Origin of the sequence: Streptomyces sp. NPDC053513, from assembly GCF_044544765.1 — a bacterium.
GTDB lineage: Bacteria > Actinomycetota > Actinomycetes > Streptomycetales > Streptomycetaceae > Streptomyces > Streptomyces litmocidini.
On the sequence record NZ_JBITXP010000011.1, the window covers coordinates 56,722 to 114,152 of the forward strand.

The window sequence follows — 57,431 nt, forward strand, 5'->3', positions numbered from 1 at the left end:
GAGCATCTTCCCGAGGTTCGCGCCCTTCAGCATCCCCAGGAACGCGTCCACGATGTGCTCGAAGCCCTCCACGACCGTCACGTCCAGCGGCAGCGCCCCGCTCCGCAGGTGCGGCACGGCGAGGTCGTGGAGCTCCTCCTGGGCGTCCATGTGGTTGCGGACCAGGAAGCCTTCGAGCCGGGCGCTCTTCTCGACCAGGTCGAAGAGGTTACGCGGGGCCGGCGGGGGAGCGGAGAGCGAGTGGTACTGGCCGACGGCCCCCACCCAGGCGATCCGGCCGTGGTCGCGCAGCGCGTCGATCACGGCCTCCAGGTGCTCGCCGCCCACCCCCTCCAGGGCCACGTCGACACCGTCCGGCGCCGCCTTCGCGAGCAGCTCCGTCACCGGCCCCTCGTGGTAGTCGAAGGCCGCGTCGAAGCCCACTTCTTCCGTCAGGTACGCCACCTTTCCCGGCGAGCCCGCGCTGCCGACCAGCCGGCCCGCGCCGAGGAGGCGGGCGAGCCGCCCCGCCGCCGTGCCGACCCCGCCCGCCGCCGCCGACACGAAGAGGTCCTCGCCCTCCTGGAGCCGTGCGATCCGGGTCAGGCCCACATAGGCCGACAGGCCCGTGCCGCCGAGCAGGCTCAGGTGCGCCGCGAGCGGGACGCCGGGGCCGAAGTCCGGCACTTGGCGCACCTCGCCCGGCGCGACCAGTGCGTGGGTGCGCCAGCCCTTGCGGTGGAGGACGAGGTCGCCCGGGCGCAGGGACGGGTCGCGGGAGTCGAGGACCCGGCCGAGGGTGCGGCCCTCCATGGGGGAGTTCAGGGTCCACAGCACGTCGCCGTCCATCGCCTCGCGGTGGTACGGGTCGACGGACCACTGGAGGTTCTCGACGAGGGCGGTGCCCGGCTCGGGAGAGGGCACCGGGGACTCGACGAAGGAGAAGAGGTCGGGGGTGGGGAAGCCGGTGGGGCGGGCGGTCTGCTGGACGGTGATCATGGTGTCGTTCGTCATGCCGGAGACCGTAGGAAGGAATCCGGCGGCCGGGCAGGGGGTTGCCCTCATGCAACCGAACGATCCATGAATCTCGCTCATACCCCGAGGTGGGAGCCCCGCATGACCGATCCCGCGACCACCGATCCCGCGGCCACCGATCCCGCGGACACCGATCCCGCGAAGAGCGATCTCGCGCCCCGCGAACTCCGCGTCCTCGTCGCCGTCGGGGCCGAGGGCGGCTTCTCGGCGGCCGCCGTCACGCTCGGCATGACCCAGTCCGCCGTCTCCCACTCCGTGCGCACGACCGAACGCAAGCTCGGGGCCGTCCTCTTCGACCGGGGCCGGAACGGCGCGACCCCGACGGCGGCGGGGGAGCGGGCCCTGGCCCACGCCCGGCGGGTGCTGCGGCTCCTGGAGGTGATGGGCGCGGAGGTGCGGGCCGCCGCGCGCGGTGACGGGGGCGGGACCGTCGCCGGACCGCTCCGGATCGCCGTCTTCCGCAGTGCGGCGCTGCACCTGCTGCCGCGGGCCCTGGAGCGGTTGACGGCCCGTCACCCGGAGATCGTGCCCGAGGTGCGGATCGTGCGGGAGGTGGGACCGGGCACCGCGGGGGAGGTCCTCGGAGGGCGGGCCGACATCGGCATCGCGACCATCGGGACCACCTCGCCGGTGCCGCCCGGACTGGTCGGGGGCGTCCTCCTGGAGGAGGGGTACGCGCTCGTCCACCCGGCAGGGCATCCGGCGCCGCGCACGCTGCCGCTGGTCGACTGGGCGGAGAACTGCACCTTGTACACCCGGGAGTGGTGGGCCGCCCAGGAGTGGCTGCCGGCGGCGACGGTGGAGGCGGAGGACGACGGAGCGGTGCTCTCGATGGTGAGCAGTGGTTTCGGCATGGCCGTGATGCCGGAACTGTCACTGGTCGGAGCGCCGCCCTCGGTGGAGATCACCGATCTCGGAGCGGGGCGCCCGACCCGGTCCGTCGGCTATGTCACCACCCCTGAGCTGGCGAGATCCCTCGCCGTGCGGTCGCTGATCCGCGAGCTGCGCGGCACGGAGGGTCGGCCGCCGTCTCAGATAGTAGGAAGTCCGAGTAATTGTGGAGACAGATGAGGGGGCCTGCCCTAGCTTTGTAGAAGCCGAACGTCTCGCTTCATCAAGCGAATGGCGGTCGAGAGCGCGACGCCCCGTGCAGGCAACCCCTGCGGCGGCGCTCCCCGCCCCTTCCGGCGCCTTCGATCACAAGCTGATCTCCGCACGTCCGGATCACCAATGATCTCAAGGAGTCGATCCCTCATGGCCGCTCAGACCGCCCGCCGCGTCCGCCACTCCGCCAACCGCCCCAGCGACGAGGCCCGCCAGAACGCCGCCGCCGCCCTCCAGCGCGCCCTCGACCGCCGTGACAACGGCGGCTCCACCGGTCACTGATCCCGCCCGGGATCTCGCCGATCCCGCCCCGGATCCCGTTCCCGCGACATGGCACTTCGTCCACATGGCGGACGGAACGTGTCAGACGATGGGACGAAGAGTAGGGTGCCGACATGTCTCACAGCATCAATCTCGCAGTCATTCCCGGCGACGGCATCGGCCAGGAGGTCGTGGCCCAGGGCCTCAAGATCCTCGCGGCCGTCCTTCCCCAGGACGTGAAGCTGGAGACCGAGGAGTACGACTTCGGCGCCAAGCGCTACCACGCCACCGGTGAGACCCTCACCGACGCCGATCTCGCCTCCCTCAAGAAGCACGACGCCATCCTGCTCGGTGCCATCGGCGACCCGTCGGTGCCGTCCGGCGTCCTGGAGCGCGGCTTCCTGCTGAAGCTCCGCTTCGCCTTCGACCACCACGTGAACCTGCGTCCCTCGAAGCTGCTCCCCGGCGTGGCCACCCCGCTCGCCGGGCAGCCCGAGATCGACTTCGTCGTGGTCCGCGAGGGCACCGAGGGGCCGTACACGGGCAACGGCGGCACCATCCGCAAGGGCACCCCGCACGAGGTCGCCACCGAGGTCTCGGTCAACACCGCCTTCGGTGTCGAGCGCGTGGTCCGGGACGCCTTCGCCCGCGCCCAGGCCCGCCCGCGCAAGAAGCTGACGCTGGTCCACAAGAACAACGTGCTGACCTTCGCCGGCCACCTCTGGACGGACACCTTCAACAAGGTGGCCCGGGAGTACCCCGAGGTCACCACCGACTACCTGCACGTCGACGCCGCGACGATCTTCCTCGTCACCGACCCGGCCCGCTTCGACGTGATCGTCACCGACAACCTCTTCGGCGACATCATCACCGACCTCGCCGCTGCCGTCTCCGGCGGCATCGGCGTCGCCGCCTCGGGCAACATCAACCCGAGCGGCGAGTTCCCGTCCATGTTCGAGCCGGTCCACGGCTCCGCGCCGGACATCGCGGGCCAGGGCAAGGCCGACCCCACGGCCACCGTCCTCTCCGTCGCCCTCCTGCTCCGCCACCTCGGCTACGAGGCCGAGGCCGCCCGGGTCGAGGAGGCCGTCGCGGCCGACCTCACCGAGCGCGGCGACTCCGTCCGCACGACGGACGAGATCGGCGACGCGCTCGCCGCGCGAGTAGCGAGCTGACCCGCGCCGACTGACACCACACAGCAGCCGCCGGGTCGCACCAGCGCCCGGCGGCTGCCCCATGCGCGGCCGCGGGCGCTCCCCCCGAACCCCGGACCGCGCGCACCCGTTTTCCGCACCGGTCCCCGCGAGCGATAATCGAACGTGGGGCCGCGGCATACGGGCATGCCCGGACGCCGACTCGTCAGGGACGACAGTCCCCGACGGCGCCGTGCGCGCGGTCCTCCCCATCACAACCGGTGAAGGACACGCACTCATGACGACGCCCACGATCGAGCTCAAGCCCTCCTCCAGCCCGCTGTCCGACGCGGAGCGCGAGGCGATCCTGGCCAACCCGGGATTCGGCCGCCACTTCACCGACCACATGGTCACCATCCGGTGGACCGAGGGCCGCGGCTGGCACGACGGTCAGCTCGTGCCGTACGGCCCGCTCTCCCTGGACCCGGCCACGAACGTCCTGCACTACGCGCAGGAGATCTTCGAGGGCCTGAAGGCCTACCGCCGCCCCGACGGCTCGGTCGCCACCTTCCGTCCCGACGCCAACGCGCGCCGCTTCCAGGCCTCCGCCCACCGGCTCGGCATGCCCGAGCTGCCGGTCGAGACCTTCGTCGAGGCGTGCGACGCGCTCGTCCGGCAGGACGAGGCCTGGGTTCCGGCGCACGGCGGCGAGGACTCGCTCTACCTGCGTCCGTTCATGATCGCCACCGAGGTCGGCCTCGGCGTCCGCCCGGCCAACGAGTACCTGTTCGTCGTCATCGCCTCGCCGGCCGGCCCGTACTTCGCGGGCGGCGTGAAGCCCGTCTCCATCTGGGCCTCGGAGGACCGCGTCCGCGCCGTCCCCGGCGGCGTCGGCGACGCCAAGACCGGCGGCAACTACGCGGCCTCCCTGCTCGCGCAGGCCGAGGCGGCCGCCAAGGGCTGCGACCAGGTCTGCTACCTCGACGCGGTCGAGCACAAGTGGGTCGAGGAGCTCGGCGGCATGAACCTGTACTTCGTGTACGGCGACAAGATCGTCACCCCCACCCTCACCGGTTCCCTGCTCGCGGGCATCACCCGCGACTCGCTCCTCCAGGTCGCCCGGGACCTCGGCTACGAGTCCGAGGAGGCCCGCGTCTCCATCGACCAGTGGCAGGCCGACACCGAGAACGGCACCCTCACCGAGGTCTTCGCCTGCGGCACCGCCGCCGTCATCACCCCGGTCGGCCTGGTCAAGTCCGCCCGGGGCGAGTGGCAGCAGTCGGGCGGCGAGCCCGGCGAGGTCACGATGAAGCTGCGCGAGGCGCTGCTCGCCATCCAGACCGGCAAGGCCGAGGACACGCACGGCTGGATGCACGAGCTCGGCAAGTAAGCCGACGGGGTAGTCGCTACTCCGTCGCCGCCAGGGCTTCCGGGGCCGTCGTCACGGTCTCGGGAGCCCTGTTCGGCGTCAGTACGGCGTACAGCGCGCCGCCCACGATCCCCGAGAAGACGAAGCTGCAGTCGATCCCGCCCGTCAGGGCGAGCAGCGGCCCCTCGTAGAGCGGCGTCGACACCGCGGCCAGGCCGACCGCCGCGCCGACCGCCCAGGAGAAGGTGGCGCGCGGGTGCCAGCCCGCCGAGAACCAGTAGATCCCGCCGCGCGAGCGCTGGTTGAAGACCTGGAGCGCCTCCGGGTCGTACGTCCCGCCGCAGCGCGCGTGCCCGATCAGGGTGATCACCGCCCACGGGGTCCCGATCGCGGTGAGCAGCAGTACGAACGAGGTCATCGCCGTCTGGGCGTCCGAGGCGAAGTGGCCGACGAAGACGAAGGCCGTCGCCACCGCCGCGACGACGAGGGTGGCACGCGCGCGCGTGGCCTTCGGCAGGATCGCGTCGAGGTCGAGGCCCATCGAGTACAGCATCAGCCCGGCGTTGCCGACGGAGCCGGCGGTGGCGGCGACGAGCAGCGGTACGAGGTACCAGACGGGCGAGGAGTCGACGAGCGGGCCCGCGTAGTCCAGGCCGCCGCGCGCCGCCAGGGCGGTGAAGGTGCCGAAGAGCTGCGGGACGAGCAGGCCGACGGTCAGGCCCAGGCAGGTGGCCCGCCACACGGTCTTCGCGCTGTACCGCTCGGGGGAGACGTACCGGGTGTAGTCGCCGAGCAGGGTGATGAAGGCGACCGGTCCGCTGAGTCCGGCCGCGACGGCCGAGAGCAGCCAGGTCGGCCAGAAGGAGCCGAGCAGGTAGGGGGTGTCCGGGACGGCGGCCGTGGTGAAGTCCCCGGCGTAGGCGGCGATGCCGACGGCGAGGAGCACCGTCATGCCGATCGCGAGTGCCTTGCTCAGCCGGAGCAGCAGCCGGTAGCCGTACACGGCGCCGACCACCGTGCAGGCGGCGAGGAACGCGTAGACGAGGGCGTGGACGGCGCCGCCGGTCGGCAGGCCGACGAGGCGGGAGAGCGTGCCCACCATCACGTCGCCGCCGATCCAGAGGGTCAGCGCGGTGTAGCCCAGCGAGAGCAGCAGCCCGACCACGGAGCCGACGAGCCGGCCGCGGACGCCGAAGAAGGCGCCGGAGGAGGTGGAGAGGTTGGTCGCGGTGCGGAGGGACACGAGGGCGAGGGGGGCGGTGACCGTGACGCCGACGAGGGTGCCGGTGACGACGGAGGTCACCGAGGCCCAGAAGCCGAGTCCGAAGGAGACCGGCAGCCAGCCGAAGACGATCACCCCCAGACAGAGGTTGGAGCCGAGGAGGATCGAGACGAGGTCGCGGGGGCCGCTGGTGCGTTCCGCTTCGGGGATGGTGTCGACTCCGCGCTGTTCTATCGGCATGAGGACTCCCTGCGGGGGGACGGGGACGGTTTTAGAGCGGCGCTCAATGTGACCTACGCCTGTCGGTGACGTCAATGCTTGGAAGCTCGCTTCTCAACATTTAGAGTGTCGCTCAAACGTGTCGCAATTGCAGGAGGTGTTTGGGGCGTGAGACTGACCCCCACGGAACGCGACCGGCTGCTTCTCTTCGGTGCCGCCGAGCTCGCCCGAGCCCGCCGGGCCCGGGGCCTGCGGCTCAACGTGCCCGAGGCGACCGCGCTCATCGCGGACACCGTCTGCGAGGCGGCCCGCGACGGCAGGCGACTCGCCGAGGCGATCGAGGCGGCCCGCTCCGTCCTCGGCCCCGACGACGTCCTGCCCGGCGTCGCCGACGTGGTCACCGAGGTCCACGTCGAGGCCGTCTTCGACGACGGCTCCCGGCTCGCGGTCGTCTCCGACCCGATCGGCGGGGGAGCCCTGGGAGCCGAGGCCCCGGGCGCACTGCTGCCCGGCCCCGGGTACGAGGAGGCCGAGCCGGCGCTCACCCTCCTCGTCCGCAACACGGCGACGGTCCCCGTGAGCGTCACCTCCCACTTCCACTTCTTCGAGGTCAACCCGCGCCTCGACTTCGACCGGGCCGCCGCCTACGGCATGCGCCTCGCCATCCCGGCCGGAGCCTCCTTCCGCTTCGACCCGGGCGGCGAGGCCGAGGTCGGGCTCGTCCCGATCGGCGGCGCCCGCGTCGCCATCGGCTTCGCGGGCCTGGTCGACGGACCCCTGGACGCGCCCGGCGCGCGCGAAGAGGCCCTGCGCAGGGCGCGGGCCTGCGGCTACCTGGGCGTTCGGCCCGACGAGGAGAACGACTGATGGACCCGTACGAGTACGCATCCGTGCACGGCCCGCGCACCGGCGACCGCGTCGTCCTGGGCGACTCCGGGCTCGTCGTCCGCGTCGAGTCCGACTCCCAGAAGCCCGGGGACGAGTTCCTCGCCGGCTTCGGCAAGACCGCCCGCGACGGACTCCACCTGAAGGCCGCGGCCGTCCGCGAGACCTGCGACGTGGTCATCAGCAACGTCCTGGTCATCGACGCCGTGCAGGGCATCCGCAAGGTGTCGATCGGCATCCGTGAGGGCCGGATCCACGCCATCGGGCGGGCCGGCAACCCCGACACCCTCGACGGGGTCGACGTCGTCGTCGGCACCGGCACCTCGATCGTCTCCGGCGAGGGCCTCATCGCCACCGCCGGAGCCGTCGACACCCACGTCCACCTGCTCTCCCCCCGGATCATGGAGGCCTCGCTCGCCAGCGGAGTCACCACGATCATCGGCCAGGAGTTCGGCCCCGTCTGGGGCGTCGGCGTCAACTCGCCGTGGGCGCTCAAGCACGCCTTCAACGCCTTCGACGCCTGGCCGGTCAACATCGGCTTCCTCGCCCGCGGCTCCTCCTCCGACACGGCGCCGCTGGTGGAGGCGCTCGCCGAGGGCGGGGCGTCGGGCTTCAAGGTCCACGAGGACATGGGCGCCCACACCCGCGCCCTGGACACCGCGCTGCGGGTGGCCGAGGAGCACGACGTCCAGGTCGCGCTGCACTCCGACGGCCTGAACGAGTGCCTCTCGGTCGAGGACACCCTGAAGGTCCTGGAGGGGCGTACGATCCACGCCTTCCACATCGAGGGCTGTGGCGGCGGGCACGTGCCCAACGTCCTGAAGATGGCGGGCGTGCCGAACGTCATCGGCTCCTCCACCAACCCCACGCTCCCCTTCGGCCGCGACGCGGTCGCCGAGCACTACGGGATGATCGTCTCCGTCCACGACCTGAAGACCGACCTGCCCGGCGACGCCGCGATGGCGCGCGACCGGATCAGGGCCGGGACGATGGGCGCGGAGGACGTCCTGCACGACCTCGGCGCGATCGGGATCACCTCCTCCGACGCGCAGGGGATGGGAAGGGCCGGCGAGACCGTACGCCGGACCTTCGCCATGGCCGGGAAGATGAAGGCCGAGCTCGGGCCCATGGAGGGCGACGGCGCGCACGACGACAACGCGCGCGTGCTGCGCTACATGGCCAAGCTCACCATCAACCCGGCGATCGCCCACGGCCTCGCCCACGAGATCGGCTCGATCGAGGTCGGGAAGATGGCCGACATCGTGCTGTGGCGGCCGGAGTTCTTCGGCGCCAAGCCGCAGATGGTCATCAAGAACGGCTTCCCCGCGTGGGGGGTCGTGGGCGATCCGAACGCCGCCACCGACACCTGTCAGCCGCTGGTCCTCGGACCGCTGTTCGGCGCGCACGGCGCCACGCCCGCCGACATCTCCGTCGCGTTCGTCGCCCAGGCCGCCGTCGACCTCGGCTCCGACGCGATGCCCACCCGCCGCCGCCGGGTCGCCGTGCGCGGCACCCGCGGCATCGGCCCCGCCGACCTGCGGTTCAACTCCCGCGTCGGCGACGTGCAGGTCGACGACCGGACCGGCCTCGTCTCGCTCGACGGCTCCCCGATCCGCTCCGAGGCGGCCGAGTCCGTCTCCCTCAACCGCCTCTACTTCCTCTAGGACCGCCTCATGACCTCGTACCGCATGCCCGCCGAGTGGACCCCCCACGAGCGCACCTGGATGGCCTGGCCCAGCCCCAACCCCACCTTCACCAACGAGGAGGAGCTCGCCGAGGCCCGCGCCGCCTGGGCGTCGGTGGCCCGCGCCGTCCGCCGCTTCGAGCCCGTGACGGTGGTCGTCGCGCCCGGCGACGCGGAGTCGGCCGCGGCGCTCCTCGGCCCGGACGTCGAGCTCGTCGAGCGCGAGCTCGACGACGCCTGGATGCGGGACATCGGCCCGACCTTCGTCACCAACGGAACCGAACTCGCCGCCGTGGACTGGGTGTTCAACGGCTGGGGCGCCCAGGACTGGGCCCGCTGGGAGCACGACTCCAAGATCGCCCGCCATGTCGCGGACGTGGCGGGAGTGCCTGTCCTCTCGTCCCCCCTCGTCAACGAGGGCGGCGCGATCCACGTCGACGGCGAGGGCACCGTCCTCCTCACCGACACCGTGCAGCTCGGCTCCGGCCGCAACCCCGAGTGGACGCGCGAGCAGGTCGAGCAGGAGATCCACGCCAAGCTCGGCACCACGAAGGCGATCTGGCTGCCCCACGGCCTCGCCGGCGACTACGGCCTGTACGGCACCCAGGGCCACGTCGACATCGTCGCCGCCTTCGCCCGCCCCGGCACGGTCCTCGTCCACAGCCAGCAGGACCCGGCCCACCCGGACTACGTGCGCTCGAAGATGTACGTGGAGATCCTGCGCGGCCAGACCGACGCGAAGGGCCGCCCGCTGGAGGTCATCGAGGTCCCGGCGCCCACCGTCCTGAAGGACGAGGAGGGCGACTGGGTCGACTACTCGTACATCAACCACTACCTGTGCAACGGCGGCGTCGTCCTCTGCGCCTTCGACGACCCGCACGACGAGGTCGCGGCCGAGATCTTCCGCCGCCTCTTCCCGGAGCGCGAGGTCGTCCTGGTCGACGCCCGGACGATCTTCGCGGGCGGCGGCGGCATCCACTGCATCACGCAGCAGCAGCCGGCGGTGTAGGGAAACCGGCTCGCCGTGGCCGCACGCCCTGTGACAGCGTGCGGCCATGACCACCCATGCCTCCGGCCGGTACGCCCTCACCTTCCTGTACTCCGTCCCCGACGACGCCTGGTACGTGGAGCTGGACGAGGTGTCCGGCCGGCGGCAGCTCGTGGTGGGGGTCGTGCCGGACGAGGATCCGGCGCGCGAGCCGACGGTCCGGTTCGACCCGCGCGGCGAGCGGGAGATCCCGTACGACGTCATGCGGTGGTTCATGGACGCCATGGCCGAGGAGATCCGTACCTCCCGTGCCTGGATGGCGCTCCGTCCCGATCTGGTCGAGGTGGTCCACGGGCTCCGGCAGGAGCACATGGGCGTCATCGCCGACGAGGACCTGCCGCCCGTCCTCGCCGAGCTGCGCGCCACCGTGCCCGGGGCCGACCTCGCCGACGTCATGCTGCACGCCTTCGGGCGCGGGCCCGACGGCCGCATCCTGTAGAACGTACGAGTGAGTCAGAGCAGCAACCCCGGTCCCACCCCCTCCCACCCCCGCCGCCGCAACCAGGCCGCCCCGCCCCGGGAGGACGTGCTCGCCGCGGCCATGGACACCATCGCCGAGCGGGGGCTCGACGGGCTCACCATGGCCGGGCTCGGGCGGCAGGTGGGGATGAGCAGCGGGCACCTCCTCTACTACTTCCGCACCAAGGACGAACTGCTGCTGCAGACCCTGGAGTGGAGCGAGGGGCGGCTCGGGGCCGAGCGCAGCGCGCTGCTGTCCCGGCCGGGGACGGCGCGCGACCGGCTCGACGGCTACGTCGACGTGTACGTGCCCGACGGGCCCCGCGACCCCCACTGGACCCTCTGGCTGGAGGTCTGGAACCGGTCGCAGAACGCCGACGCCGACGCCCGCGCCCGGCAGGCCGCCATCGAGGGGGCCTGGCACCGGGACCTGGTCGCGATCCTCGCCGAGGGCGTCTCGCGGGAGGAGTTCCGCGCGGTCGACCCGGACCGCTTCGCCACCCGGATGCGGGCCCTGCTCGACGGCTTCAGCGTGCACGTCGCCGTCGGCATCCCGGGCACGGGGCGGGAGCAAGTCCTCGCGCACGTAAGGGAGTTCATCGAGCAGGACCTGCTCGCGCGACCGCAACGCACGTAAGTACACCCGATCGTTGCGCGCCACGGCCTTGTTGACCCGGCGCGATCTCCGGCACGGTTCCTGCCCATGGGACGAGAGCACTGGAAGAAGATCTGGGTCGGTTCCGCCGGCAACATGGTCGAGTGGTTCGACTGGTTCGTGTACGCGAGCTTCGCCACCTACTTCGCGGGAGCCTTCTTCCCCGAGGGCGACGACACCGCCAAGCTCATGAACACCGCCGGCATCTTCGCCGTCGGCTTCTTCATGCGCCCCGTCGGCGGCTGGCTCCTCGGCCGGGTCGGCGACCGCAAGGGCCGCAAGGCGGCGCTCACCCTCACCGTGACGCTGATGTCCGCCTCCGCCGTACTGATCGCGATCGCGCCGACGTACTCCGTCGCCGGATACGGCGGCGCCGCCGTCCTCCTCGTCGCCCGCCTCCTCCAGGGCCTCTCCGTCGGCGGCGAGTACGCGGCCAGCGCCACCTACCTCACCGAGGCCTCCGCACCCCGGCACCGCGGCTTCGCCTCCAGCTTCCAGTACGTGTCGATGACCGCCGGCCAGATCCTCGGCCTCGGCCTGCTGCTGATCCTCCAGCACACCCTGTCCGCCGACGCCCTGCACGCCTGGGGCTGGCGCATCCCGTTCGTCGTCGGCGCCCTCGGCGCGGCCGTCGTCTTCTGGCTGCGGCGCACCATGCTGGAGACGGAGGTGTACGAGGAGAGCGCCGACTCCGGCGTCGCCCGGGGCCAGCAGGGCACCCTCAAGGCCCTGTGGGCGCACAAGCGCGAGGCCTTCCTCGTCGTCGCGCTCACCATGGGCGGGACCGTGGCCTACTACACGTACACCACGTACCTCACCAAGTACCTGTCCAACTCCGCCGGACTGCCCAAGCAGACCGCCACCCTGGTCTCCTTCTGCGCCCTCGTCGTCTTCGCCTGCCTGCAGCCGCTCGCCGGCCGGCTCTCCGACCGGATCGGACGGCGTCCGCTGCTCATCACCTTCGCGCTCGGCTCCACCCTCCTCACCGTCCCGATCCTGACGATGCTCAAGCACGCCGGCTCCTTCTGGCCCGCCCTCGGCCTCTCCCTCCTCGCGCTCCTCGTCGTCACCGGCTACACCTCCATCAACGCCTGCGTGAAGGCCGAGCTCTTCCCGACCGGCATCCGCGCCCTCGGCGTCGCCCTGCCGTACGCCGTCGCCAACGCCCTCTTCGGCGGCACCGCCGAGTACGTGGCGCTCTGGTTCAAGGACGCCGGCGTCGAGTCGGGCTTCTCCTGGTACGTCGCCGGCTGCGCGGCCGTCTCCCTGGTCGTCTACCTCACGATGCGGGAGACCCGGGACATCGACCTGGGCCGGGTGGGCGCCGCCCGCGCCGAGCGGACGCGAGATCAACTGCCCGTATCGTGAGACCGCCGTCCGGCCGGTCCCGGACCTGTGTCAGACTTCCGGCGTGCTTGCTACCACGATGATTATCGGCAGCAGCGCGCCGGTCCGCAGTGGCCACTGAATCGCGGAACGACCCCCGCGGCAGTGGACACCGTGCCCCAGACCCGCGCGCAGACCTCTCGCACCCGCGAGGGGTTTTTTCGTTTTCCGGCCCCACCCACGCCGGAAACGGACGACGCGTGAGAATGGGGGCAAGTGGATCCATACCTTCCGGAGCCACATCCGACAGGAGCCAACACAGCCATGACCACGGAGAACGCCGAGGGATCGCGCCTCGACGACAGTTTCCATGTCTTCGACACGACCCTGCGCGACGGAGCGCAGCGTGAGGGCATCAACCTCACCGTCGCGGACAAGCTGACCATCGCCCGGCACCTCGACGAGTTCGGCGTGGGTTTCATCGAGGGCGGCTGGCCCGGCGCCAACCCGCGCGACACGGAGTTCTTCGCCCGCGCCCGGCAGGAGATCGCGTTCAAGAACGCGCAGCTCGTCGCCTTCGGCGCCACCCGCAGGGCCGGCGGCAGCGCCGCCGAGGACCCGCAGGTCAAGGCGCTCCTCGACTCCGGCGCCCCGGTGATCACCCTGGTCGCCAAGTCGCACGACCGGCACGTCGAGCTCGCCCTGCGCACCACCCTCGACGAGAACCTGGAGATGGTCCGCGACACCGTCTCCCACCTGACCGCCCAGGGCCGCCGGGTCTTCGTCGACTGCGAGCACTTCTTCGACGGCTACAAGGCGAACCCGGACTACGCCAAGGCCGTCGTCCGCGCCGCCCACGAGGCCGGCGCCGACGTCGTCGTCCTCTGCGACACCAACGGCGGCATGCTCCCCGCCCAGATCCAGGCCGTCGTCGCCACCGTCCTCGCCGACACCGGCGCCCGCCTCGGCATCCACGCCCAGGACGACACCGGCTGCGCCGTCGCCAACACCCTCGCCGCCGTCGACGCGGGCGCCACCCACGTCCAGTGCACCGCCAACGGCTACGGCGAGCGGGTCGGCAACGCCAACCTCTTCCCCGTCGTCGCGGCCCTGGAGCTCAAGTACGGCAAGAAGGTCCTCCCCGAGGGCGCCCTCGCCGAGATGACCCGGATCTCGCACGCCATCGCCGAGGTCGTCAACCTCACCCCCTCCACCCACCAGCCGTACGTCGGCGTCTCCGCCTTCGCCCACAAGGCCGGACTGCACGCCTCCGCGATCAAGGTGGACCCCGACCTCTACCAGCACATCGACCCCGAGCTGGTCGGCAACACCATGCGGATGCTCGTCTCCGACATGGCCGGCCGCGCCTCCATCGAGCTCAAGGGCAAGGAGCTCGGCGTCGACCTGGGCGGCGACCGCGACCTCGTCGCCCGCGTCGTCGAGCGCGTCAAGGAGCGCGAGCTCAAGGGCTACACGTACGAGGCCGCCGACGCCTCCTTCGAGCTGCTGCTCCGCGAGGAGGCCGAGGGCCGGGCCCGCCGCTACTTCCGCACGGAGTCCTGGCGCGCGATCGTCGAGGACCGCCCCGACGGCACCCACGCCAACGAGGCGACCGTGAAGCTCTGGGCCAAGGGCGAGCGGATCGTCGCCACCGCCGAGGGCAACGGCCCGGTCAACGCCCTCGACCGGGCGATGCGGGTGGCCCTGGACCGGATCTACCCGCCGCTCGCCAAGTTCGAGCTGGTCGACTACAAGGTCCGCATCCTGGAGGGCCGCCACGGCACCGAGTCCACGACCAGGGTCCTCGTCACCACCAGCGACGGCAACGGCGAGTGGTCCACGGTCGGCGTCGGCGAGAACGTCATCGCCGCCTCCTGGCAGGCCCTGGAGGACGCCTTCACGTACGGCCTGCTGCGCGCGGGGATCGACCCCGCCGAATAGTCCTGCATGTTCGCTTTGGTCCGGTTCGGGTAGCGTCGAACCATGAGGACCAGGGCGATGTCCACGGGGTCGGCCCTCGGCGGGCTGATCGTGCTCCTGCTGCTGGCCCTGGCGCCCTTCGCGGGCGCCAGGGCCACGGGCGTGTCCGACGCGGCCGCCGCCCTGAAACAGGGCCCGGTCTACGTCGACCCGGGCGCCGCCGGCCAGCTCTCCACGGCCGACGCGAAGGCCCTCGCGCAGAAGATCAAGGACGCGGACAAACCGCTCTTCGTGGCGGTCCTGCCCGCGAACGCGCAGTTCCCGCCCAAGGGCCTCATCGACAACCTGCACGCCCAGACCGGCATCGCGGGCCTGTACGCCGTGCGCCTCGGCGACCGCTTCGACGCGGGCGTCGACCGCTCCGTGATGTCCCCGGCCGCCGTGGACAACCTCGTCGCCTCCGTACGGCAGCCCGGCGTCGACGCCGCCACCGAGCTGAACGACTTCGTCGACCAGGCCCTGCCCGCGATGCGCGGCTCCGCCCCGGCCTCCTGGGGCGCCGTCGGCGCGGACAGCGGGGTCCCCGTCGCCGGGCTCGTCATCCTCGGCGGTGTCGTCGTCGCGGGCGGCGCGGGCGCCTACGCCGTCGTCCGGCAGAAGAGGCGCCGCAAGGAGGCCGAGGAGCGCGCCGCCCTCGACCGGCTCCGGGTCGTCGTCGACGAGGACATCACCGCCTTCGGCGAGGAACTCGAACGCCTCGACTTCCACCCCGCCGAGCGCGGCGCCGACGACGCCATGCGCGGCGACTACGAGCGCGCCCTCGACTCGTACGACAGGGCCAAGTCCCTCATGGCCTCGGCCGCCCGCCCGCACGACGTCCGCGGCGTCACCCAGGCCCTGGAGGAGGGCCGCTTCTCCCTCGCCGTCCTGGCCGCCCGGCGCGAGTCCCGCCCGCTCCCCGAGCGCCGGCCCCCGTGCTTCTTCGACCCCCGCCACGGTCCCGCCGCCGAGGACCGGACCTGGACCCCGCCCGGCGGCTCCCCCCGTCAGGTCCCGGTCTGCGCCGCCGACGCGGCCCGCCTCGACGACGGCCTCGACCCCGTGGCCCGCACCGTCGACACCGACGCCGGCCGCCGCCCCTACTGGGAGGCGGGCCCCGCCTACGGTCCCTGGGCCGGCGGCTACTTCGGCGGCGGCATGCTCCCCGGCCTCCTCGTGGGCACCATGCTCGGCTCCGTGCTCGCCACCCCCGCCTACGCCTCCGAGTACGGCGGCGGCGACTTCGGCCCGGGCGACTTCGGCGGCGGCGACTTCAGCGCCGGGGACTTCGGCTCGGGCGACTTCGGCGGCGGTGACTTCGGGGGCGGCGGCGACTTCGGCGGAGGCGGCGGGTTCGACGGGGGCGGCGGCTTCTAGCGACCCCTCCGGGCGGCTCGGGCCGGCGGTTTCCGGTGAGGACCAGGGGCTTCCGGCTCAGACCAGCGGCTTCACCGACATCAGCAGGTGGCGGTGGGTGCCCTCCGGGCCGTCGGTGAGGAGGGCGCGCTGGCCCGGGCCCAGCAGGTGGAAGTGGACCTCGGGGGCGTCCAGGGAGCCCAGCGCGTCCAGGAGGTAGCCCGGGTTGAAGGCGACCGTCAGGGACTCCGCGCCCGTGAGGGCGGCGGGGAGGCGCTGGGAGGCCACGTCGTCCTCGTAGCCCGCCCGGAGGTGGAGGGCGGTGGGGGAGAAGGCCAGCTGGACCGGGCTGTCGCCCTCCGCGACGACCGCGACCCGCCTGACGGCCTCGGTCAGCGGGGCACGCTCGGTGACCGCGAGGGCGTGCTCGCCGAGGGCGAAGAGCTTGTCGTGGCGGGGGAGCCGGCCGTCGAGCAGCCGGGTGGTGGCGCGGGTGCCGGCGCTCTCGAAGCCGAGGGAGCCGGAGTCGAGGGCGAGGCGGGCCGGGCCCGCGCCCGCGAGGGAGCGGGCGATCTCGGTGAGGCGGCGGGCCGGGACGACCACGTCCGCGCCCTCCGCGCCGGCGCCGGCCTCCGGCTTCCACTCCAGGGTGCGGACCGCGTACCGGTAGCGGTCGGTGGCGGCCAGCGTCATCGTGGTGCCGTCCAGGGCCAGCCGTATCCCGGTGAGGACGGGCAGCGAGTCGTCCCGTCCCGCGGCCACGGCGACCTGGCCGACCGCCGTGGCGAAGGCGTCCCCGTCCACCAGTCCGCGCACCTCGGGCAGCGCGGGCGCGGCGGGGTAGTCGTCGAGCGGCAGCAGGGAGAGGCCGAAGCGGGCGTCGCCCGAGGTCACCGAGAGGCGGGCGCCCTCCACGGCGAGCTCGGTGCCGCCCCGGGGGAGCACCTTGCAGATGTCGAGCAGGCGCCGGCCGAGGACCAGGGCCCGGCCCGCGACGACCGTGTCGGCCTCGACCTCGACGCGGGCCGAGGCCTCGTGGTCCAGGCCCGAGACGCGCAGCCGGCCGTCCGCCGCCTCCAGGAGCAGACCGCCGAGGACGGGCAGGGGGGAGCGGGCCGGCAGGACGCGCGCGGCCCAGGCCACGGCGTCGGCCAACACGGCGCTGTCGATGCGGAATTCCATGCCGACGACGCTAACGGCCCCCACTGACAACGGCTCCGACCGGCGGTTTCGGGTGCTCGTCGGTGAGCCGGGGCCGGAGCCGACCCGTCGCGGGACTCCTCCCCGCGGCCCCGCCCGAGGACGGAATCGCGCCGAACTCCCGGGGGCGGGAAGGGAATCGGGCTCCGGGTGGTTCTGGTGTCCGACGACGACAGCGATGCGCAGAGCGACATGCGGGGGGAGCGGCGCCGTGACCGACGTCCACGGCACGGTGGAGCCCGGATTCGAGTCCGTGCGGGAGGTGTTCGCGGGGATCGCCGCGGACGAGGCACGGGACGGCGGCGCCCAGCTCGCCGTCCACCACCACGGCCGCCTCGTCGTCGACCTCTGGGGCGGTGACGGCGTCGACGGCGACTCCCTGCTCGCGCTCTACTCCTCCTCCAAGGGCGCCATGGCCCTGGTCGTCGCCCTCCTCGTCCAGGGCGGCGCCCCCGAGAACGACCGCCTGACCCCGGCCGTCGTCGAGGCGGCGGCGAAGGCCGCCTGACGGGCCTGCCCCCGGAAACGCCGAGGAGCGCCCGCCCCCCCCGAAAACGCCGAGGAGCGCCGCCCCCCTGGAAACGCCGGGCGCCCGCTCCCCCCCCGGAAACGCCGAGCGCCCGCCTTCCGCTGCTGCGGAGGGCGGGCGCGCTCGTGTGTCCCGTACGCGGGAGGGATCAGGCGGCGTTCTTGATCGCGGAGATGTCGAAGTTCAGCTTGACCTTGTCGCTGACCATGACGCCGCCGGTCTCCAGGGCCGCGTTCCAGGTCAGGCCCCAGGCGGAGCGGAGGATCTCGGCGGAGCCCTCGAAGCCGACGCGCTCGTTGCCGTAGACGTCCGTCGCGGTGCCGTTGAACTCCAGGTCGATGGAGAGCGGCTTGGTGACGTCCTTGATGGTCAGGTCGCCGGTGATCCGGTACTTGTCGCCGCCCAGCTGCTCGGCGCTCGTGGAGCGGAAGCTCATCAGCGGGAACTGCTCGGCGTCGAAGAAGTCGCCGCTGCGCAGGTGGCCGTCGCGGTCGCCGATGCCGGTGTCGATGGAGGCGATCTTGACGTCGATCGAGGCGGTGGACGCGCCCGGGTCGGCGCCGTCGAGCTTCAGCGAGCCCTCGTGCTCGGCGAAGGTGCCGCGGACGTTGGTGACCATCGCGTGACGGACGGTGAAGCCGATGCTGCTGTGCGCCGGGTCGATGGTGTAGTCGCCGGTGAGGGCGGCGAGGGCCGGGTCCACGGGGAGGGTGGCGGTGGCGACGGCGGACTCGGTGTTCTTGCGGCCGAAGAGACCCATGACGTGCTCCTTGTCGGTGTTTGTTGAACCTTCAACGAGAACGACTGTAACCCCATTCCGTTCAACATTCAACATCTGGGGGGTGCTCATCGGAAGCCGTTCATCCGGACGGCGTCACGCCGTCACCGACGCCCTCTGGCGGACGCGCGTAGAACTACGGCACCATCTCCCTGCGCGACGAGCACCACCTGCACAGCCGTCCCCAGTCGTCACGGTCATCCGCAGGAGGAACCCCGTGAAGCTCCGCTCCGTCCTCACCGCAGTCGCCCTCGTCCTGGGCGCCCTCTTCGCCCCCGGCTTCGGCGCCCTCACCACCGCCACCGACGCCCACGCCGTCACCAAGATCAGCCACGCCACCGCGACCTCGATGTTCCGGTCCTCCGGAATCACCTGGTCCTCCTCCGGCAACTGCTCGGACCGCTACAACTCCACCTGCACGTCCTTCGAGCAGCTCAACCTCGCCACCGCCCAGGGCGCCCAGACCCTCAAGAGCGCCAGCGGCTGCGCCCTCAACATCACCGGCGGCACCGAGACCGGCCACGCCAGCGGCACCTACTCGCACTGGAACGGCTACAAGCTGGACTTCAGCAAGTACACCTGCCTCGGGAACTACATCAAGAACACCTTCACCTACATCGGGCTGCGCGGCGACGGAGCCCCGCAGTGGAAGTCCGGCGCGGGCAACGTCTACGCCGACGAGGGCAGCCACTGGGACGTGACCTTCTACAACTGCGGCGGCTGCTGACCCGCACCACCGCCGAATCGCCCCCTCCGGTGGTCGCTTGGACTAACCGGAGGGGGTTCTTGGACTGGAGGGGCCCGCGCGGAGCGATCTCGTTGACGGTGCTCCCGGGGCGGGGCCAACTAGTGCGCATGTCCCTCCCTCACTCGCGGAACCCCCGAAGAATCCGTGCGGTCTGCGCGCTCGCCGCCGCGTCGGCCACCGTGTTCGCCCTGTCCGGTCCCGCCCTCGCCGAAGAAGAGACCGCCGCCGCCACGGCCGCCACCGCCGGCCCCGTCATCGGCTCCGACCGGCTCTCCGTCGCCGTCGCCGAGGACTTCCCCCGCGTCCTTTCGTACACCGACCGGGCGAGCGGAGCCCGCCTCCTCGGGAGCACGGCCCCGGTGACGCGGATCGTGCTCAACGGCACCGCCCACGCCGTCCGGGCCGAGGGCGCACCCGTCCTGACCGCCACGTCCGCCGCGTACACCCTCGTCTTCCCCGACCTGCCCGGCGTCGAGATCGACGCCCGGCTCGGCGTCGACGACCGGACCACCACCTTCGAGGTGACCGCCGTCCGCGACACCGAGGCCTTCCGCGTCGGCACGATCGACATCCCCGGCCACGACCTGGTCTCCGTCGGCTCCTCGGACGGCGGCGCCGCGACCGCCTTCACCCGGCTCGACCCCGACTCCACCCGTACCGCCGACGTCTTCGCGAAGGTCACCGACGCCACCGCCGCCGACACCGCCCCGGCCGGCGCGAGCTACGCGATCGTCAACACCGGACGGCTGGCCGCCGCCGTCGAGTCCAACTCCAGCTACGACAAGCCCTCCGGCGCCTCCGCGCGCGACGGCGCCCGCTTCTGGCACCAGGCACGCAAGGACGGCACGGAGACCCGCGTCGGCGTCTGGTCCGGCCAGTGGACCTACCGCGGCGCGGGCGCCCCGCAGCCCGAGAGCGGCGACCACCTGCCCTGGGCGAAGGTCGTCGTCACCCCCGACGCCAACGGCGACGGCACCGTCGACTGGCAGGACGGCGCCGTCGCCTTCCGCACGATCGGGATCAAGGCCCCCGGCAGCGAGCAGACGCCGAACCGGGTCGTCGCCCACATCCCCTTCAACTTCGCCTCCCAGGCCACCCACCCCTTCCTGCGCACCCTCGACGACGTCAAGCGGATCTCGCTGTCCACCGACGGACTCGGCCAGTTCGCACTGCTCAAGGGGTACGGCTCCGAGGGCCACGACTCCGCCCACCCCGACTACGGCGGCAACTACAACAAGCGGGCCGGCGGCCTCGCCGACCTCAACACCCTCCTGCGCGAGGGCAGGAAGTGGGGAGCCGGCTTCGGCGTCCACGTCAACGCCACCGAGTCGTACCCCGAGGCCCACCACTTCAGCGAGACCCTCGTCGACAAGACCAGGCCCGGCTGGAACTGGCTCAACCAGAGCTACTACATCGACCAGCGCCGGGACGTGAACAGCGGCGACCTCGCCCGCCGCTTCCAGCAGCTCCGCGACGAGACCGACCCCAACCTGTCGATGCTCTACATCGACGTCTACTACACGCACGGCTGGATCGCCGACAAGACGATGCAGGCCGTCCAGGCACAGGGCTGGAACGTCGCCACCGAGTGGGCCGACAAGTTCGAGCGGGCCTCCCTCTGGTCCCACTGGGCCAACGACCTCGACTACGGCGGCGCCACCAACAAGGGCCTCAACTCGCAGATCATCCGCTTCATCCGCAACGGCGAGAAGGACGTCTGGAACAACCACCCCGTCCTCGGCCAGACCGCCCTCGTCGACTTCGAGGGCTGGACCGGCGAGACCGACTGGAACGCCTTCTCCGCCAACATCTGGCAGCGGAACCTGCCCGCCAAGTACCTCCAGCAGCAGAAGATCACCCGCTGGAGCGGCGACGACATCACCTTCACCGGAGGCGTCCGCGGCACCGTCGAGGACGGCCGCCGCACCTTCTACGAGAACGGCCGCAAGGTCCTCGACGGCGAGAGCTACCTGCTCCCCTGGGACGGCGGCAGGAAGCTCTACCACTACAACAGGTCCGGTGGCACGACCAGCTGGGCCGTCCCCGGCGGCACGCGCGCGTACACCGTGTACAAGCTGACCGACAACGGGCGCGTGAGGACCGCCACCGTGCGCCCCTCCGGGGGACGGATCACCCTCGACGCCGTCGCCGGACAGCCCTACGTCCTCTACCCCGACAGCGCCCCCGCCCAGACCGCCCCGCGGTGGGGCCAGGGCACCCCGGTGAAGGACCCCGGCTTCAACGACGCCCGGCTCGGCTCCTGGACCAGGACCGGCACCGTCACCCGCGACACCGACGACCAGGGCCGCAACAGCGCGAAGCTCGGCGGCACCGCCACCGCCTCGCTCCGCCAGCAGATCACCGGCCTCACCCCCGGCGAGCGGTACACCGCCTCCGCCCTCATCGAGGTCGAGCCCGGGAAGACCCGCCCCACCACCCTGTCCATCGGCGGCCGGGCGGTCACCGTCGAGCGCTCCGCCCTGGAGGACCGGGTCGCCGCCTCCGACTGGAACGGCACCCGCCTCCAGCGCGCCAAGGTCACCTTCACCGCCCCCGCCGGCGGCTCCGCCCCGCTGCGGATCCAGGCCGCGAGCGGCAGCGCGGCGACCGTCCGGGTCGACGACGTGCGGATCGTCGCCGACGCCCCCGCGACGAAGCCCGGCACGGTCGCGTACGAGGACTTCGAGGCCGTCGACCAGGGCTGGGGCCCCTTCCTCAAGGGCGACGCCGGCGGCACGACCGACCCCCGCACCCACATCGCCCAGCTGCACGCCCCGTACACCCAGGCCGGCTGGAACGGAAAGGCGATCGACGACGTCATCGGCGGCGCCGAGAGCCTCAAGTCCCACGACGAGAACAGCGGACTCGTCTACCGGACCGCGCCCTGGACCGTCCCCATGAAGGACGGCCACGACTACCGCGTGGAGTACGACTACCAGTCCAGCCACGCGGGCGCGTACGAGTGGGTCACCGGCTACGACCGCGCGAACGGCACCTCGGTGGAGACCCGCCGCACGCCCCTCGGACAGCAGCGGACCACCGGCCACTTCGCCGAGACCGTCACCGCCGGCTGCGGCGACACCTGGACCGGGCTGCGCAAGCGCGGGGACGCCCCGGACGGCGCCGACCTCGTCCTCGACGGCTTCACCGTCACCGACCTCGGCCCGGCCGCCGAGCCCGCCGCCTGCGGCACGCTCACCGTCACCGCGCCCGAGACGCTGGAGCCCGGCCGCCCGAACCGGGTCACGGCCACCTTCGCCAACGACGAGGCCGCCGACGTCACCGGCGCCCGGGCCGTCCTCGACCTCCCCGAGGGCTGGACCGCCGAACCCGCCGCGCCCGTCGCCCTCGGCACGGTCGCGCCGGGCGCGCAGGCCACCGCCACCTGGCAGGTGACACCGCCCGTGGACGCGGCCTACCGGCCGTACCCGCTGGGCGCCTCCGTCACGTACGGGATCGGGGGAGGGGACCGGAAGCTCACCGCAGCCACCACCGTCCGCACCCTGCCCCCGCCGCCCACCGCCGACAGCTGGGCGAGCGACCTCGACTGGACCTCGGCCGCCAACGGCTGGGGACCGGTCGAACGCGACCTCTCCAACGGCGAGACCGGCACCGGCGACGGCTCCCCGCTGCGGATCGGCGGAGCGACGTACGCCAAGGGCCTGGGCACCCACGCCCCGGCGAAGGTCCGCTACTACCTCGGCGGCCGGTGCGCCTCGCTCACCGCCGAGGTCGGCGTGGACGACGTCCAGACCACCCGCGGCAGCGTCCGGTTCAGCGTGCTCGCGGACGGCACGGAGAAGGTGAAGTCCCCGGTCCTCGGGGCCGCCGACCCGGCCTGGCCGCTCACCGCCGACGTCACCGGCGCCTCCTACGTCGACCTCGTGGTCGACGACGGCGGCGACGGGAACGGCAACGACCACGCGGACTGGGGGAACGCCCGCTTCCACTGCGGGAGCTGACGGCCCCGGGGCAGCCAGCAAGCGCTTGCCGTGCTCATTGATTGCGTCGGAAACAGGGTGTTACACCGGGCGCCGACCGGTCTCCACCACTTCCCCCGGGAGGCTCCCGTGTCCCTGCCCCTCTGGTCCCGCCGCACCTTCCTGAGCACGACGGCCGCCGCGGCCGCCCTCGCACTGGCCCCGACCGCCGACGCGGCCGACCCGGCCGACGAGTTCGAGACCCTGCGGCTCCGCTGGCTCGACCTCCAGCTCGGCTCCGGCTTCGACGCCGGGGCCGAGCCCTACGCCGGCCGGCTCGCCGAGACGGGCACGCTCGCGCGTGCCTTCCGCGCGAGCATGGCCCCCACCGCCACCTCGCTCTGGCCCGACGCCCCCTTCGACCCGCCGGCCGGCGTCTCCCAGAGCTACGGCCGCCTGTGGACCATGACCCAGGCGTACATGCAGCCCGGCACCGGACTCACCGGCGACGAGACCCTGCTCGCCGACGTGCTGCGCGGCCTCGACCACCTCTCCGCCACGGTCTACCGGGCGGGCGCCCCCCGCTACGGCAACTGGTGGGAGTGGCAGATCGGCAGTCCCCGCCTCCTCATGGACATCGTGGCCGCGCTCCACCCCCGCCTCGGCGCCGAGCGGATCGCCGCCGCCTGCGCCGCCGTCGACCACTTCGTGCCCGACTCGGTCCTGCGCAGCTACACCGGCACCTCCACCGGCGCCAACCGCGTCGACCTCTGCCGCTCGGTCGCCCTGCGGGGCGTCCTCGGCGCGAACCCCGCCAAGATATCCCTCGCCCGCGACGCCCTCTCGCCCGTCTTCCCGTACGTCACCCAGGGCGACGGCCTCTACGCCGACGGCTCCTTCGTCCAGCACACCTGGGTCGCCTACTCCGGCACCTACGGGCAGGTCATGCTCGACGGCCTCGGCCGGCTCTTCACCCTCCTCGCCGGCTCCAGCTGGGCCGTCACCGACCCGAACCGGCAGATCGTCCTCGACAGCGTCGAGAAGGCCTACGCGCCCTTCGTCTACGACGGCCTGATGATGGACAGCGTCAACGGGCGCGCCATCAGCCGCGGATACCTGAAGAACGACGACCGGCGGATCATGCGCTCCGACCACTTCCACGGCCAGGGCGTCATCGCGGCCATGGCCCTCCTCGCGGGCGGGGCGTCCGCCGCCGAGCGGGACCGGTGGCACGCGCGCGTGAAGGGGTGGATCGAGCGCGACACGGTCTCCCCGATCCTCGACGCCCGCCAGTTCGGCGTCGCCGACCTCGCCCGGCTGCACGCCGTGGCCGCGTCGCCCGTCCAGGCCGCCCCCGAGCCCACCGGCCACCGGCTCTTCCCCGCCATGGACCGGGCCGTCCACCGCCGCCCCGGCTGGGCCGCCTGCCTCTCCATGGCCTCGAACCGGATCACGTACTACGAGTGCGGCAACGGCGAGAACCCGCGCGGCTGGCACACCGGCGCCGGGATGCTCTCCTGGTGGACCCCGGACCTCGGCGACCAGTACACCGACTGGTTCTGGCCCACCGTCGACCCGTACCGCCTCCCCGGCACCACCGTCTCCACCAAGCGGCTCGCCGACCGGGCGGGCGGCGAGTGGGGCGCGCCCCGGCCGGCCGTCCGCTGGGTCGGCGGGGCCACCGACGGCGAGTACGCGGCCGTCGGCCAGCACCTCAAGGGCCTCGGCTCCACCCTGGAGGCCCGCAAGTCCTGGTTCTGCGCGGCGGACGCGGTGGTCTGCCTGGGCGCCGGGATCACCGCGGCCGACGGCGTGCCCGTCGAGACGATCGTCGACAACCGGCTCCTCGGAGAGGGGGGCACCCAGGCCTTCACCTCCGGCGACGGTTGGGCGCACCTGGACGGGCACGGCGGCTGGGTCTTCCCGCAGGGGGCCGGGAACCTGCGCACCCTGCGCGAGGACCGCACCGGCGCCTGGAGCGACATCAACACCACCAGCTCCACCGAGCGCCGGACCCGCCGCTACCAGACTCTCTGGCTGGACCACGGCACCGACCCGGTCGCCGCCTCGTACGTCTACCTCCTGATGCCGGGCGCCACCCCGAGGGCGCTCGCCGCCCGCGCCGCCGACCCCGGCTGGCTGCACGTTCTCGACAACACCGCCGAGCGGCAGGCGATCGCCGTCCCGTCGCTCGGGCTGACCGCCGCGAACCTCTGGCAGGGCGGTACGGTGGGGCCGCTCACGGTCACCGCGCCCGCGAGCGTCCTCGTCCGGCGCCGCCGCTCCGTCCTGGACCTGAGGGTCTCCGAGCCGCCGCGCACGGGGCAGCCGCTGGAGCTGGTGTGGAACCGTCCGGTCCGCCGGGTGGTCCGCCACGACCCCTCGGTGGAGGTCCTCGCCACCGGGCCCGCGCTGCGGCTGCGGATCACGCCGGGCACCGGGGGAGCGACCCACGGTTGCGAGGTTCTGCTCTAGGTCTATGTCGGACCCCTACAAACACGGGGGGTGCCTGGCTGTTGACTCGGGCTGGACGCGTGCGGGTTCTGTCCAGCCCCACCAGGATTCGACACGCGAGACTGTACGGAGTCGACGGCGGGGTTTTCTTGCCTGACTTCGTAGGGTCGGTACATGACCGTTGTGGACCAGATCCCGAGCGAGCCCGCTGACGCCCGTGGCCGTGTGGCCGAGCTGCACGTCCTGCGCGAGCAGGCGCTGCGTGGCCCGAGTGAGCGCGCGACCGAGGCCCAGCACGCGAAGGGCAAGCTGACGGCGCGTGAGCGCATCGAGCTGCTGCTCGATCCTGGTTCCTTCAGCGAGGTCGAGCAGCTGCGCCGGCACCGCGCGCAGGGCTTCGGCCTGGAGGCGAAGAAGCCGTACACCGACGGCGTCGTCACCGGCTGGGGCACGGTCGAGGGCCGCACGGTCTTCGTCTACGCGCACGACTTCCGGATCTTCGGCGGCGCGCTGGGCGAGGCCCACGCCACCAAGATCCACAAGATCATGGACATGGCCATCGCGGCCGGTGCCCCGCTGGTCTCCCTGAACGACGGCGCCGGCGCCCGCATCCAGGAGGGCGTCTCCGCCCTCGCCGGCTACGGCGGCATCTTCCAGCGCAACACCAAGGCCTCCGGGGTCATCCCGCAGATCTCGGTGATGCTCGGCCCGTGCGCCGGCGGCGCCGCCTACAGCCCGGCGCTGACCGACTTCGTCTTCATGGTCCGCGAGACCTCGCAGATGTTCATCACCGGCCCGGACGTCGTCAAGGCGGTCACCGGCGAGGAGATCACCCAGAACGGCCTCGGCGGCGCCGACGTCCACGCCGAGACCTCCGGCGTCGCGCACTTCGCGTACGACGACGAGGAGACCTGCATCGCCGAGGTCCGCTACCTCCTGTCGATGCTCCCGCAGAACAACCGCGAGAACCCGCCGACCGTCGCCTCCGAGGACCCGGCCGACCGCCGCTCGGACGTGCTGCTCGACCTGGTGCCCGCCGACGGCAACCGCCCGTACGACATGCACAAGGTCATCGAGGAGCTCGTCGACGACGGCGACTACCTGGAGGTCCACGAGCGCTGGGCCCGCAACATCATCTGCGCGCTCGCCCGCCTCGACGGCCAGGTCGTCGGCATCGTCGCCAACCAGCCCCAGTCGCTGGCCGGCGTCCTCGACATCGAGGCCTCCGAGAAGGCCGCGCGCTTCGTCCAGATGTGCGACGCCTTCAACATCCCGATCATCACCCTTCTGGACGTACCCGGCTTCCTGCCCGGCGTCGACCAGGAGCACGGTGGAATCATCAGGCACGGCGCGAAGCTGCTGTACGCGTACTGCAACGCGACCGTGCCCCGGATCTCCCTGATCCTGCGCAAGGCCTACGGCGGCGCCTACATCGTGATGGACTCCCAGTCCATCGGCGCCGACCTGACGTACGCCTGGCCCACCAACGAAATCGCGGTCATGGGCGCCGAGGGCGCCGCCAACGTCATCTTCCGCAAGCAGATCGCGGAGGCCGAGGACCCCGAGGCCATGCGGGCCCGCATGGTCAAGGAGTACAAGGCCGAGCTGATGCACCCGTACTACGCGGCGGAGCGCGGCCTGGTCGACGACGTCATCGACCCCGCCGACACCCGCCAGGTGCTCATCAGGTCCCTCGCGATGCTCCGCACCAAGCACGCCGACCTGCCGTCCCGCAAGCACGGCAACCCGCCTCAGTAAGAGGAGTCATCCACGTGACCACGCCTGCCAACCTTCTCCGCGTCGAGAAGGGCACCGCCGAGCCCGAGGAGCTCGCCGCCATCACGGCCGTGCTGCTCGCCCGCGCCGCCTCCCAGCCCGCCGAGGAGACCCGCCGCGGCCGCAGCCAGGCCGGCTGGCGCCGCCTGGAGCGCGAACACGGCTTCCGCGCCCCGCACAGCTGGCGCTGACGCCCCGCTGTACCGAAGGGCCCCGCACCGTGATCGGTGCGGGGCCCTTCGTCGTCCCCCCCCGTTGTGGGCGATCGTTCCGCAGGGCGGAACGGGTGGGCACAACGGAACGGCGCCTTTGCGGGCGCGTTCCGCTCCGGGGCCCCAGCACGAAGGCCCCGCACCATGATCGGTGCGGGGCCTTCGGTACGTACCCGTCAGGGACTACCGCAGGCGGGCCATGAGCGCGTGCTCCACCAGGGTGATGAGGGCGCTCTTGGCGTCGGCGCGGTGGCGGGCGTCGGTGGTGATGATGGGGGTGTCGGGGCCGATCTGGAGGGCCTCGCGGACTTCTTCGGGCTGGTAGGGCTGGTTGCCGTCGAAGCCGTTGAGGGCGATGACGAACGGCAGGCCGCTGTTCTCGAAGTAGTCGACGGCGGGGAAGCAGTCGGCGAGGCGGCGGGTGTCGACCAGGACGACGGCGCCGATGGCGCCGCGGACGAGGTCGTCCCACATGAACCAGAAGCGATCCTGACCCGGGGTACCGAAGAGGTAGAGGATCAGGTCCTGGTCCAGCGTGATGCGGCCGAAGTCCATGGCGACAGTCGTCGTCGTCTTGTCGCCGGTGTGCGTGAGGTCGTCGATGCCCGCGGAAGCGGACGTCATGACGGCCTCGGTACGCAGCGGGTTGATCTCCGAGACGGCGCCGACGAACGTGGTCTTGCCCACGCCGAAGCCACCCGCCACCACGATCTTCGCGCTGGTGGTTGAACGGGCCGCGCCGCCGCTAGAGCTTGCGAAGTCCACTGAGCACCCTTTCGAGCAGTGTCACGTCTGGCTGACCGCCGGCGGCCTCGTCGCCGCCGGGCTGGTGGATGGCGACGAGCCCGGCCTCGGCCAGGTCGGCGACGAGGATTCGGGCGACGCCGAGGGGAATGGAGAGAAGGGCCGAGATCTCCGCGACCGACTTGATCTCGAAGCAGAGCCGGCAGATCCGCTGGTGCTCGGGCAACTGCCCCTGCAGCCGGGCCGGGTCGGCCGTGGTGCTGACCAGCGCCTCGATGGCGAGCTGGTAGCGCGGCCGGGTCCGGCCGCCGGTCATCGCGTACGGACGCACCAGCGGGTTGTGCCCGCCGGAACCGCCCGCGGCGCCGCGCGAGGCGGACGGCGAGCCCGCGGCCGACGGGACCTGAGGCTGCGCGTAGGGCTGCGACACGCCCTGTCTGCTCGGGGAGGAGGGAAAGTTGAACCGGTTGTTCTGCGCGGTGTCCCCCAGGGGCGCCTGATGCGCGTCATAACCGTTGTAGGGGCTTGCGCCCGGCGGTGTACCCACGTCTCCTCCTCGACTGCCTCGCGGTCCATGTCCCTTGAACCGCGCCACCGCACCTTACGGTGCGGTGACGTGAAACGCACTGTCTGTCTGTTAGTTGAGAAGACTTCCCTGCAGTTCCGCCCGGAGGTCGGGAGTCAGAACGGTGCCCGCGCGGTCCACGAGCAGAGCCATCTCGTAGCCCACGAGGCCGATGTCGGCCTCCGGGTGGGCGAGCACGGCCAGCGAGGAGCCGTCCGAGATCGACATGATGAAGAGGAAGCCGCGCTCCATCTCCACCACGGTCTGGTTGACCGCGCCACCCTCGAAGATCCGGGACGCGCCCGCGGTCAGCGAGGTCAGTCCGGACGCGACCGCCGCCAGCTGGTCGGCGCGGTCGCGGGGGAACCCGTCGGACATCGCCAGCAGGAGACCGTCGGCGGAGACCACCACCGTGTGGGACACCCCGGGGGTGTTGTCCACGAAGTTGGTGATCAACCAGTTCAGATTCTGCGCCGCCTGGCTCATCGCGCTCACACTAACGCTCCTGGTTGTAGGTGTTGCCCGGGCCGAGGCCCGATCCGTTCGTGTCCGTTCCCGCGCTGCGCCCCTGCTGGACGCCCCGGCGCAGGTTGCTCAACCTGCCCCGTACGTCCTCGGGTGCGCGGGAGACCTGGGGGCCGCCCTGCGGGGTCTGCTCAGCCGTCCCCTCGACCAGGTTGGCCTTCGGGACCCGGCGGGGGAGACCGGACGAGGTGACCCCGCCCGCCTTGGGGTCCTTGAGCTTTCCGGCCCGCTGCCAGCGCTCGTCGTTGGTCGAGCGCCATTCGTCGGAGCCGTCGGCTGCGTCCTGCTGCTGCACCGGCTGCGCGGGCCTCGCCTGCGGCGGCGCCTGCTGCGGCATCTGCTGCGTCTGCGGGGCGACGCTGCCGCGGCGCGGCAGACCGGCGTCGGTCAGCGCGTGTCCGGCGTCCGGGGCGGGACTCGCGGTCGGGCCCGGACGGTCGAAGCCTACGCGCTCGGGGGCCTGTTCGGGAGCGCTCGGAGCAGATTCCGGTTCCGCTCCGAAATCCTGTGCGTAGCCGCCCTGGTAAGCGTTCTGATCAGGCCACTCTGCCTGGTGGGGCTGCTGATCGAACGCATTGCCGTACTGCTGGTGTTCGGTTTCCGGGGTCTCGTACGAGGCTTCCGCATAGCCCTGCTGCGGGTACGCCTCGTAACCCTGCTGCGGGTAGGCGTAGCCCTCCTGCTGAGGGTAGGCGTCCTGCTGCTGGAAGCCGTCCTGCTGCGGGTAGCCGGCCGCGTACTCCTGGCCGTACTCCTGCGCCGGGTACTGCTCGGTCGGGTAGTCCTGGGCCTGCTGCTGCCCGTACTCCTGACCCTGGTCGTACTGCTCCGCCGGCTCCGCCTCGTCGCGGAAGAGCGGACGGTCGCCGCCCTGCGCCTGGGCCTCCAGGGCGGCACGCCGCCCCTCGCGCTGGAGCGAGCGGTTGACCGGGTCGAGCTGGCGCTCCTCCTCGGCCGGCTGCTCGTAGCGCGAGTCGTCGAAGCCGAGGTCGGCCGCGGTGAGCATCTGCTGCTGCGGAGCGGCCTCGAAGGCGTTCTGCTGCTGCTGCGGGATGATCTGCGAGACGGTGAAGTCGTCCTGGAGCGGCTGCTCACCGCCACCGCCGTGCGTGATCGCGTCCGGCAGCATGATCAGCGAGGTCGTTCCGGCCTGCTCGCCCGAGGGGCGGAGCTGGACCCGGATGCCGTGCCGGTCGGCGAGCCGGCCGACCACGAAGAGGCCCATGCGCTGCGAGACGGCGGCGTCCACGGTCGGCGGGTTGGCCAGCTTGTGGTTGATGTCCGCGAAGTCCTCGGCGGTGAGGCCGATGCCCTTGTCGTGGATCTCGACCATCACGCGGCCGTCGGGCAGACGGGTCGCGGTGACGCGGACCTTGGTCTGGGGGGAGGAGAACGTGGTGGCGTTCTCCAGGAGCTCGGCGAGCAGGTGCACGAGGTCGGTCACGGCCTGGCCGTGGATCTCGGCCTCCGGCACGCCGGCCAGCTCGATGCGCTCGTACTGCTCCACCTCGGAGGAGGCGGCGCGCATGACGTCGACCAGCGGGACCGGCTGGTCCCAGCGGCGGCCCGGCTCCTCGCCGGCGAGGACGAGGAGGTTCTCGCCGTTGCGGCGCATACGGGTGGCCAGGTGGTCCAGCTTGAAGAGGTTCTCCAGCTGGTCCGGGTCGGCCTCGTTGTTCTCCAGGTCGGTGATGAGGGTCAGCTGGCCCTCGATCAGCGACTGGTTGCGGCGCGAGAGGTTCGTGAAGATCGCGTTGACGTTGCCGCGGAGCATGGCCTGCTCGGCGGCGAGCCGGACGGCCTCGCGGTGGACCTGGTCGAAGGCGCGGGCGACCTCGCCGATCTCGTCCTGCGAGTCGATCGGGATGGGCTGGACGCGGGTGTCGACCCGGCCCGGCTCCGTGCGGGAGAGCTGGTCGACCAGCATCGGCAGGCGCTGCTCGGCGATGCCGAAGGCGGCGTTCCGCAGCTCGCGCATCGAGCGGCTCATCTGGCGGGCCATCATCCCGGCCAGGACGAAGGCGGCGAGCAGGGCGACGACGACGATGCCGCCGTTGACCCAGGCGTCCGTCTTGGCCTCGTCGGAGATGTCGGCGGCCTCGGTCACGGCCTTGTCGACGAGGGTCTTCTCGACCTCGCTGTAGCCGTCGAACTTGGCGGTGGCGACGGCCATCCAGGTCTCGGGCGTGATGCCCTTGCCCTTCAGCTCCTTGATGCCGTCGGGGCCCTTGGCGGTGCCGATCTGGGAGGCGACGCCGGAGTAGACGGAGCCGTCCTTGCCCTTGGGGAGCTCGACGCCGGCCGCGGCCATCCGCTTGTCGCCCTCGGCGGCCTTGCCGGCCATGACCTTCTTGAGGAGGTCGACGTCCTCGGGCAGACCGCCGGAGCTGAACTCGCCGAGGGCGATCTGCTCCAGGTAGTTGTACGAGTTGAACGCCACGGACTGCTGGGCGAAGACGGCCTCGTCGCGGCTGGGCCGGACCAGGAGCTGGGTGCCGATGGAGCGCTGGAGGGACTCCGCGCCCTTCGAGAGCTGGATCGCGTAGACGGTGCGGCCGTAGCTGGTGATGTTCCCGGTGCCCAGACCGAGCTCGTTGGAGAACTCCATCAGGTAGTGCTGCACGCTCGTGTAACCGAGCTGGGTGTTCACCGGGTCGAGGGAGCGGGTGTACGCGGCCTTGCGCAGCGTCTCCAGCTTCGGCTCCTCGTCCTGGAACAGCCGCAGGCGGCGCTCCAGGCCCTGGCCCGACGGCATGTTCTTGACGGCCTCGTCGAACTTCGCCTTGGCGGAGTCGGTCGCGGCGTACGCCTGGGTGACCTCGTCGACCTTGCGGTCCTCGGGGGTCTTCGCGACGAGCAGGGGGCCGGCGGTGAGGTCGCGCTCGTTGAGCAGGGCGGTGCTGTACTCCGAGGCGGCGCGCACGATGAGCGCCGTCTTCTCGGCGTCCTGCGCCTCCTGCCAGGTGTCGATGGCCGACTTGACCTGGAAGCTGCCCATGACGAGGCCGGTGAGCACGGGTATGCAGAGGATCGCGTTCAGCCGGGTGGGCACCCGCCAGTTGCGGGGCGAGAGCTTGCTGGAGCTGCCCTTGGGAGCTTCCACGGGGGGCGGCGTCACGGGCACGTCCGCGGGCGACACCGCCGTGCGCGACGGCGGCGTGAAGTTGCCCCGCGTCTCCTGCTCCGCGGAGCTTTCCTTGCTTCGCCTCACTCGACCAACAACCTCTCGGCGTCGGCACCTACGTTGTGCCGGTGTTTCGTTCAGGGCCGTACTACTCGGGAGTTCATGAATTGCAGCACGTGAAGGGGGTCCGTTCCAAACAGTGGGAAGCGGCCCCTTTCAGTGGTCCAGGCCTCGCATAAAACGGGCATAAAGAGCGAGCCCCGCCAAATGGCGGGGCTCATGTGAGCGCAGTGACACCGATCGGATGCGTCGGGTGTCCGGGGCGCCTCAATTCTCTGTCGAAATGTTATGAACCCGGGGACGGCCGTGTCGAAGGACACAGACCGCCCCTGGCAGCGGCATATGACAACTGCCCTGACCGGCCCCTCTACTTGAGGCGGGCCATGAGCGCGTGCTCCACCAGGGTGATGAGGGCGCTCTTGGCGTCGGCGCGGTGGCGGGCGTCGGTGGTGATGATGGGGGTGTCGGGGCCGATCTGGAGGGCCTCGCGGACTTCTTCGGGCTGGTAGGGCTGGTTGCCGTCGAAGCCGTTGAGGGCGATGACGAACGGCAGGCCGCTGTTCTCGAAGTAGTCGACGGCGGGGAAGCAGTCGGCGAGGCGGCGGGTGTCGACCAGGACGACGGCGCCGATGGCGCCGCGGACGAGGTCGTCCCACATGAACCAGAAGCGATCCTGACCCGGGGTACCGAAGAGGTAGAGGATCAGGTCCTGGTCCAGCGTGATGCGGCCGAAGTCCATGGCGACAGTCGTCGTCGTCTTGCCACCGGTGTGCGTGAGGTCGTCGATGCCCGCGGAAGCGGACGTCATGACGGCCTCGGTACGCAGCGGGTTGATCTCCGAGACGGCGCCGACGAACGTGGTCTTGCCCACGCCGAAGCCACCCGCCACCACGATCTTCGCGCTGGTGGTCGATCTGGCCGCGCCGCTAGAGCTTGCGAAGTCCACTGAGCACCCTTTCGAGCAGTGTCACGTCCGGCGTGCCGCCGGTCTCTCCGTTGCCCGGCTGGTGGATCGCCACCATGCCGGCCTCCGCCAGGTCGGCCACGAGGATCCGGGCGACACCGAGCGGCATCGACAGGAGGGCCGACACCTCGGCCACCGACTTGACCTCGCGGCAGAGGTGGCAGATCCGCTGGTGCTCCGGAAGGAGCGTGGCCAGGTGTGCCGGGTCGGCCGTGGTGCTGACCAGCGCCTCGATGGCGAGCTGGTAGCGCGGCCGGGTCCGGCCGCCGGTCATCGCGTACGGACGCACCAGCGGCTGGTCGCCCTCGTGTCCGTACTCGTCGACTGAGGCGCCGTACGGATCGTGAGAGGCGGGGGGCGGGGTCATGAATCCTCCGGGCGTGACAGCAAGACTTCTGCCGTCTGATGGGGCCGGTGGGGGGCCGGGTGGGGCGGCCGGACGGTGAACGGTGCCCAGAACGGTACGGAGGGGCGTACCGCCCTGTCGATCGGTCGTAGCGGACGAGGGGGGAGTCCGCGTCGTGCGTGACCTAGTGGAGCAGGCTGCCCTGGAGCTCCGCACGGAGATCCGGGGTGAGGACGCTGCCGGCCCGGTCGACCAGCAGCGCCATCTCGTAGCCCACGAGGCCGATGTCGCACTCGGGGTGAGCGAGCACGGCCAGCGAGGAGCCGTCGGAGACGGACATCAGGAAGAGGAAGCCGCGCTCCATCTCCACCACGGTCTGTGCCACGGGACCGCCCTCGAAGATCCGGGACGCGCCCGCGGTCAGCGAGGTCAGTCCGGACGCGACCGCCGCCAGCTGGTCGGCGCGGTCGCGGGGGAATCCTTCGGACATGGCCAGCAGGAGTCCGTCGGCGGAGACCACCACCGTGTGGGACACCCCGGGGGTGTTGTCCACGAAGTTGGTGATCAACCAGTTCAGATTCTGCGCCGCCTGGCTCATCGCGTTCAACTAACGCTCCTGCTGATGGTTCGGACCGAGGTGGTGGCTACCCGTGGTCGAGTTGCCGGCCTGACGGCCCTGCTGAATGCCGCGGCGGAGGTTGGTGAGCCGGCCGCGGACGTCGTCGGGTGCACGCGAGACCTGGGGGCCGGCCGTGTGGGCCTGCTCCTGTGCGGTCCCGGGTACGAGGTTGGCCTTCGGCACACGGCGCGGAAGACCGGAGGTGGTGACGCCGCCGGCCGCGGGCTTGCGCACCCGCTCCGCCTGGCGCACCAGCTCGTCGTTGGGCGAGGTCCGCCAGGCGGCCCCGCCGTTCTGCCGGCCACCGTCGCCGGCCGGGTCACCGGCCGGACGGGGCGCCGGAGCGGACGGCTGCGACACGACCGGGGTCTGCATCGTCCGCGCCGGATCCGCCTGCTGGGCCTGCTGCTGGGCGTACCAGTTGCCTTCCAGCGGGTCGTCCAGCGGGACGCGGCCCTGGCCCGAGCCACCGGCCGGCGGCAGCGCCTCCGGGCGGCGCGGCTGCTGGAGCTGCGGCTGCTGCGGCTGCAGACCGGCCGGCTCGGCCGGACGCGGGGCACCGAAGTCGTCCCCGCCCCGCTGGCGCGGCGCCGGGGGCTGGGCCTGCTGCTGGGCCTGCGGCACGAAGGGCTGCCGACCGAACTGCTGCTGCTGACCGCCCTGGTAGGCCTGGGGCTGCTGCTGCTGCTGCGGCTGCTGCTGCGGGGCGCCGAAGTCCGGCCGCGGGAACTGGCCGGTGGAGCCGGGGCCCTGCGGAGCACCGAAGTCGGGGCGCGGGAACTGCGCCGTCGACGCCGGGTCCTGCGCACCGCCCTGGTAGGCCTGCGGGGCCTGCTGCTGCGGCTGCGGGGCCTGCTGCGGGGCGCCGAAGTCCGGGCGCGGGAACTGGCCCGTGGAACCGGGGCCCTGCGGGGCCGCCGGGGACCCGAACAGGCCCGCCGACTCCGGCTCCTCGTGACCGCGCGGGGCGTCCAGCGGGGACATCTCCTGCTGCGGGCGCCGGACCGGCTGCTGCTGCGGGTCGTTGCCCCAGCTCGCGGCCTGCGGACGCTGCTGCTGGGCCTGCGGGTTGCCGCCGGGCAGTTCGGCGCGCGGGGCGTCGTACCCGCCCTGCTGCTGCGGCTGCTGCGGTGCCTGCGGGCCGGACTGGTTGCCCCACACGTCCGTACGCGAGGGGATGGCGCTCGCGGCGCCGCCGATCATGCCGCCCCCGCCGGGGCCCGGACGCAGCGCGTCGGGCGACTGGGGGGCCGGCGGGACCTGCGGCAGGCGGCCGGTCTGCTCCAGCTGGGCGTTCTGCGGCTGCGGGGTGCGGGGCTGCGGGCCGCCGGCGAGCGGGGCGCCGTCACGGGCGGGCAGCGCGGCCCGGGGGCCGCTCGCACCGACCTGACCGCGCGCGGCACCGGCACCGGCGCCGAGGCGGCCGGCCGTCGAGGACGGGGCACCGCCCTGGCCCGGACGTCCGCCGGGGCCGCCGGCCGCGCCGGGGCCGCCGGGGAGACGGCCGCCGGGGGCCGAGGAGCCCTGGCCCTGCGGCATCGCGCCCTGGCCGCCCGCGCCCGGCTTGGGCATGGGCTTCTTGCCGCCCTGGGCGACGTCGACGGGGAGCATGACGAGCGCGGTGGTGCCGCCCGAGTCGGACGGGCGCAGCTGGATCCGGATGCCGTGTCGCAGGGACAGGCGGCCGACCACGAACAGACCCATGCGGCGGGAGACGGAGACGTCCACGGTGGGCGGCGAGGCGAGCCGCTCGTTGATCGCGGCGAGGTCCTCGGGGGAGAGGCCGATGCCGGTGTCGTGGATCTCGACGAGCACGCGGCCGTCGGGCAGGGCGTGACCGGTGACCCGGACCTTGGTCTGCGGGGAGGAGAACGAGGTGGCGTTCTCCAGCAGCTCGGCGAGGAGGTGCACGAGGTCGTTGACGACCCGGCCGGCGACCTCGGTCGCCGGGACCGCGGCCAGTTCGATGCGCTCGTACTGCTCCACCTCGGAGGCGGCGGCACGGAGGACGTCGACCAGCGGGACCGGACGGGTCCAGCGGCGGCCCGGCTCCTCACCGGCGAGGACGAGGAGGTTCTCGCCGTTCCGGCGCATACGGGTCGCGAGGTGGTCGAGCTTGAACAGCGAGGAGAGCTGGTCCGGGTCGGCCTCGCGGGACTCCAGCTCGGAGATGAGCGAGAGCTGACGCTGGATGAGGCCCTGGGAACGGCGCGAGAGGTTGGTGAACATCGCGTTGACGTTGCCCCGGAGGAGGGCCTGCTCGGCGGCGAGGCGGACCGCCTCGCGGTGCACGTCGTCGAAGGCCGCGGCCACCTGGCCGATCTCGTCGCGCGAGTGCACACCGACGGACTCGACGGAGGTGTCGACGTCCTGCGGGTCGGACTCGGAGAGCTGCTTGACGAGCTCGGGCAGGCGGTCCTGGGCGACCTTGGTCGCGGTGTCCTGCAGTCGGCGCAGCGAGCGGATCATGGAGCGGGCCACGACGAAGGCGCCGATGAGCGAGACGCCGAGGACGAGGAGGATCAGGGCACCGTTGATGATGGCGTCGCGCTGCGACTCCTGCTTCAGCTCACGGGCCATCGTCTCCATGTCGCCGAGGAGACCCGCCTCGATGCGGTTCATGGCCGTGATCTTGGTGCTGTACTCGTCGGTGAAGTTCAGGTAGCCGCGGCGCGGGCCGTTCGGCATCGTGTCGTCCGCGTTCAGCACGCGCTCGGCGTACTTGTTGGCGGCGTTGATCGACGGGTCGCCGCTGTTCAGCGAGTCGATCCGCTCGGCGGCGTCGCCGCCGGTCGACTCGTAGATCGCCTGGAAGGACTTGAGCTCGACGGCCTCACTGTTGAGGGCGGCCTCGCCGTAGAGGCGGTCACCCTGCTGGAGCCTGCCGGAGGCCCGGTCGCTGGAGGGGAGCGCGGCCGCGATGATCGCCTGCTGGATGGAGGCGTACTCCTTGGCGGACGAGAACGCGGCGAGCGCGCGGGTCCGCTTGATCATCTCGGGGTTGCTGGTCGCCTGCGCCATGTCCTGGGACAGGCTGAGGAGCGAGCGGATGAGGCGGCTGTACGCCTCGACCGTCACCGAGTGGGAGACGCCCTTCTCGTAGGCGGCGTTCCGGATCGAGTGGAGTTCGGTGACCTGCGAGGCGATCTGGCTGACGTTCTGGCGGATGCTGCGCAGCGCCTCGTCGCCCTCGGTGGCCGGGATGTCCTCGGTGGCCTCCAGGAAGGCCTTGTACTCGCGGTCCGTCTTCCGGCGCGGGTTGGCGACCTGGTAGTCGCTGGCCGGGCGGCCGTTGGCCAGCGGGCCGGCGGACAGGTCACGCTCGGCCTGCAGGGCCTGGGCGAGGCCCGTGGCCTCTCGGGTCAGCTTGGTGAGCAGCTGCATGTGGTCGAGCTGCTCCATGTCCTGGAGCGAGTCGCTGATGCGGATGCCGCCCAGGGTGGTCGCCGCGACCACGGGGAGGGTGAGGAGCGCGACGAGGCGCGTGGAGATGCGCCAGTTGCGCAGGGCTATTCGGGGGCCGACCTCGTTCTCGGCACGGGCCTTGGGGGCGGCGTCGGACGGCTCGGCGGACGTGGCCGCGGCGCTCGCGCGCCTGCCGCCCTCACCGCCGTCGCCGGACGGTCCCTGACCCTGGTTCGGGGTGTGCGGGGCCGAGGGACCGCGGTCGGTCCCGGCACGCGGTTCCTGCTCCGCCGGAGCATCCGCTCGGCCCTGGCGGGCCTGGGGAGACCCCGAGCCATCCCTCTTGAAACGTCCCTGCACTAGCGTCGCAACCTCTGGACCAGGCGTCCTTCCGGGTGAACGGAGAGGACGGTGTCGGCGTCGATCGGGGTGCGTGGCGCACCCCAGGTGGTCGTCGGTGACCGGCGCAGTTCCCCCTTCCCCGCCACTAGGCCGGCGCTGCGTTGCGCCCCCTGCGCGCCGGCTTGAAACCCGCGGCGGTGCGTGGAATTCCAGCACAGTGCCGGATCTGCAACAAGGGCCGCGTGTCGCGACCGGAGGGGCATGACAGCGCGTGCACGGGACGTCACCCCATGTGGAAGATGATCACGGAGGATTCGGACTTTTCAGCCCCAATGGCCGGGCATCCCCGTGTGTCCCAGTCGACATGATCAGGAGCGGAATGGCTCATTCAATGGCGGAATGTCCCTTTCCGTGACGGCCGAGTGCGGTCCGTAATGCCCGGAATGTAATGCGATTGGTGAGCAAACTCACACCCAAATCGATGTCTCAGCCATGCATTCGAAGGGAATCGCATGTTTAGCCTGACGCTTTACACCCCTTCGCGCCCGTACGGGCGCCTCTCCCGGAACAAGGTCTGATCACCCCGATGAAGACGACGACGCTCCGCACCACGGCCAACCCCCGCCGTTCCACCCTCGTCCACCTCTCGGACGCCGCAGAGCTCGGCCGAGGCGCCCAGCCGGAGTACGCGGTCGAGCTGCCCGGCAACACGGCCAACCCGCGCCGCACCATCCTGATGCAGGCCCCGGCTCCCCACGAGCCCCAGCCGTACGCCTCCGCGACGCGCTAGCGCCCCGGGGACGCCAGGGCCCGTCCCCCCGGGACCGGGCCCGCCCCGGCTCTCCGCATCGGGCCCGCCCCGGCTCCCACCCCGGCCCGCCCCCGGCCCTCCGCATCGGCACCGGTGATATCGCCGTTCGGCCGCTCCCTCGCCGCGTTAGCCTGGAGCGTCAGACTCCAGCCAGTACCAAGTGAGGGGCGACAGCACTCGTGCGCATCGCCAGATTCTCCATCGACGGCAATGTGGCCTTCGGCGCGGTCGAGGGCGAGGGAACCGTCGAGTCCGGCGGCCTCGTCCTCGACATCATCAAGGGCATCCCGTACACCGACTTCGAGCTCAGCGGCACCAAGGTCCCGCTGAGCAAGGTACGGCTCCTGCCGCCCGTGCTCCCCAACAAGGTCGTGGCCATCGGCCGCAACTACGCCGAGCACGCCGCCGAACTCGGCAACGAGGTCCCCGACGTCCCCGTCGCCTTCTTCAAGCCCACCACCTCGGTGATCGGCCCCGGCGACGCCATCGAGTACCCCTCCTTCTCCAGCGAGCTGCACCACGAGGCCGAACTGGCCGTGGTGATCGGCCGCATGTGCCGTGAGGTGCCCCGGGAGCGCGTCAAGGACGTGATCTTCGGCTACACCTGCGCCAACGACGTGACCGCCCGCGACGTCCAGAAGCGCGAGGCCCAGTGGGCCCGAGCCAAGGGCTTCGACACGAGTTGTCCGCTGGGCCCCTGGGTGGAGACCGACCTCGACCCGAACGACCTGACCATCCAGGCCACGGTCAACGGCGAACAACGCCAGCTGGGTCGGACGAGCGACATGATCCGCTCCATCGAGGACCTGGTCGTCCACATCACCGAGGCCATGACGCTGCTCCCCGGAGACGTCATCCTCACCGGCACCCCCGCCGGGGTCGGCCCCCTCAACGTCGGCGACGAGGTCGCCGTCACCATCGAAGGCATCGGCACTCTCACCAATAAGGTGATCAAGCGTGGCTAACGCGATCCGCGTCCGTTTCTGTCCCTCGCCGACCGGCAACCCCCACGTGGGTCTGGTCCGCACCGCCCTCTTCAACTGGGCCTTCGCCCGGCACAACCAGGGCACCATGGTCTTCCGCATCGAGGACACCGACGCTGCGCGCGACTCCGAGGAGTCGTACAACCAGCTCCTCGACTCGCTGAAGTGGCTCGGCCTCGACTGGGACGAGGGCCCGGAGGTGGGCGGCCCCCACGCCCCGTACCGCCAGTCGCAGCGGATGGACATCTACAAGGACGTCGCCGACAAGCTGGTCGCCGGCGGTTACGCGTACCCCTGCTACTGCACCACCGAGGAGCTCGACGAGCGCCGCGAGGCCGCCCGTGCCGCCGGCCGCCCCTCCGGCTACGACGGCCACTGCCGCGACCTCACCGCCGAGCAGAAGGCCGCGTACGAGGCCGAGGGCCGCGCGTCGATCGTCCGCTTCCGGATGCCCGACGAGCCGATCACCTTCACCGACCTGGTCCGCGGCGAGCTCACCTTCACCCCGGAGAACGTGCCGGACTACGGCATCCTCCGGGCCAACGGCGCCCCGCTCTACACCCTCGTCAACCCGGTCGACGACGCCCTGATGGAGATCACCCACGTCCTGCGCGGCGAGGACCTGCTCTCCTCCACCCCGCGCCAGGTCGCGCTCTACAAGGCGCTGATCGAGCTGGGCATCGCCAAGGAGATCCCCTCCTTCGGCCACCTGCCGTACGTGATGGGCGAGGGCAACAAGAAGCTCTCCAAGCGCGACCCGCAGGCCTCCCTCAACCTCTACCGGGAGCGCGGCTTCCTCCCCGAGGGCCTGCTGAACTACCTGTCGCTCCTCGGCTGGTCCTTCTCGGCCGACCAGGACATCTTCACCATCCCCGAGATGGTGGCGAAGTTCGACATCGCCGACGTCAACGCCAACCCGGCCCGCTTCGACCTCAAGAAGGCCGAGTCCATCAACGCGGACCACATCCGCATGCTGGACGTGAAGGCGTTCACCGAGGCGTGCGAGCCCTGGCTCCAGGCCCCGCACGCCCCCTGGGCCCCCGAGGACTTCGACCGCACGGCCTGGGAGCGGATCGCCCCGCACGCCCAGACCCGCCTGACCGTGCTCTCCGAGATCACGGCCAACGTCGACTTCCTCTTCCTGCCCGAGCCGGCCTTCGACCAGCCCTCGTGGGACAAGGCCATGAAGGGCGAGCCCGCGGCCCTGCTCACCACCGCCCGCGAGAAGCTCGACGCGGCCGACTGGAGCGACCCCGAGTCCCTCAAGAACGCCGTCCTGGCCGCCGGCGAGGCCCACGGCCTCAAGCTCGGCAAGGCGCAGGCCCCGGTCCGCGTCGCCGTCACCGGCCGCACGGTCGGCCTGCCGCTCTTCGAGTCCCTGGAGATCCTGGGCAAGGAGAAGACCCTGGCCCGCATCGACGCGGCCCTGGCGAAGCTCGCGGCCTGACCCTTCGCGGTCCCTCTCGGGGGCGGCGCCCGGATCTCCTCCGGGTGCCGCCCCCGAGGCGTTGTCGCACCCCCTGGATACGGTCGTCCCGATCCGCCTTCCCCTCCGAGAGGCCCACCGTCGTGCCGATGACCGCCCCCGACTACACCCGGATGTTCACCCCGGGCACCGCCTTCTCGTACGAGAACGGCACCACCGGGACCCTGGCTCCGGTGGAGGTCGGCGAGCTGGCCCTGCCCACCGGCCGGATCGTCGCCTGCGACCCCTTCGTGAACCTCGGCACCGGGGACGTCCAGCCGTTCACCGTCGAGGTGGCCCCCGGCCGCTATCCGGTCCAGGCGGCCGTGGCGACCCTGCTCCGGCCCGGGGCGGAGCCCGGCCCGCGTCCGCACACCCGTGTCGCCGCCGTTCGCCTTCTGGTCCGCGCGGAGCCCGCCACCTCCTGGGAGCTCGCCCTCCTCCCCGGCCAGGACCCCGCCGAGCTCGGTGAGGACGAGTTCTTCGGGTACGACGTCGACGCCGGCACCGGCTGCTTCTACGACGCCTCGGCCGACTCCGCCTTCCCGGGCACCGAGGACGAGGAGGGCCCGGTCTGGGCGGCCATGGAGGCCGTCGGCGACGGGCCCGCCGTGTTCCTCGCCGAAGGCGAGGACGGACACGGCCTGGCCGGTTTCACCTCCGGCTGGGGTGACGGCTCCTACCCGACCTGGATCGGCCGGGACGCCGCCGGCGAGGTCGTGTGCTTCGTCACCGACTTCTTCGTCGCGCCCGTGGGGCCCGATCCCTCCGCCTGACGGCCCGCGGGCGGTACCGTCGTCCCCATGACCATCCGCGCGGTGCTCTGGGACGTCGACGACACGATCTTCGACTACGCGAGCGCGGACCGGGCCGGGATGCGGGCGCACCTCGCCGCCGAGGGGCTGCTGGAGGCCTGGGGCTCGGCGGAGGAGGCCCTGCGGCGCTGGAAGGAGCTCACGGAGCTGCACTGGCGCCGGTACGAGGCCGAGGGCGGGGACTTCCGGGAGCAGCGGCGCGGCCGGGTGCGGGACTTCCTCGGACGGCCGGCGCTCACCGCCGCCGAGGCCGACGGCTGGTTCGACCGGTACGTGGTCCACTACGAGGCCGCCTGGGAGCTCTTCCCCGACACCGTGCCCGTCCTCGACCTGCTGGCCCGGGACTACCGCCACGGAGTGCTGTCCAACTCCAGCATCCTCAACCAGGACCACAAGCTCCGCGCGCTGGGCGTACGGGACCGGTTCGAGGCCGTGGTGTGCGCCGCCGAGCTGGGGGTGGCCAAGCCGGCCCCGGAGGCCTTCCACGCCGCCTGCGCCGCCCTCGACCTGCGCCCCCACCAGGTGGCGTACGTCGGGGACCAGCCCGACATCGACGCCCGGGGCGCCGTGGAGGCGGGCCTCCGGGGGATCTGGCTGGACCGCGCGGGGACCGGCGGGAGGCCCGAGCTGACCCGGATCACGGACCTCCGCCAGCTGCCCGGGCTGCTGCGTGCGGATACGCGTTTTGGAGCACCGTCCACCTTCGGGTAATGTTCTTTCTGCGCCGAGGGGAACGGGCCGAAAGGCCGGAAAGCCCCGGAAGCGCAAGCCGAGCGGGATCCCTTCTCGAAGTGATCAAGTTCCGGTGGCCTATGGTGTAATTGGCAGCACGACTGATTCTGGTTCAGTTAGTCTTGGTTCGAGTCCAGGTAGGCCAGCTCGCAGAGCTCATCTGCACCTGTGGATGGCATCCACAAGCCCCCGTTGTGTAGCGGCCTAGCACGCCGCCCTCTCAAGGCGGTAGCGCCGGTTCGAATCCGGTCGGGGGTACAGATCCTTCCCGCGGGATCACCTGGGTAGCTCCCGGTGAACCCGATGCAGGATCGCTAGGGCCCCCGTTGTGTAGCGGCCTAGCACGCCGCCCTCTCAAGGCGGTAGCGCCGGTTCGAATCCGGTCGGGGGTACCAACTGGTCTAAACCACCAGTGGCCTATGGTGTAATTGGCAGCACGACTGATTCTGGTTCAGTTAGTCTTGGTTCGAGTCCAGGTAGGCCAGCGCAGTGAATCCAGGCGATCCGTCGCCCGGACGCAAGATCTTGCCCCCGTTGTGTAGCGGCCTAGCACGCCGCCCTCTCAAGGCGGTAGCGCCGGTTCGAATCCGGTCGGGGGTACAAGACGAAGAAGCCCTTCCCTTCGGGGGAGGGCTTCTTCGCTGTTCGGTACCGCGCACACAACTCCGGCCCACCGCTGCGGCGTTGGAGCGGTGGGCCGGTACGAACAGGAGGGACGGAGGGACTCAGCCGTTGCGGCGGAGCGCCTCGGAGAGGCGGGCGGCGGCGTCGATGACCGCCTGGGCGTGCATACGGCCCGGGTGGCGCGTCAGGCGCTCGATGGGACCCGAGACCGAGACGGCGGCCACCACGCGGTTCGAGGGGCCGCGCACGGGCGCGGAGACGGACGCCACGCCCGGCTCCCGCTCGCCGATCGACTGGGCCCAGCCGCGGCGCCGTACGCCCGACAGGGCCGTCGCCGTGAAGCGGGCGCCCTGGAGGCCGCGGTGCAGCCGCTCGGGCTCCTCCCAGGCCATCAGGATCTGCGCGGACGAGCCGGCCTTCATGGTCAGCGTCGAGCCGACCGGGACGGTGTCCCGCAGGCCCGAGAGCCGCTCGGCCGCCGCCACGCAGATGCGCATGTCGCCCTGGCGCCGGTAGAGCTGGGCGCTCTCGCCGGTGACGTCGCGCAGATGCGTCAGGACGGGGCCCGCGGTCGCGAGCAGGCGGTCCTCGCCGGCCGCGGCGGCGAGCTCCGCCAGGCGCGGTCCGAGGATGAACCGGCCCTGCATGTCGCGCGCCACCATCCGGTGGTGTTCCAGTGCCACGGCGAGGCGATGTGCCGTGGGTCGTGCGAGTCCCGTCGCCGCGACCAGTCCTGCGAGGGTGGCCGGACCGGACTCCAGGGCGCTCAGGACAAGGGCTGCCTTGTCGAGAACGCCTACGCCGCTAGAGTTGTCCATGCAACGATATTCGCGTCTCACTCTGTGAAACGCAAGTTCAATTTTTCTCGGAACCTGTGACTCTGGTGATGCGGCCGCACAACGGCCCGCGAAACGGGTCTCTAGTTGTGCCGGCGTAGACGTCGGCCGGAGGGAAAGCGATGGGTAGGACACTCGCGGAGAAGGTCTGGGACGACCACGTCGTCCGGCGCGCCGAGGGCGAGCCCGACCTCCTCTTCATCGATCTGCACCTGCTGCACGAGGTGACCAGCCCCCAGGCCTTCGACGGTCTCCGGCAGAACGGCCGGCAGGTACGGCGCCTCGACCTCACCATCGCCACCGAGGACCACAACACCCCGACCCTCGACATCGACAAGCCGATCGCCGACCCGGTCTCCCGCGCCCAGCTGGAGACCCTCCGCAAGAACTGTGCCGAATTCGGCGTCCGGCTGCACCCGCTCGGCGACGTCGAGCAGGGCGTCGTCCACGTCGTGGGCCCCCAGCTGGGCCTGACCCAGCCCGGCACCACCGTGGTCTGCGGCGACTCGCACACCTCCACGCACGGCGCCTTCGGCGCGCTGGCCTTCGGCATCGGCACCAGCCAGGTGGAGCACGTGCTCGCCACCCAGACGCTGCCGATGGCCCGCCCCAAGACCATGGCGATCACGGTCGACGGCGAGCTGCCCGAGGACGTCACCGCCAAGGACCTGATCCTGGCGATCATCGCGAAGATCGGCACCGGCGGCGGCCAGGGCTACGTCCTGGAGTACCGCGGCTCCGCCATCGAGAAGCTCTCGATGGAGGCCCGGATGACCATCTGCAACATGTCGATCGAGGCCGGTGCCCGCGCGGGCATGATCGCCCCCGACGAGACCACCTTCGCCTATCTGAAGGGCCGCGCCCACGCCCCCGAGGGCGAGGACTGGGACGCCGCCGTCGCGTACTGGAAGACCCTGAAGTCCGACGAGGACGCGGTCTTCGACGCCGAGGTCGTCATCGACGCGGCCGCGCTGGCGCCGTTCGTCACCTGGGGCACCAACCCCGGCCAGGGCGCGCCGCTTTCGGCGAACGTCCCCGACCCGGCTTCGTACGAAGACGCTTCGGAGCGTCTCGCTGCCGAAAAGGCCCTGGAGTACATGGGGTTGACCGCCGGACAGCCGCTGCGCGACATCAAGGTCGACACCGTCTTCGTAGGCTCCTGCACCAACGGCCGCATCGAGGACCTGCGCAACGCGGCCTCCCTCCTGGAGGGCCGCAAGGTCGCCGACGGCGTCCGCATGCTGGTCGTCCCCGGCTCGGTCCGGGTCGCCCTGCAGGCCGTAGAGGAGGGCCTGGACAAGGTCTTCAAGGAGGCCGGCGCCGAATGGCGGCACGCGGGCTGCTCGATGTGCCTGGGCATGAACCCCGACCAACTGGCCCCCGGTGAGCGCTCCGCGTCCACCTCCAACCGCAACTTCGAGGGCCGGCAGGGCAAGGGCGGCCGCACCCACCTGGTCTCCCCCCAGGTCGCCGCCGCCACCGCCGTCCTGGGCCACCTGGCCTCCCCGGCCGATCTGTCCGACGTCGTCACCACCGCGGGGGTCTGAGGAACCATGGAAGCTTTCACCACGCACACCGGCCGGGCCGTCCCGCTGCGCCGCAGCAACGTCGACACCGACCAGATCATCCCGGCGCACTGGCTGAAGAAGGTCACCCGCGACGGCTTCGAGGACGGTCTCTTCGAGGCCTGGCGCAAGGACTCCGAGTTCGTCCTCAACCGCCCCGAGCGGCAGGGCGCCACGGTCCTGGTCGCCGGCCCCGACTTCGGCACCGGCTCCTCCCGCGAGCACGCCGTCTGGGCGCTGCAGAACTACGGCTTCAAGACCGTGATCTCCAGCCGCTTCGCCGACATCTTCCGCGGCAACTCGCTGAAGAACGGCCTGCTCACCGTCGTCCTCCCGCAGGAGACGGTGGACGCCCTCTGGGAGCTGACCGAGGCCGACCCGACCGTCGAGGTCACCGTCGACCTGGAGGCCCGCAAGGTCCTCGCCCCCGGGATCGACGCCGACTTCGAGCTCGACGAGAACGCCCGCTGGCGACTGCTGAACGGCCTCGACGACATCAGCCTCACCCTTCAGAACGAAGCGGACATCGCCGCCTACGAGGCTGCCCGACCGGCCTTCAAACCCCGTACAATTACGGTCTGAGCAGCGCTTTTCCAAGACTGCGCCCCCCACCGCCCGGTGGGGGGCGCAGTCGCTTGTTGAGACCCTGTCGGGCGACAACTCGCCCTAGATGGCACAATCGGTGCATGGAACGCGACAGCCAACTCGAGCTCTACGAGGCAGTCGCCGCCCGATTGAAGGAAGCACACACCAGGGTGCGCTCACTGCAAGTCCCGGAGGGCGTAAGGATGGCGCTGTCCCGGAAGCTGCTGGTCGTCACGGCAGCGGCGAAGCACGATCTCAAGGACGCGGCCACGCGTCTCGACCGGTTGATGAAGGACCTCGACGAGGGCCGATTCCCAGAGGACGACTGACACCAGGAACTCCGCAACGGAACTTCCGCGTTGCGGCACTAGGGTGATTAGACCGTTTCGTGTTTGATTTGCGGTATATACATGCCTAACGTGCGAAAAAGCTTGAACACTTTCGTTCTGGCAATGTCTCCGAAGGGGAAGACGTGAACAAGGCGCAGCTCGTAGAAGCGATTGCCGACAAGATGGGCGGTCGTCAGCAGGCCGCCGAAGCCGTCGACCACGTGCTCGACGCCATCGTGCGTGCCGTGGTGGCCGGTGACCGGGTCTCGGTCACCGGTTTCGGCTCGTTCGAGAAGGTCGACCGGCCGGCCCGCTACGCCCGCAACCCGCAGACGGGTGAGCGCGTCCGGGTCAAGAAGACCTCCGTCCCGCGCTTCCGTGCAGGTCAGGGCTTCAAGGACCTGGTCAGCGGCTCGAAGAAGCTCCCCAAGGGCGGCGAGGTCTCCGTCAAGAAGGCCCCCAAGGGCAGCCTCACCGGTGGCGCCTCCGCGACCGTGAAGAAGGCCGCCGCCAAGAAGGCCACCACCGCCAAGAAGGCCGCCGCGAAGAAGGCGACCCCGGTGAAGAAGGCCACGACGGCCGCGGCGAAGAAGACCACCGCCGCCGCCAAGAAGACCACCGCCGCAGCCGCGAAGAAGGCCGCCCCGGCGAAGAAGGCCACGACGGCCGCGGCGAAGAAGACCACCGCCGCCGCCAAGAAGACCACCACGGCCGCCACCGCGAAGAAGGCGACCAAGGCCACCGCCAAGAAGACCGCGCCGGCCGCGAAGAAGGCCACGGCGACGAAGGCGCCCGCCAAGAAGACGACGGCGCGCAAGACGACCGCCAAGAAGACCGCCGCCAAGAAGTAGGACGCGCGGTACCGACCCGCCGGGCCGGGCTCCCCTCCGGGAGCCCGGCCCGCGGCGCGTCCGGACGCCCGGACCACGCGCCCCGGTGCTCCGACCGGGCGCTCCGGCCGGGACTCTCAGAAGGTCTGCAGCGTCACCAGGGTGATCCGGAGCCCCGCGCCCGACGTGCCCGGCTCGGCCTCGATCCGCACCCGCTGCCCCGGCCGCAGCAGCCGCAGCCCGCCCGCCTCGAAGGCCTCCGCCCCGAACTCCACGGGGGTGCCGTCGTCGAGCAGCACACTGCCGCTGCGGGTCTCGGGGTCGTACGTGAACGCGGTCGCCTGCATGGACCGCAGCCTATCGGGCCACCGCCGGCCACCGGGCGGCCGTCCGCGGACCGAGCCCCAGCGCCAGCGCCGCCGCCAGGTCCTCCCCGGTGTCCACGTCCCGGCGTACGGAATCGACCCCGGCGAGCCGGATTTCGGCCGCCCCCGATGACAAATGCCGCAGCCTCGACGCGCCCCCGAATGCCGGTTCCAATTCCGTCCCCGGCGCCGCCGAGAGGAATGTCGTACCTATTTCGGCGGCATCCGCGAGAAATGCCCTCGGAAAATTTCCGGCCGCGTCCAGGACCCGGGTCAGCTCCGCCGGCCGCAGCGCCGGGAGGTCCGCGTTGAGCGCCGCCACGCATGCGTGCGGCCGCCCGGAACGCACGGCCCGCGCCCCGTGCGCCAGCGCCGCGTTGAGCCCCGCCGCCGGGGAGTCCGGCACGATCCGCGCGCCCAGCGCCGCGAGCGCCGCACCGGCCACCGGATCGTCCGTGACGACCGCCACATCCCGCACGCGCGCGCAGTTCAGCACCGCCTCCACGGTGTCCTCGGCGAACGCCAGCGCGAGCCGGGGACGCAGCCGCGCCCCCGCCGCGGCCGCCAGCCTGCTCTTGGCCAGGGCGAGGGGCTTCAGGGGGACGACCAGGGACCAGCCGTCGTCGGAGCCGGTGCGCATCGGGGGCAGCGTCTTCATCGGGGCCATTCTGTCCCGCCCACGCGGCCCGCCGGAGGCGCCGGGGCGTACGGTGTCACTCGACAGACCAGGAGCATGGGGCGACACTTGACCCCCTGCCAGCCAGTCCCGGAGAAAGGTGTCCGAGTGCCCCGCCGCAGAATCGGCTTCTGGTACCGCCTCGCGGCGGTCATCGCCAAACCCCCCCTGGTGGTTCTGTTCAAGCGGGACTGGCGCGGTATGGAGCACATCCCGGCCGACGGCGGTTTCATCACCGCGGTCAACCACAACTCCTACCTGGACCCGCTGTCCTACGCGCACTACCAGTACAACACCGGCCGGGTCCCGCGCTTCCTCGCCAAGGCCGGACTCTTCAAGGGCGGCTTCGTCGGCACGATGCTCCGCAACACCGGCCAGATCCCCGTCTACCGCGAGACGACCAACGCGCTCGACGCCTTCCGCGCCGCCGTCGACGCCATCGAGCGCGGCGAGTGCGTCGCCTTCTACCCGGAGGGCACCCTCACCCGCGATCCCGACATGTGGCCCATGGCCGGCAAGACCGGCGCCGCCCGCGTCGCCCTGATGACCAAGGTCCCCGTCATCCCGGTGGCCCAGTGGGGCGCCAACCTCGCGATGCCGCCGTACGCCAAGGAGAACAAGCTCCGCCTGTTCCCCCGCAAGACGCTGATCGTGCAGGCCGGGCCGCCCGTCGACCTCTCCCGCTTCGACGGCCTGGAGCCCACCCCCGAGGTCCTGCGCGAGGCCACCGAGGTCATCATGGCCGCCATCACCGCCCTCCTGGAGGAGGTCCGCGGAGAGAAGGCGCCCCCCGAGCCGTACGACCACCGCAAGGCCCGCCTGGAGCAGCGGCGCAAGGCCGCCGGGGAGGGCGCCAAGTGACCAGGGCAGCCGTCTTCGGCAACGGATCCTGGGGCACCGCCTTCGCCATGGTGCTCGCCGACGCGGGCTGCGAGGTGAGCCTCTGGGGCCGCCGCGCCGAGCTCGCCAAGGAGATCAACGCCGGCCGGACCAACCCCGACTACCTGCCGGGCGTCGAACTCCCGCGGGGCATCACGGCCACCGCGGACCCCGCCGAGGCCGCCGCGGACGCCGACTTCACCGTCCTCGTCGTCCCCTCCCAGACCCTGCGCGGCAACCTCGCCGCCTGGCGGCCGGTGCTCGCCCCCGACACCGTCCTCGTCTCCCTCATGAAGGGCGTCGAACTCGGCACCGCCAAGCGGATGAGCGAGGTGATCACCGAGGTCGCCGACGTCCCCGCCGACCGCGTGGCCGTCCTCACCGGCCCCAACCTGGCCAAGGAGATCGCCGCCCGGCAGCCCGCCGCCGCCGTCGTCGCCTGCTCCGACGAGACGGTCGCCCAGCGGCTCCAGACCGCCTGCATGACCCCGTACTTCCGCCCGTACACCAACACCGACGTGGTGGGCTGCGAACTCGGCGGCGCCGTCAAGAACGTCATCGGCCTCGCCGTCGGCATCGCCAACGGCATGGGCCTCGGCGACAACTCCAAGGCCACGCTCATCACCCGCGGCCTCGCCGAGACCACCCGCCTCGGCCTCGCCATGGGCGCCGACCCGCTCACCTTCTCCGGCCTCGCGGGCCTCGGCGACCTCGTCGCCACCTGCTCCTCGCCGCTCTCCCGGAACAACACCTTCGGCACCAACCTCGGCCGGGGCATGACCCTCCAGGAGACCATCGCGGCCACCAGGCAGACCGCCGAGGGCGTCAAGTCCTGCGAGTCCGTGCTCGATCTGGCCCGCCGCCACGGCGTCGACATGCCCATCACCGAGACCGTCGTCTCGATCGTCCACGACGGAAAGCCGCCCGTCGTCGCCCTCAAGGAGCTCATGTCGCGCTCGGCCAAGCCCGAGCGCCGCTGAGCCCGGCCGTGTGAGCCGTACGCGCGCGTGCGAGCGGGGCGCTCAGCAGTTCGGGAGCCGCAAGGTACGCTCATCGCGATATGAGCGAGAACACCCAGAGCCCCCGCAAGCCGCGCGTGGCCGTCGTCTTCGGCGGACGCAGCTCCGAGCACGCCATCTCCGTCGTCACGGCGGGCGCCGTCCTGAGCGCCATCGACCGGGACAAGTACGACGTGCTGCCCATCGGCATCACGACGGACGGGCGCTGGGCGCTCACCGCCGACGCCCCCGAGCGGATGGCCATCGCCGACCGGAAGCTGCCCAACGTCTCCGACCTGGCCGAGTCCGAGCAGGGCGGCGTCGTCCTGCCCGTCGACCCGTCGAGCCGCGAGGTCGTCCTCACCGAGCCGGGACAGGTCCCCAAGGCCCTCGGCGAGGTCGACGTCGTCTTCCCGGTCCTCCACGGCCCCTACGGCGAGGACGGCACCCTCCAGGGCTTCCTGGAGCTCTCCGGCGTCCCCTACGTCGGCGCGGGCGTCCTCGCCTCCGCCGTCGGCCAGGACAAGGAGTACATGAAGCGCGTCTTCGTCTCCTTCGGCCTCCCCGTCGGCCCGTACGAGGTCATCCGGCCGCGCGAGTGGGAGCAGAACCCCGCCGCCGCCCGCAAGAAGATCGTCGAGTTCGCCGCCGACCACGGCTGGCCGCTCTTCGTGAAGCCGGCCCGCGGCGGCTCCTCCATGGGCATCACCAAGGTCGACGACCTCTCCGGCCTGGACGAGGCCATCGAGGAGGCCCGCCGCCACGACCCCAAGATCCTCGTCGAGTCGCTGCTGCGCGGCCGCGAGATCGAGTGCGGCGTCCTGGAGTTCGAGGACGGCCCGCGCGCCAGCGTCCCGGCCGAGATCCCGCCGGTCACCGACCACGACTTCTACGACTTCGAGGCCAAGTACATCGACTCGGCCTCCGGCATCGTGCCCGCCCCCATCGGGGACGAGGCCACCGCCGAGGTCCAGCGCCTCGCCGTCGCCGCCTACGAGGCCGTCTCCTGCGAGGGCCTGGTCCGCGCCGACTTCTTCCTCACCGAGGACGGCGACTTCGTCATCAACGAGATCAACACCATGCCGGGCTTCACGCCCATCTCCATGTACCCGCGCATGTGGCAGGAGAGCGGCGTCAGCTACCCCGAGCTCGTCGACCGGCTCGTCCAGGCCGCGCTGACCCGCTCCACGGGCCTGCGCTAGACGGAACGCGGCCGGGGGCGGGCGACCCGCGACCGGGGAGCCGGAGTGCGGTCACCCGCGCCCCGGCTCCGCGTTCACCCGCACTCCGACTTCAGGGTGCACGGCACGGTCCGCTCCACGGGTCCCGCGAGGTCCGTGAGCGGACCGGCGTCGTGCGCGTACCGCTCGTCCAGTGTCACCTCGACGTACGTCCTGCGGTACACCGAGGTGAAACGGGGCCCGGCACCCTCGCGCCGCTCCAGCATCCAGCGCACGCCGTTCGCGGAGACGCCCTGCGCCTTCGGGTCGCTCATCTTTTCGGGCCGGGGGACCCCGCAGCGCAGTACGATCGCACCGTCACCCCACCCGGCGGTCAACTCGGAGCCGGGCTCCGGGTCACTCCGCGCCAGACCCGCCACGGTGTCGGGAAGCTCCTTCGCCAGCGCCTGGCAGAGGGCGGCCTCCTTCGCCGGCGGGCTCGGGACCACGACGGACGCCGCGGCGTCCGGCGAGGAACAGCCGGCGGCGGCCGACAGCAGAACGGCGGCCGCGACGGCGGCGGGCAGGCCGAAGGGCCGGTGGGAAGACGTCACCGGCCAAGCGTAGACGGGGGCTACAGATGAACGACCGGGCAGGTGAGGGTGCGCGTGATGCCGTCCACTTGCTGGACCTTGGCGACCACCATGCGGCCCAGCTCGTCGACGGTGTCCGCCTGCGCGCGCACGATCACGTCGTACGGTCCTGTGACGTCTTCGGCCTGGATGACCCCCGGGATCTTGGAGATGGTGTCGGCGACGGTCGACGCCTTGCCCACCTCGGTCTGGATGAGGATGTACGCCTGAACCACGGAACCTCCAGGGCGACCACGAGGATCTTGTGGGAGAAAGGGACGCCACGGTACCGCGTCGCCGCGGGCCACGGGGAGACCCGGGCGTCCGGAGGCGCTCGGGGTGTGGCGTACGCAGGACAGAAGTTGACGGTCTACTTGACGGTACCCAGCACGGTGACGGCCCGCGACCCGCGGCGCGCCCAGACGCGCCCCCGCCCGCCGGCCGGCACGAAGACACGAGGTGAGACGCGGTGAAGGGCACAGTCGGAGAGCTGGGAGAGTTCGGGCTCATCAGAGAGCTCACGTCCCGGCTCACCTCCACCCCGGCGGTACGGATCGGGCCCGGCGACGACGCCGCGGTCGTCTCCGCCCCCGACCGGCGCGTGGTGGCCAGCACGGACATCCTGCTCGAAGGACGTCACTTCCGCCGCGACTGGTCGACGGCCTACGACGTCGGCCGCAAGGCCGCCGCGCAGAACCTCGCCGACATCGCCGCCATGGGCGCGGTCCCCACCGCGCTCCTCCTCGGCCTCGTCGTCCCCGCCGAACTCCCCGTCACCTGGCCCACGGAACTCATGGACGGGCTGCGCGACGAATGTCAGGTCGCGGGCGCGGCGGTGGTCGGCGGCGACGTCGTCCGCGGCGACACGATCATGGTCTCCATCACCGCGCTCGGCGACCTCCGCAACCACGACCCGGTCACCCGCGGCGGCGCCCAGCCCGGCGACGTCGTCGCCTACACCGGCTGGCTCGGCTGGTCCGCCGCCGGATACGCGGTCCTCTCCCGCGGCTTCCGCTCCCCGCGCGCCTTCGTCGAGGCCCACCGCAGGCCCGAACCGCCGTACCACGCGGGCCCCGCCGCCGCCGGGCTCGGCGCCACCGCCATGTGCGACGTCAGCGACGGCCTCATCGCCGACCTCGGGCACATCGCCGAGGCCAGCAAGGTCCGCATCGACCTGCGCTCGGGCCTCATCGACATCCCCACCCAGATGAACGACATCGGCCAGGCCGTCGGCGTCGACCCCATGCAGTGGGTGCTCACCGGGGGAGAGGACCACGCCATCGTGGCCACCTTCCCGCCGGACGTGAAGCTCCCCGCCCGCTGGAAGGTCATCGGCGAGGTCCTCCACCCCTCGGCGCTGCCGCAGGTCACCGTGGACGGCGCGCCCTGGCACAGCGTGGGCGGCTGGGACCACTTCGGAGAGACGGAGTGAATCCCCCGCTGGTCCTCACCGTCGCCGGATCCGACTCCGGCGGCGGTGCCGGCATCCAGGCCGACCTGAAGACGATGCTCGCGCTCGGCGTCCACGGCATGAGCGTGCTCACCGCCGTCACCGCCCAGAACTCCCGGGGCGTCCAGGGCGTCTGGGAGCTCCCCGCGGAGGCCGTGCGCGCCCAGTACCGGGCCGTCGTCGACGACATCGGCGTCCAGGCCGTGAAGACCGGGATGCTCGCCACGGCCGCGCTCGTGGAGACGGTGGCGGACCTCCTCGCCTCCGTCGAGGCCCCCGTCGTCGTCGACCCCGTCGGCGTCTCCAAGCACGGCGACCCGCTGCTCGCCGAGACCGCGCTCGACTCCGTCCGCACGAAGCTGCTGCCGGTCGCGACCGTCGCCACCCCCAACCTGGACGAGGTGACCCAGCTCACCGGCGTCCACGTCGGCCACGAGGACGACATGCGGACGGCCGCCGAGGCCGTGCTGTCGTACGGGCCCCGCTGGGTCCTGATCAAGGGCGGACACCTGCCCACCGGCCGGGAGGCCGTGGACCTGCTCACGGACGGCACCGAGGAGCACTGGCTGCGCGCCCCGCGCCACGACAACCGGCACACCCACGGGACGGGCTGCACGCTCGCCTCGGCGGTCGCCTCCGGGCTCGCCAAGGGCCTGACGGTGCCGGAGGCGGTGCGGCAGGCGAAGGAGTACGTGACGGGGGCCATCGCCGCGGGCTTCGCGCTGGGCGCGGGCATCGGACCGGTCGACCACGGCTGGCGGTTCCGGGACTGAACGGCGTCAGGGCATGGCAAAAGGCCGGTTCACCGAGGTGAACCGGCCTCTCAAGGCAACCGCAGGGGCTGCGCTACGACGGAACGTCGCGATTAGCGCGAGACCTTGCCGGCCTTGATGCACGAGGTGCAGACGTTGAGCCGCTTCGGCGTCCGACCGACCACGGCACGCACGCGCTGGATGTTCGGGTTCCAGCGACGGGACGTACGGCGGTGCGAGTGCGAAATGTTGTTGCCGAAGCCCGGCCCCTTGCCGCAGACGTCGCAGTTGGCAGCCACGGGTCACTCCAAAGACTTCAGAATTACAGTGAAATCCGGCGCACCGGAATCAGGAGTCTGAAGTGGCTTGCCGGGGAACGGCCCGGTTTGAACCGGGCAACCGAAGCAGCATACAACGCCTGCTTCCGTGGAACGAAACTACCATGGTCTCCGCCGGCCTCGCCCCTGCCCCTGGTCACGGGCGGCCGACCCCCGGTCTACCCTGCGGTGAGCTCACCGCCGAAGGAGGACCCCCCGTTGTCGCGAGCCCTTCAGCCTGACGAGGAGCTCGTCGAGCTCGACGCCGAAGCGGTCCGGACCTGGTGCGCACGGGCCCTCGACGCCCTCGGGCGGGAGCGCGAGGAGATCGACGCGATCAACGTCTACCCGGTCGCGGACGGGGACACCGGCACCAACCTGTACCTGACGGCCGAGGCCGCCCGGGAGGCCGTCGAGGCCGTCTTCGCCGCCTCCGAACCCGACACCGCCGAGGCCGTACGGGCCATGGCGCACGGCGCCCTGCTCGGCGCCCGGGGCAACTCCGGCACCATCCTCGCCCAGCTCCTGCGCGGCATGGCCGCCGTCCTCGCCGAAGGACGTGACGGTGATCACCTCGCCCGCGCCCTCGCCGAGGCGTCCGCCGCCGCCCGGCAGGCCGTCGCCCACCCCGTGGAGGGCACCGTCCTCACCGTGGCCGCGGCGGCCGCCGCCGGCTGCGCGGGCGGCGGCACCCTCCTGGAGGTCGCCGCCCGGGCCCACGACGGGGCCAGGGCCGCCCTGGAGGCGACCCCCGGCCAGCTGGCCGTCCTCGGCCGGGCCGGGGTCGTCGACGCCGGCGGACGCGGTCTGGTCGCCGTCCTCGGAGCGCTCGTCGAGACCGTGGGCGGCCGGACGCCGGACCCCGCCGGGACCGCGCCGGGCGCGGTACGGGTCCTCGGGGACGTACGGGCCGTGCCGGCCGCCCCGCCGGCCTGCGACGGCGAGGCCGGGCCCGCCTACGAGGTGATCTACCTCCTGGAGGCCGAGGACGCCGCCGTGGACCTGCTGCGGGGCCGGCTCGACGCCCTCGGCGACTCCCTCGTCGTCGTCGGCGGCGACGGGCTGTGGAACGTCCACGTCCACGTCGACGACGCGGGCGCCGCCGTCGAGGCCGGCGTCCAGGCCGGCCGGCCCCACCGCATCCGCATCACCCACTTCGCGGCCGACGCGGCGACCGCGAAGCCGTCCGAACAGACCGAACGGGCCGAACAGGCCGGACCGTCCGGACCGTCCGGCGACGGACGCGGGGAACGCGCCCGGCGCGCGGTCGTCGCCGTCGTCCCCGGCGAGGGCCTCGCCGGACTCTGTGCCGAGGCCGGCGCGACCACCGTCCGCAGCAGGCCCGGCGAACCGCCCGCCGACGACGACCTCCTGGAGGCGATCCGACGGGCGCACGCGCGCGAGGTCGTCCTCCTGCCCAACGACACCGAGCTGCGCCTGACCGCGGCCGCCGCCGCCGAACGCGCCAGGGCCGAGGGCATCCGCGTCGCCCTCATCCCGACCCGGGCCGCCGTCCAGGGCATCGCCGCCCTCGCGGTCCACGAACCCGACCGGCGCTTCGACGAGGACGTCGTCGCCATGACGGCCGCCGCCGGAGCCACCCGCTACGCCGAACTCGCCGTCGCCGAACGCCGCTCCTTCACCTCGGCCGGCGTCTGCCAGGCCGGCGACGTCCTCGGCCTCATCGAGGGCGACGTCGCCGTCATCGGCAAGGACCTGACCGAGACCGCCCGCACCGTCCTGGACCGGATGCTCTCGGCCGGCGGCGAACTCGTCACCCTCGTCGTCGCCGACGACACCCCGCCCGGCCTCGCCCCCGACCTGGAGGGCCACGTCCGGCGCGGCTACCTGGCCGTCGACACCACCACGTACCACGCGGGCGCGGGGGCGCCGCCCCTGCTCATCGGAGTGGAATAGGCCCCGATCCCGGCGGTCGTCCACAGGCTTCGGCACGACTGTCGGTCCCGTGGTCTTCAATGGAGGACGTGCCCGCGCTCGACGAACCACTCAAGAAGGCCCTCGGCCCCGCCACCGCCAAGGTCATGGCCGAGGCACTCGACCTGCACACGGTCGGGGACCTGCTGCACCACTACCCCCGCCGGTACGCCGAGCGCGGGGAGCTGACCACCCTCGCCGACCTCCCGCTCGACGAGCACGTCACGGTGGTCGCGCAGGTCGCCGACGCCCGGGTGCTGACCTTCAACGGCTCCAAGGGGCGCGGCCAGCGCCTCGAAGTGACCATCACCGACGGCAGCGGCCGGGTGCAGCTGGTCTTCTTCGGCAAGGGCGTCCACAAGCCGCACAAGGACCTGCTGCCCGGCACCCGCGCGATGTTCGCCGGCAAGGTCTCGCTCTTCAACCGGCGCCTCCAGCTCGCCCACCCCTCCTACGAGTTGCTCCGCGGCGACGCCGACGAGGCCGTGGACACCTGGGCGGGGGCCCTCATCCCGATCTACCCGGCCACCGCCAAGCTGGAGTCCTGGAAGATCGCCAAGGCCGTCGACGCCGTCCTGCCCGGCGTCGTCGAGGCCGTCGACCCGCTGCCGCCCGCCCTGCGCGAGGGCCGCGGCCTCACCGAGCTGCCCGACGCCCTGCGGATGATCCACCGCCCCCGCACCAAGG

General features: G+C 72.0%; 52 protein-coding genes and 5 tRNA genes (2 of these 57 only partly in view). 39 read left to right on the forward strand and 18 right to left on the reverse strand.

All coding sequences use genetic code 11. From position 1 onward, the window contains the following. Positions 1–993: the 5' portion of a zinc-binding dehydrogenase gene (locus ACIGW4_RS20615; RefSeq protein WP_399582155.1), read on the reverse strand. 12 nt of this gene lie to the left of the window's left edge; the window shows 993 of its 1,005 coding nt (coding positions 1–993); its start codon is at positions 991–993; its stop codon lies beyond the left edge, outside the window. Between the two features lie 102 nt (positions 994–1,095). Here ACIGW4_RS20615 and ACIGW4_RS20620 point away from each other — a divergent pair, with 102 nt between their 5' ends. The 4 genes from ACIGW4_RS20620 to ACIGW4_RS20635 all read left to right on the forward strand — a co-directional run bounded on the left by ACIGW4_RS20620 (position 1,096) and on the right by ACIGW4_RS20635 (position 4,902). Further along, complete coding sequence (locus ACIGW4_RS20620) at positions 1,096–2,085, forward strand: LysR family transcriptional regulator (RefSeq protein ID WP_399582158.1); 990 nt, start codon at positions 1,096–1,098, stop codon at positions 2,083–2,085. Between the two features lie 183 nt (positions 2,086–2,268). Beyond that, entirely contained in the window at positions 2,269–2,400 is a 132-nt protein-coding gene (locus ACIGW4_RS20625) for a hypothetical protein (RefSeq protein ID WP_256341282.1), read from the forward strand. 113 nt (positions 2,401–2,513) lie between these two features. Then, complete coding sequence (locus ACIGW4_RS20630; RefSeq protein WP_359589211.1) at positions 2,514–3,554, forward strand: 3-isopropylmalate dehydrogenase; 1,041 nt, start codon at positions 2,514–2,516, stop codon at positions 3,552–3,554. 256 nt (positions 3,555–3,810) lie between these two features. After that, on the forward strand, positions 3,811–4,902 hold the full coding sequence (locus ACIGW4_RS20635) for a branched-chain amino acid aminotransferase (protein ID WP_123455546.1): 1,092 nt from the start codon (positions 3,811–3,813) through the stop codon (positions 4,900–4,902). A gap of 16 nt (positions 4,903–4,918) precedes the next feature. On the opposite strand, the gene ACIGW4_RS20640 is transcribed toward ACIGW4_RS20635, so the two are convergent. Next, on the reverse strand, positions 4,919–6,343 hold the full coding sequence (locus ACIGW4_RS20640) for a cytosine permease (protein ID WP_398707641.1): 1,425 nt from the start codon (positions 6,341–6,343) through the stop codon (positions 4,919–4,921). 147 nt (positions 6,344–6,490) lie between these two features. Here ACIGW4_RS20640 and ureA point away from each other — a divergent pair, with 147 nt between their 5' ends. From ureA to ACIGW4_RS20680, 8 genes are all read left to right on the forward strand, one after another. Continuing rightward, the gene (ureA, locus tag ACIGW4_RS20645; RefSeq protein ID WP_123455548.1) at positions 6,491–7,189 is read left to right on the forward strand and encodes an urease subunit gamma; all 699 of its coding nucleotides are present in this window, start codon (positions 6,491–6,493) and stop codon (positions 7,187–7,189) included. Then, positions 7,189–8,871, forward strand: a complete 1,683-nt coding sequence (locus ACIGW4_RS20650) for an urease subunit alpha (protein ID WP_123455549.1) — start codon at positions 7,189–7,191, stop codon at positions 8,869–8,871. The genes ureA and ACIGW4_RS20650 overlap by 1 nt, the downstream gene beginning before the upstream one ends. Positions 8,872–8,880: 9 nt before the next feature. Next, a complete protein-coding gene (locus ACIGW4_RS20655) occupies positions 8,881–9,900 on the forward strand; it encodes an agmatine/peptidylarginine deiminase (protein WP_123455550.1) in 1,020 nt (339 codons plus the stop codon). Positions 9,901–9,946: 46 nt separating this feature from the next. Beyond that, positions 9,947–10,378 (forward strand): hypothetical protein, encoded by a 432-nt coding sequence (locus ACIGW4_RS20660; RefSeq protein WP_123455551.1) that lies wholly within the window; start codon positions 9,947–9,949, stop codon positions 10,376–10,378. Between the two features lie 102 nt (positions 10,379–10,480). Next, positions 10,481–11,035 carry a TetR/AcrR family transcriptional regulator gene (locus ACIGW4_RS20665; RefSeq protein ID WP_260174676.1) on the forward strand — a complete coding sequence of 185 codons (555 nt, stop codon included), beginning with the start codon at positions 10,481–10,483 and terminating at the stop codon, positions 11,033–11,035. Positions 11,036–11,101: 66 nt separating this feature from the next. Then, positions 11,102–12,421: an MFS transporter gene (locus ACIGW4_RS20670; RefSeq protein WP_398707646.1), complete on the forward strand. Its 1,320-nt coding sequence runs from the start codon at positions 11,102–11,104 to the stop codon at positions 12,419–12,421. Between the two features lie 282 nt (positions 12,422–12,703). Beyond that, positions 12,704–14,320 (forward strand): citramalate synthase, encoded by a 1,617-nt coding sequence (gene cimA, locus ACIGW4_RS20675; protein ID WP_123455555.1) that lies wholly within the window; start codon positions 12,704–12,706, stop codon positions 14,318–14,320. Positions 14,321–14,362: 42 nt separating this feature from the next. Continuing rightward, positions 14,363–15,715: a hypothetical protein gene (locus ACIGW4_RS20680; RefSeq protein ID WP_399582163.1), complete on the forward strand. Its 1,353-nt coding sequence runs from the start codon at positions 14,363–14,365 to the stop codon at positions 15,713–15,715. A gap of 57 nt (positions 15,716–15,772) precedes the next feature. Here the strand turns inward: ACIGW4_RS20680 and dnaN are convergent, their stop codons facing one another. Next, positions 15,773–16,876, reverse strand: a complete 1,104-nt coding sequence (gene dnaN, locus ACIGW4_RS20685; RefSeq protein ID WP_359589206.1) for a DNA polymerase III subunit beta — start codon at positions 16,874–16,876, stop codon at positions 15,773–15,775. A 229-nt stretch (positions 16,877–17,105) separates the two neighbouring features. Between dnaN and ACIGW4_RS20690 the strand changes: the two genes are divergently transcribed. Beyond that, positions 17,106–17,402 carry a serine hydrolase gene (locus ACIGW4_RS20690; protein ID WP_398707651.1) on the forward strand — a complete coding sequence of 99 codons (297 nt, stop codon included), beginning with the start codon at positions 17,106–17,108 and terminating at the stop codon, positions 17,400–17,402. Positions 17,403–17,571: 169 nt separating this feature from the next. Here ACIGW4_RS20690 and ACIGW4_RS20695 read toward each other — a convergent pair whose 3' ends face one another. Further along, positions 17,572–18,183, reverse strand: a complete 612-nt coding sequence (locus ACIGW4_RS20695; RefSeq protein WP_123455557.1) for a YceI family protein — start codon at positions 18,181–18,183, stop codon at positions 17,572–17,574. 235 nt (positions 18,184–18,418) lie between these two features. Between ACIGW4_RS20695 and ACIGW4_RS20700 the strand changes: the two genes are divergently transcribed. The 5 genes from ACIGW4_RS20700 (at position 18,419) to ACIGW4_RS20720 (ending at position 27,290) form a co-directional block, all read left to right on the forward strand. Then, a complete protein-coding gene (locus ACIGW4_RS20700) occupies positions 18,419–18,928 on the forward strand; it encodes a hypothetical protein (RefSeq protein WP_123455558.1) in 510 nt (169 codons plus the stop codon). A gap of 128 nt (positions 18,929–19,056) precedes the next feature. After that, the gene (locus ACIGW4_RS20705; RefSeq protein WP_399582168.1) at positions 19,057–22,911 is read left to right on the forward strand and encodes an endo-alpha-N-acetylgalactosaminidase family protein; all 3,855 of its coding nucleotides are present in this window, start codon (positions 19,057–19,059) and stop codon (positions 22,909–22,911) included. A gap of 114 nt (positions 22,912–23,025) precedes the next feature. Next, positions 23,026–25,344, forward strand: a complete 2,319-nt coding sequence (locus ACIGW4_RS20710) for a polysaccharide lyase 8 family protein (RefSeq protein WP_399582314.1) — start codon at positions 23,026–23,028, stop codon at positions 25,342–25,344. 153 nt (positions 25,345–25,497) lie between these two features. After that, positions 25,498–27,081: an acyl-CoA carboxylase subunit beta gene (locus tag ACIGW4_RS20715; protein WP_123455561.1), complete on the forward strand. Its 1,584-nt coding sequence runs from the start codon at positions 25,498–25,500 to the stop codon at positions 27,079–27,081. Positions 27,082–27,095: 14 nt separating this feature from the next. Further along, entirely contained in the window at positions 27,096–27,290 is a 195-nt protein-coding gene (locus tag ACIGW4_RS20720) for an acyl-CoA carboxylase subunit epsilon (protein ID WP_123455562.1), read from the forward strand. Positions 27,291–27,494: 204 nt separating this feature from the next. Here the strand turns inward: ACIGW4_RS20720 and ACIGW4_RS20725 are convergent, their stop codons facing one another. The 8 genes from ACIGW4_RS20725 to ACIGW4_RS20760 form a co-directional block, all read right to left on the reverse strand. Further along, positions 27,495–28,076 carry an ATP/GTP-binding protein gene (locus ACIGW4_RS20725; protein WP_015036414.1) on the reverse strand — a complete coding sequence of 194 codons (582 nt, stop codon included), beginning with the start codon at positions 28,074–28,076 and terminating at the stop codon, positions 27,495–27,497. Continuing rightward, positions 28,057–28,602 carry a DUF742 domain-containing protein gene (locus ACIGW4_RS20730; protein ID WP_123455563.1) on the reverse strand — a complete coding sequence of 182 codons (546 nt, stop codon included), beginning with the start codon at positions 28,600–28,602 and terminating at the stop codon, positions 28,057–28,059. Before ACIGW4_RS20730 ends, ACIGW4_RS20725 begins: the two co-directional genes overlap by 20 nt. 90 nt (positions 28,603–28,692) lie before the next feature. Beyond that, entirely contained in the window at positions 28,693–29,106 is a 414-nt protein-coding gene (locus tag ACIGW4_RS20735) for a roadblock/LC7 domain-containing protein (RefSeq protein ID WP_030224397.1), read from the reverse strand. Between the two features lie 10 nt (positions 29,107–29,116). Further along, positions 29,117–32,356, reverse strand: coding sequence for a nitrate- and nitrite sensing domain-containing protein (locus ACIGW4_RS20740; protein ID WP_359592565.1), 3,240 nt, complete (start codon positions 32,354–32,356; stop codon positions 29,117–29,119). 340 nt (positions 32,357–32,696) lie between these two features. Next, a complete protein-coding gene (locus ACIGW4_RS20745) occupies positions 32,697–33,275 on the reverse strand; it encodes an ATP/GTP-binding protein (protein ID WP_123455565.1) in 579 nt (192 codons plus the stop codon). After that, positions 33,256–33,660 carry a DUF742 domain-containing protein gene (locus ACIGW4_RS20750; RefSeq protein WP_017235980.1) on the reverse strand — a complete coding sequence of 135 codons (405 nt, stop codon included), beginning with the start codon at positions 33,658–33,660 and terminating at the stop codon, positions 33,256–33,258. Before ACIGW4_RS20750 ends, ACIGW4_RS20745 begins: the two co-directional genes overlap by 20 nt. Positions 33,661–33,823: 163 nt before the next feature. Beyond that, the gene (locus ACIGW4_RS20755; RefSeq protein ID WP_030496942.1) at positions 33,824–34,237 is read right to left on the reverse strand and encodes a roadblock/LC7 domain-containing protein; all 414 of its coding nucleotides are present in this window, start codon (positions 34,235–34,237) and stop codon (positions 33,824–33,826) included. 9 nt (positions 34,238–34,246) lie between these two features. Continuing rightward, positions 34,247–38,023 (reverse strand): nitrate- and nitrite sensing domain-containing protein, encoded by a 3,777-nt coding sequence (locus ACIGW4_RS20760; protein WP_399582174.1) that lies wholly within the window; start codon positions 38,021–38,023, stop codon positions 34,247–34,249. A 568-nt stretch (positions 38,024–38,591) separates the two neighbouring features. Between ACIGW4_RS20760 and ACIGW4_RS20765 the strand changes: the two genes are divergently transcribed. From ACIGW4_RS20765 to ACIGW4_RS20810, 10 genes are all read left to right on the forward strand, one after another. Continuing rightward, positions 38,592–38,795, forward strand: coding sequence for a hypothetical protein (locus tag ACIGW4_RS20765; protein WP_123455567.1), 204 nt, complete (start codon positions 38,592–38,594; stop codon positions 38,793–38,795). A 200-nt stretch (positions 38,796–38,995) separates the two neighbouring features. Next, complete coding sequence (locus ACIGW4_RS20770) at positions 38,996–39,781, forward strand: fumarylacetoacetate hydrolase family protein (RefSeq protein WP_123455568.1); 786 nt, start codon at positions 38,996–38,998, stop codon at positions 39,779–39,781. Beyond that, positions 39,774–41,246: a glutamate--tRNA ligase gene (gltX, locus tag ACIGW4_RS20775; protein ID WP_123455569.1), complete on the forward strand. Its 1,473-nt coding sequence runs from the start codon at positions 39,774–39,776 to the stop codon at positions 41,244–41,246. The genes ACIGW4_RS20770 and gltX overlap by 8 nt, the downstream gene beginning before the upstream one ends. 122 nt (positions 41,247–41,368) lie before the next feature. Then, entirely contained in the window at positions 41,369–42,040 is a 672-nt protein-coding gene (locus ACIGW4_RS20780; RefSeq protein WP_399582179.1) for a DUF4241 domain-containing protein, read from the forward strand. A 27-nt stretch (positions 42,041–42,067) separates the two neighbouring features. Next, positions 42,068–42,790, forward strand: coding sequence for an HAD family hydrolase (locus tag ACIGW4_RS20785; protein ID WP_123455571.1), 723 nt, complete (start codon positions 42,068–42,070; stop codon positions 42,788–42,790). A 95-nt stretch (positions 42,791–42,885) separates the two neighbouring features. Then, positions 42,886–42,957: transfer RNA gene (locus ACIGW4_RS20790), tRNA-Gln, on the forward strand. A 39-nt stretch (positions 42,958–42,996) separates the two neighbouring features. After that, positions 42,997–43,069 (forward strand) — tRNA-Glu (locus ACIGW4_RS20795). Positions 43,070–43,130: 61 nt separating this feature from the next. Next, positions 43,131–43,206 (forward strand) — tRNA-Glu (locus tag ACIGW4_RS20800). Positions 43,207–43,224: 18 nt separating this feature from the next. Beyond that, positions 43,225–43,296: transfer RNA gene (locus ACIGW4_RS20805), tRNA-Gln, on the forward strand. Between the two features lie 42 nt (positions 43,297–43,338). Next, positions 43,339–43,411 (forward strand) — tRNA-Glu (locus ACIGW4_RS20810). Between the two features lie 125 nt (positions 43,412–43,536). On the opposite strand, the gene ndgR is transcribed toward ACIGW4_RS20810, so the two are convergent. Then, complete coding sequence (gene ndgR / locus ACIGW4_RS20815) at positions 43,537–44,253, reverse strand: IclR family transcriptional regulator NdgR (protein WP_005311436.1); 717 nt, start codon at positions 44,251–44,253, stop codon at positions 43,537–43,539. A gap of 140 nt (positions 44,254–44,393) precedes the next feature. On the opposite strand from ndgR, the gene leuC reads away from it, so the two are divergent. The 4 genes from leuC (at position 44,394) to ACIGW4_RS20835 (ending at position 47,601) form a co-directional block, all read left to right on the forward strand. Then, positions 44,394–45,818: a 3-isopropylmalate dehydratase large subunit gene (gene leuC, locus ACIGW4_RS20820; protein ID WP_399582182.1), complete on the forward strand. Its 1,425-nt coding sequence runs from the start codon at positions 44,394–44,396 to the stop codon at positions 45,816–45,818. Between the two features lie 6 nt (positions 45,819–45,824). Then, the gene (gene leuD, locus ACIGW4_RS20825; protein ID WP_123455573.1) at positions 45,825–46,418 is read left to right on the forward strand and encodes a 3-isopropylmalate dehydratase small subunit; all 594 of its coding nucleotides are present in this window, start codon (positions 45,825–45,827) and stop codon (positions 46,416–46,418) included. A gap of 104 nt (positions 46,419–46,522) precedes the next feature. Continuing rightward, positions 46,523–46,750: a hypothetical protein gene (locus ACIGW4_RS20830; protein WP_015036430.1), complete on the forward strand. Its 228-nt coding sequence runs from the start codon at positions 46,523–46,525 to the stop codon at positions 46,748–46,750. A 143-nt stretch (positions 46,751–46,893) separates the two neighbouring features. Continuing rightward, a complete protein-coding gene (locus tag ACIGW4_RS20835; protein ID WP_123455574.1) occupies positions 46,894–47,601 on the forward strand; it encodes an HU family DNA-binding protein in 708 nt (235 codons plus the stop codon). Positions 47,602–47,717: 116 nt separating this feature from the next. Here ACIGW4_RS20835 and ACIGW4_RS20840 read toward each other — a convergent pair whose 3' ends face one another. Together ACIGW4_RS20840 and cofC are read right to left on the reverse strand one after the other, a co-directional pair. Next, positions 47,718–47,927 carry a hypothetical protein gene (locus ACIGW4_RS20840; protein WP_030551092.1) on the reverse strand — a complete coding sequence of 70 codons (210 nt, stop codon included), beginning with the start codon at positions 47,925–47,927 and terminating at the stop codon, positions 47,718–47,720. Positions 47,928–47,937: 10 nt separating this feature from the next. Then, positions 47,938–48,603, reverse strand: a complete 666-nt coding sequence (gene cofC, locus ACIGW4_RS20845; protein ID WP_399582187.1) for a 2-phospho-L-lactate guanylyltransferase — start codon at positions 48,601–48,603, stop codon at positions 47,938–47,940. Between the two features lie 126 nt (positions 48,604–48,729). Here cofC and ACIGW4_RS20850 point away from each other — a divergent pair, with 126 nt between their 5' ends. From ACIGW4_RS20850 to ACIGW4_RS20860, 3 genes are all read left to right on the forward strand, one after another. Further along, positions 48,730–49,482 carry a 1-acyl-sn-glycerol-3-phosphate acyltransferase gene (locus ACIGW4_RS20850; RefSeq protein ID WP_123455575.1) on the forward strand — a complete coding sequence of 251 codons (753 nt, stop codon included), beginning with the start codon at positions 48,730–48,732 and terminating at the stop codon, positions 49,480–49,482. Continuing rightward, positions 49,479–50,480, forward strand: a complete 1,002-nt coding sequence (locus ACIGW4_RS20855; protein WP_123455576.1) for an NAD(P)H-dependent glycerol-3-phosphate dehydrogenase — start codon at positions 49,479–49,481, stop codon at positions 50,478–50,480. Before ACIGW4_RS20850 ends, ACIGW4_RS20855 begins: the two co-directional genes overlap by 4 nt. Before the next feature lie 80 nt (positions 50,481–50,560). Next, positions 50,561–51,700, forward strand: a complete 1,140-nt coding sequence (locus ACIGW4_RS20860) for a D-alanine--D-alanine ligase family protein (RefSeq protein WP_123455577.1) — start codon at positions 50,561–50,563, stop codon at positions 51,698–51,700. 74 nt (positions 51,701–51,774) lie between these two features. On the opposite strand, the gene ACIGW4_RS20865 is transcribed toward ACIGW4_RS20860, so the two are convergent. Beyond that, entirely contained in the window at positions 51,775–52,272 is a 498-nt protein-coding gene (locus tag ACIGW4_RS20865) for a DUF3515 domain-containing protein (protein ID WP_123455578.1), read from the reverse strand. A 20-nt stretch (positions 52,273–52,292) separates the two neighbouring features. Further along, complete coding sequence (locus ACIGW4_RS20870) at positions 52,293–52,526, reverse strand: Lrp/AsnC family transcriptional regulator (protein WP_017947604.1); 234 nt, start codon at positions 52,524–52,526, stop codon at positions 52,293–52,295. Positions 52,527–52,759: 233 nt separating this feature from the next. Between ACIGW4_RS20870 and ACIGW4_RS20875 the strand changes: the two genes are divergently transcribed. Both ACIGW4_RS20875 and thiD read left to right on the forward strand, forming a co-directional pair. Next, positions 52,760–53,722 carry a thiamine-phosphate kinase gene (locus tag ACIGW4_RS20875; protein WP_116158650.1) on the forward strand — a complete coding sequence of 321 codons (963 nt, stop codon included), beginning with the start codon at positions 52,760–52,762 and terminating at the stop codon, positions 53,720–53,722. Further along, positions 53,719–54,513, forward strand: coding sequence for a bifunctional hydroxymethylpyrimidine kinase/phosphomethylpyrimidine kinase (gene thiD / locus ACIGW4_RS20880; RefSeq protein ID WP_123455580.1), 795 nt, complete (start codon positions 53,719–53,721; stop codon positions 54,511–54,513). The genes ACIGW4_RS20875 and thiD overlap by 4 nt, the downstream gene beginning before the upstream one ends. A gap of 92 nt (positions 54,514–54,605) precedes the next feature. On the opposite strand, the gene rpmB is transcribed toward thiD, so the two are convergent. Continuing rightward, positions 54,606–54,791, reverse strand: a complete 186-nt coding sequence (gene rpmB, locus ACIGW4_RS20885) for a 50S ribosomal protein L28 (RefSeq protein WP_003957616.1) — start codon at positions 54,789–54,791, stop codon at positions 54,606–54,608. A gap of 237 nt (positions 54,792–55,028) precedes the next feature. Between rpmB and ACIGW4_RS20890 the strand changes: the two genes are divergently transcribed. Continuing rightward, complete coding sequence (locus ACIGW4_RS20890; protein WP_399582192.1) at positions 55,029–56,726, forward strand: DAK2 domain-containing protein; 1,698 nt, start codon at positions 55,029–55,031, stop codon at positions 56,724–56,726. Positions 56,727–56,785: 59 nt separating this feature from the next. Then, positions 56,786–57,431, forward strand: the beginning of a protein-coding gene (locus tag ACIGW4_RS20895; protein WP_399582194.1) for a helicase-related protein. The gene runs 2,561 nt beyond the window's last position; the window shows 646 of its 3,207 coding nt (coding positions 1–646); it begins with the start codon at positions 56,786–56,788; its stop codon lies beyond the right edge, outside the window.

Coding starts and splice junctions, on each gene's coding strand:
- ACIGW4_RS20695 (WP_123455557.1), bottom strand. CDS start 18,183: ATGGGTCTCTTCGGCCGCAAGAACACCGAGTCCGCCGTCGCCACCGCC.
- ACIGW4_RS20750 (WP_017235980.1), bottom strand. CDS start 33,660: ATGACCCCGCCCCCCGCCTCTCACGATCCGTACGGCGCCTCAGTCGAC.
- ACIGW4_RS20665 (WP_260174676.1), top strand. CDS start 10,481: ATGGACACCATCGCCGAGCGGGGGCTCGACGGGCTCACCATGGCCGGG.
- ACIGW4_RS20705 (WP_399582168.1), top strand. CDS start 19,057: ATGTCCCTCCCTCACTCGCGGAACCCCCGAAGAATCCGTGCGGTCTGC.
- cofC (WP_399582187.1), bottom strand. CDS start 48,603: ATGAAGACGCTGCCCCCGATGCGCACCGGCTCCGACGACGGCTGGTCC.
- ACIGW4_RS20635 (WP_123455546.1), top strand. CDS start 3,811: ATGACGACGCCCACGATCGAGCTCAAGCCCTCCTCCAGCCCGCTGTCC.
- ACIGW4_RS20755 (WP_030496942.1), bottom strand. CDS start 34,237: ATGAGCCAGGCGGCGCAGAATCTGAACTGGTTGATCACCAACTTCGTG.
- cimA (WP_123455555.1), top strand. CDS start 12,704: ATGACCACGGAGAACGCCGAGGGATCGCGCCTCGACGACAGTTTCCAT.
- ACIGW4_RS20785 (WP_123455571.1), top strand. CDS start 42,068: ATGACCATCCGCGCGGTGCTCTGGGACGTCGACGACACGATCTTCGAC.
- ACIGW4_RS20765 (WP_123455567.1), top strand. CDS start 38,592: ATGAAGACGACGACGCTCCGCACCACGGCCAACCCCCGCCGTTCCACC.
- ACIGW4_RS20680 (WP_399582163.1), top strand. CDS start 14,363: ATGAGGACCAGGGCGATGTCCACGGGGTCGGCCCTCGGCGGGCTGATC.
- ACIGW4_RS20650 (WP_123455549.1), top strand. CDS start 7,189: ATGGACCCGTACGAGTACGCATCCGTGCACGGCCCGCGCACCGGCGAC.
- dnaN (WP_359589206.1), bottom strand. CDS start 16,876: ATGGAATTCCGCATCGACAGCGCCGTGTTGGCCGACGCCGTGGCCTGG.
- ACIGW4_RS20830 (WP_015036430.1), top strand. CDS start 46,523: ATGGAACGCGACAGCCAACTCGAGCTCTACGAGGCAGTCGCCGCCCGA.
- ACIGW4_RS20630 (WP_359589211.1), top strand. CDS start 2,514: ATGTCTCACAGCATCAATCTCGCAGTCATTCCCGGCGACGGCATCGGC.
- ACIGW4_RS20860 (WP_123455577.1), top strand. CDS start 50,561: ATGAGCGAGAACACCCAGAGCCCCCGCAAGCCGCGCGTGGCCGTCGTC.
- leuD (WP_123455573.1), top strand. CDS start 45,825: ATGGAAGCTTTCACCACGCACACCGGCCGGGCCGTCCCGCTGCGCCGC.
- ACIGW4_RS20620 (WP_399582158.1), top strand. CDS start 1,096: ATGACCGATCCCGCGACCACCGATCCCGCGGCCACCGATCCCGCGGAC.
- ACIGW4_RS20735 (WP_030224397.1), bottom strand. CDS start 29,106: ATGAGCCAGGCGGCGCAGAATCTGAACTGGTTGATCACCAACTTCGTG.
- ACIGW4_RS20625 (WP_256341282.1), top strand. CDS start 2,269: ATGGCCGCTCAGACCGCCCGCCGCGTCCGCCACTCCGCCAACCGCCCC.
- ACIGW4_RS20670 (WP_398707646.1), top strand. CDS start 11,102: ATGGGACGAGAGCACTGGAAGAAGATCTGGGTCGGTTCCGCCGGCAAC.
- ACIGW4_RS20715 (WP_123455561.1), top strand. CDS start 25,498: ATGACCGTTGTGGACCAGATCCCGAGCGAGCCCGCTGACGCCCGTGGC.
- ndgR (WP_005311436.1), bottom strand. CDS start 44,253: ATGGACAACTCTAGCGGCGTAGGCGTTCTCGACAAGGCAGCCCTTGTC.
- ACIGW4_RS20840 (WP_030551092.1), bottom strand. CDS start 47,927: ATGCAGGCGACCGCGTTCACGTACGACCCCGAGACCCGCAGCGGCAGT.
- ACIGW4_RS20640 (WP_398707641.1), bottom strand. CDS start 6,343: ATGCCGATAGAACAGCGCGGAGTCGACACCATCCCCGAAGCGGAACGC.
- leuC (WP_399582182.1), top strand. CDS start 44,394: ATGGGTAGGACACTCGCGGAGAAGGTCTGGGACGACCACGTCGTCCGG.
- ACIGW4_RS20655 (WP_123455550.1), top strand. CDS start 8,881: ATGACCTCGTACCGCATGCCCGCCGAGTGGACCCCCCACGAGCGCACC.
- ACIGW4_RS20660 (WP_123455551.1), top strand. CDS start 9,947: ATGACCACCCATGCCTCCGGCCGGTACGCCCTCACCTTCCTGTACTCC.